The organism is Pseudidiomarina sediminum DSM 21906, assembly GCF_000423165.1.
Lineage (GTDB): Bacteria > Pseudomonadota > Gammaproteobacteria > Enterobacterales > Alteromonadaceae > Pseudidiomarina > Pseudidiomarina sediminum.
The window spans coordinates 1-54692 of record NZ_AUHL01000009.1; the positions used below are offsets into that span (position 1 = coordinate 1).

General features: G+C 49.5%; 63 protein-coding genes, 1 tRNA gene and 1 rRNA gene. 18 read left to right on the plus strand and 47 right to left on the minus strand.

The window, feature by feature from the left end:
- The first annotated feature begins 502 nt into the window (after window positions 1–502).
- A complete protein-coding gene (locus G535_RS0104680; RefSeq protein WP_026861003.1) occupies window positions 503–1306 on the plus strand; it encodes a hypothetical protein in 804 nt (267 codons plus the stop codon).
- A 73-nt stretch (window positions 1307–1379) separates the two neighbouring features.
- Here the strand turns inward: G535_RS0104680 and rplQ are convergent, their stop codons facing one another.
- The 17 genes from rplQ to rplN form a co-directional block, all read right to left on the minus strand.
- A complete protein-coding gene (gene rplQ / locus G535_RS0104685) occupies window positions 1380–1781 on the minus strand; it encodes a 50S ribosomal protein L17 (RefSeq protein WP_026861004.1) in 402 nt (133 codons plus the stop codon).
- A 38-nt stretch (window positions 1782–1819) separates the two neighbouring features.
- Complete coding sequence (locus tag G535_RS0104690; protein WP_026861005.1) at window positions 1820–2809, minus strand: DNA-directed RNA polymerase subunit alpha; 990 nt, start codon at window positions 2807–2809, stop codon at window positions 1820–1822.
- Between the two features lie 25 nt (window positions 2810–2834).
- On the minus strand, window positions 2835–3455 hold the full coding sequence (gene rpsD, locus G535_RS0104695) for a 30S ribosomal protein S4 (protein ID WP_026861006.1): 621 nt from the start codon (window positions 3453–3455) through the stop codon (window positions 2835–2837).
- A gap of 30 nt (window positions 3456–3485) precedes the next feature.
- Complete coding sequence (gene rpsK, locus G535_RS0104700; RefSeq protein WP_026861007.1) at window positions 3486–3875, minus strand: 30S ribosomal protein S11; 390 nt, start codon at window positions 3873–3875, stop codon at window positions 3486–3488.
- A gap of 11 nt (window positions 3876–3886) precedes the next feature.
- On the minus strand, window positions 3887–4243 hold the full coding sequence (gene rpsM, locus G535_RS0104705; protein WP_026861008.1) for a 30S ribosomal protein S13: 357 nt from the start codon (window positions 4241–4243) through the stop codon (window positions 3887–3889).
- A gap of 136 nt (window positions 4244–4379) precedes the next feature.
- Window positions 4380–4493, minus strand: coding sequence for a 50S ribosomal protein L36 (gene rpmJ, locus G535_RS14045; RefSeq protein ID WP_055439830.1), 114 nt, complete (start codon window positions 4491–4493; stop codon window positions 4380–4382).
- A 25-nt stretch (window positions 4494–4518) separates the two neighbouring features.
- Window positions 4519–5847, minus strand: a complete 1329-nt coding sequence (gene secY / locus G535_RS0104710; RefSeq protein ID WP_026861009.1) for a preprotein translocase subunit SecY — start codon at window positions 5845–5847, stop codon at window positions 4519–4521.
- A 5-nt stretch (window positions 5848–5852) separates the two neighbouring features.
- Window positions 5853–6287: a 50S ribosomal protein L15 gene (rplO, locus tag G535_RS0104715; protein ID WP_026861010.1), complete on the minus strand. Its 435-nt coding sequence runs from the start codon at window positions 6285–6287 to the stop codon at window positions 5853–5855.
- A 4-nt stretch (window positions 6288–6291) separates the two neighbouring features.
- Window positions 6292–6474: a 50S ribosomal protein L30 gene (rpmD, locus tag G535_RS0104720; protein WP_026861011.1), complete on the minus strand. Its 183-nt coding sequence runs from the start codon at window positions 6472–6474 to the stop codon at window positions 6292–6294.
- A 6-nt stretch (window positions 6475–6480) separates the two neighbouring features.
- Window positions 6481–6987, minus strand: coding sequence for a 30S ribosomal protein S5 (gene rpsE, locus G535_RS0104725; RefSeq protein WP_026861012.1), 507 nt, complete (start codon window positions 6985–6987; stop codon window positions 6481–6483).
- A gap of 9 nt (window positions 6988–6996) precedes the next feature.
- Complete coding sequence (gene rplR / locus G535_RS0104730; protein ID WP_026861013.1) at window positions 6997–7350, minus strand: 50S ribosomal protein L18; 354 nt, start codon at window positions 7348–7350, stop codon at window positions 6997–6999.
- A gap of 9 nt (window positions 7351–7359) precedes the next feature.
- Entirely contained in the window at window positions 7360–7893 is a 534-nt protein-coding gene (rplF, locus tag G535_RS0104735; RefSeq protein ID WP_026861014.1) for a 50S ribosomal protein L6, read from the minus strand.
- 14 nt (window positions 7894–7907) lie between these two features.
- The gene (gene rpsH, locus G535_RS0104740) at window positions 7908–8300 is read right to left on the minus strand and encodes a 30S ribosomal protein S8 (RefSeq protein ID WP_026861015.1); all 393 of its coding nucleotides are present in this window, start codon (window positions 8298–8300) and stop codon (window positions 7908–7910) included.
- Between the two features lie 26 nt (window positions 8301–8326).
- On the minus strand, window positions 8327–8632 hold the full coding sequence (gene rpsN / locus G535_RS0104745) for a 30S ribosomal protein S14 (protein ID WP_026861016.1): 306 nt from the start codon (window positions 8630–8632) through the stop codon (window positions 8327–8329).
- Window positions 8633–8643: 11 nt separating this feature from the next.
- Entirely contained in the window at window positions 8644–9183 is a 540-nt protein-coding gene (gene rplE / locus G535_RS0104750) for a 50S ribosomal protein L5 (protein WP_026861017.1), read from the minus strand.
- A gap of 21 nt (window positions 9184–9204) precedes the next feature.
- Window positions 9205–9519, minus strand: a complete 315-nt coding sequence (gene rplX, locus G535_RS0104755) for a 50S ribosomal protein L24 (protein WP_026861018.1) — start codon at window positions 9517–9519, stop codon at window positions 9205–9207.
- 10 nt (window positions 9520–9529) lie between these two features.
- Window positions 9530–9898, minus strand: a complete 369-nt coding sequence (rplN, locus tag G535_RS0104760; RefSeq protein WP_026861019.1) for a 50S ribosomal protein L14 — start codon at window positions 9896–9898, stop codon at window positions 9530–9532.
- 423 nt (window positions 9899–10321) lie between these two features.
- On the opposite strand from rplN, the gene G535_RS0104765 reads away from it, so the two are divergent.
- From G535_RS0104765 to G535_RS0104790, 6 genes are read left to right on the plus strand one after another with little or no spacing between them, the layout of a single operon-like run.
- Entirely contained in the window at window positions 10322–13111 is a 2790-nt protein-coding gene (locus G535_RS0104765) for a monovalent cation/H+ antiporter subunit A (RefSeq protein WP_026861020.1), read from the plus strand.
- Complete coding sequence (locus tag G535_RS0104770; RefSeq protein ID WP_026861021.1) at window positions 13111–13455, plus strand: Na+/H+ antiporter subunit C; 345 nt, start codon at window positions 13111–13113, stop codon at window positions 13453–13455. Before G535_RS0104765 ends, G535_RS0104770 begins: the two co-directional genes overlap by 1 nt.
- Complete coding sequence (locus G535_RS0104775) at window positions 13455–14972, plus strand: monovalent cation/H+ antiporter subunit D (protein ID WP_026861022.1); 1518 nt, start codon at window positions 13455–13457, stop codon at window positions 14970–14972. The genes G535_RS0104770 and G535_RS0104775 overlap by 1 nt, the downstream gene beginning before the upstream one ends.
- On the plus strand, window positions 14965–15453 hold the full coding sequence (locus G535_RS0104780; RefSeq protein WP_026861023.1) for a Na+/H+ antiporter subunit E: 489 nt from the start codon (window positions 14965–14967) through the stop codon (window positions 15451–15453). Before G535_RS0104775 ends, G535_RS0104780 begins: the two co-directional genes overlap by 8 nt.
- Window positions 15447–15716, plus strand: a complete 270-nt coding sequence (locus G535_RS0104785) for a K+/H+ antiporter subunit F (RefSeq protein ID WP_026861024.1) — start codon at window positions 15447–15449, stop codon at window positions 15714–15716. Before G535_RS0104780 ends, G535_RS0104785 begins: the two co-directional genes overlap by 7 nt.
- 9 nt (window positions 15717–15725) lie before the next feature.
- Window positions 15726–16088, plus strand: a complete 363-nt coding sequence (locus tag G535_RS0104790) for a Na+/H+ antiporter subunit G (RefSeq protein WP_026861025.1) — start codon at window positions 15726–15728, stop codon at window positions 16086–16088.
- A gap of 4 nt (window positions 16089–16092) precedes the next feature.
- On the opposite strand, the gene G535_RS0104795 is transcribed toward G535_RS0104790, so the two are convergent.
- The 14 genes from G535_RS0104795 to queE form a co-directional block, all read right to left on the minus strand.
- A complete protein-coding gene (locus G535_RS0104795) occupies window positions 16093–16806 on the minus strand; it encodes a hypothetical protein (RefSeq protein WP_026861026.1) in 714 nt (237 codons plus the stop codon).
- Window positions 16803–17267, minus strand: coding sequence for a hypothetical protein (locus tag G535_RS0104800; protein WP_026861027.1), 465 nt, complete (start codon window positions 17265–17267; stop codon window positions 16803–16805). The genes G535_RS0104795 and G535_RS0104800 overlap by 4 nt, the downstream gene beginning before the upstream one ends.
- The gene (locus tag G535_RS12920) at window positions 17254–17565 is read right to left on the minus strand and encodes a DUF192 domain-containing protein (RefSeq protein ID WP_157981200.1); all 312 of its coding nucleotides are present in this window, start codon (window positions 17563–17565) and stop codon (window positions 17254–17256) included. The genes G535_RS0104800 and G535_RS12920 overlap by 14 nt, the downstream gene beginning before the upstream one ends.
- A 70-nt stretch (window positions 17566–17635) precedes the next feature.
- On the minus strand, window positions 17636–18430 hold the full coding sequence (locus tag G535_RS0104810) for a type II secretion system F family protein (protein WP_026861028.1): 795 nt from the start codon (window positions 18428–18430) through the stop codon (window positions 17636–17638).
- Window positions 18417–19277, minus strand: a complete 861-nt coding sequence (locus G535_RS0104815) for a type II secretion system F family protein (protein ID WP_026861029.1) — start codon at window positions 19275–19277, stop codon at window positions 18417–18419. Before G535_RS0104815 ends, G535_RS0104810 begins: the two co-directional genes overlap by 14 nt.
- Window positions 19270–20454 (minus strand): TadA family conjugal transfer-associated ATPase, encoded by a 1185-nt coding sequence (locus G535_RS12925; protein ID WP_034727706.1) that lies wholly within the window; start codon window positions 20452–20454, stop codon window positions 19270–19272. Before G535_RS12925 ends, G535_RS0104815 begins: the two co-directional genes overlap by 8 nt.
- A 3-nt stretch (window positions 20455–20457) precedes the next feature.
- Window positions 20458–21645, minus strand: a complete 1188-nt coding sequence (locus G535_RS13840) for a type II and III secretion system protein family protein (protein ID WP_026861030.1) — start codon at window positions 21643–21645, stop codon at window positions 20458–20460.
- Entirely contained in the window at window positions 21645–22379 is a 735-nt protein-coding gene (cpaB, locus tag G535_RS0104830; protein ID WP_026861031.1) for a Flp pilus assembly protein CpaB, read from the minus strand. The genes G535_RS13840 and cpaB overlap by 1 nt, the downstream gene beginning before the upstream one ends.
- Window positions 22380–22384: 5 nt before the next feature.
- The gene (locus G535_RS0104835) at window positions 22385–22576 is read right to left on the minus strand and encodes a hypothetical protein (protein WP_026861032.1); all 192 of its coding nucleotides are present in this window, start codon (window positions 22574–22576) and stop codon (window positions 22385–22387) included.
- Window positions 22545–23051 (minus strand): hypothetical protein, encoded by a 507-nt coding sequence (locus tag G535_RS0104840; RefSeq protein ID WP_026861033.1) that lies wholly within the window; start codon window positions 23049–23051, stop codon window positions 22545–22547. The genes G535_RS0104835 and G535_RS0104840 overlap by 32 nt, the downstream gene beginning before the upstream one ends.
- Window positions 23045–23581, minus strand: coding sequence for a hypothetical protein (locus G535_RS0104845; protein WP_026861034.1), 537 nt, complete (start codon window positions 23579–23581; stop codon window positions 23045–23047). The genes G535_RS0104840 and G535_RS0104845 overlap by 7 nt, the downstream gene beginning before the upstream one ends.
- On the minus strand, window positions 23574–24767 hold the full coding sequence (locus G535_RS0104850) for a hypothetical protein (RefSeq protein ID WP_026861035.1): 1194 nt from the start codon (window positions 24765–24767) through the stop codon (window positions 23574–23576). The genes G535_RS0104845 and G535_RS0104850 overlap by 8 nt, the downstream gene beginning before the upstream one ends.
- A complete protein-coding gene (locus G535_RS0104855) occupies window positions 24767–25045 on the minus strand; it encodes a Flp family type IVb pilin (RefSeq protein ID WP_026861036.1) in 279 nt (92 codons plus the stop codon). The genes G535_RS0104850 and G535_RS0104855 overlap by 1 nt, the downstream gene beginning before the upstream one ends.
- A 96-nt stretch (window positions 25046–25141) precedes the next feature.
- Window positions 25142–25831: a 7-carboxy-7-deazaguanine synthase QueE gene (gene queE / locus G535_RS0104860; RefSeq protein ID WP_026861037.1), complete on the minus strand. Its 690-nt coding sequence runs from the start codon at window positions 25829–25831 to the stop codon at window positions 25142–25144.
- A gap of 73 nt (window positions 25832–25904) precedes the next feature.
- On the opposite strand from queE, the gene queC reads away from it, so the two are divergent.
- Window positions 25905–26576, plus strand: a complete 672-nt coding sequence (gene queC, locus G535_RS0104865; RefSeq protein ID WP_026861038.1) for a 7-cyano-7-deazaguanine synthase QueC — start codon at window positions 25905–25907, stop codon at window positions 26574–26576.
- On the opposite strand, the gene nagZ is transcribed toward queC, so the two are convergent.
- Window positions 26569–27582, minus strand: coding sequence for a beta-N-acetylhexosaminidase (nagZ, locus tag G535_RS0104870; protein WP_026861039.1), 1014 nt, complete (start codon window positions 27580–27582; stop codon window positions 26569–26571). The two genes, queC and nagZ, sit on opposite strands and share 8 nt — an antisense overlap.
- 137 nt (window positions 27583–27719) lie before the next feature.
- Between nagZ and G535_RS12935 the strand changes: the two genes are divergently transcribed.
- On the plus strand, window positions 27720–29054 hold the full coding sequence (locus G535_RS12935; protein WP_051206969.1) for a S41 family peptidase: 1335 nt from the start codon (window positions 27720–27722) through the stop codon (window positions 29052–29054).
- Between the two features lie 17 nt (window positions 29055–29071).
- Here the strand turns inward: G535_RS12935 and radA are convergent, their stop codons facing one another.
- Window positions 29072–30433, minus strand: coding sequence for a DNA repair protein RadA (gene radA, locus G535_RS0104880; protein ID WP_026861040.1), 1362 nt, complete (start codon window positions 30431–30433; stop codon window positions 29072–29074).
- Between the two features lie 3 nt (window positions 30434–30436).
- Complete coding sequence (gene serB, locus G535_RS0104885) at window positions 30437–31090, minus strand: phosphoserine phosphatase SerB (protein WP_026861041.1); 654 nt, start codon at window positions 31088–31090, stop codon at window positions 30437–30439.
- 55 nt (window positions 31091–31145) lie between these two features.
- Between serB and G535_RS0104890 the strand changes: the two genes are divergently transcribed.
- Window positions 31146–31709 carry a hypothetical protein gene (locus tag G535_RS0104890; protein WP_026861042.1) on the plus strand — a complete coding sequence of 188 codons (564 nt, stop codon included), beginning with the start codon at window positions 31146–31148 and terminating at the stop codon, window positions 31707–31709.
- Here G535_RS0104890 and G535_RS0104895 read toward each other — a convergent pair.
- The 4 genes from G535_RS0104895 to G535_RS14260 form a co-directional block, all read right to left on the minus strand.
- Window positions 31693–32466, minus strand: coding sequence for a TatD family hydrolase (locus tag G535_RS0104895; RefSeq protein ID WP_026861043.1), 774 nt, complete (start codon window positions 32464–32466; stop codon window positions 31693–31695). The genes G535_RS0104890 and G535_RS0104895 overlap by 17 nt on opposite strands.
- A 2-nt stretch (window positions 32467–32468) precedes the next feature.
- Window positions 32469–34058 carry a peptide chain release factor 3 gene (gene prfC / locus G535_RS0104900; protein WP_026861044.1) on the minus strand — a complete coding sequence of 530 codons (1590 nt, stop codon included), beginning with the start codon at window positions 34056–34058 and terminating at the stop codon, window positions 32469–32471.
- Between the two features lie 208 nt (window positions 34059–34266).
- Entirely contained in the window at window positions 34267–38745 is a 4479-nt protein-coding gene (locus G535_RS14340; protein WP_275069171.1) for a S8 family serine peptidase, read from the minus strand.
- Between the two features lie 51 nt (window positions 38746–38796).
- Window positions 38797–39405 carry a protease inhibitor I9 family protein gene (locus G535_RS14260; RefSeq protein WP_241970493.1) on the minus strand — a complete coding sequence of 203 codons (609 nt, stop codon included), beginning with the start codon at window positions 39403–39405 and terminating at the stop codon, window positions 38797–38799.
- A 227-nt stretch (window positions 39406–39632) separates the two neighbouring features.
- On the opposite strand from G535_RS14260, the gene G535_RS0104910 reads away from it, so the two are divergent.
- Genes G535_RS0104910 through G535_RS0104925 form a run of 4 tightly spaced genes read left to right on the plus strand, consistent with a single transcriptional unit; the run spans window position 39633 to window position 42762 of the window.
- A complete protein-coding gene (locus G535_RS0104910) occupies window positions 39633–40481 on the plus strand; it encodes a MipA/OmpV family protein (protein ID WP_026861045.1) in 849 nt (282 codons plus the stop codon).
- Complete coding sequence (locus tag G535_RS0104915; RefSeq protein WP_126775210.1) at window positions 40471–40884, plus strand: DUF3019 domain-containing protein; 414 nt, start codon at window positions 40471–40473, stop codon at window positions 40882–40884. The genes G535_RS0104910 and G535_RS0104915 overlap by 11 nt, the downstream gene beginning before the upstream one ends.
- Window positions 40881–41573 carry a response regulator transcription factor gene (locus G535_RS0104920; protein WP_034727697.1) on the plus strand — a complete coding sequence of 231 codons (693 nt, stop codon included), beginning with the start codon at window positions 40881–40883 and terminating at the stop codon, window positions 41571–41573. Before G535_RS0104915 ends, G535_RS0104920 begins: the two co-directional genes overlap by 4 nt.
- 1 nt (window position 41574) lies before the next feature.
- Window positions 41575–42762, plus strand: a complete 1188-nt coding sequence (locus G535_RS0104925; RefSeq protein ID WP_026861048.1) for an ATP-binding protein — start codon at window positions 41575–41577, stop codon at window positions 42760–42762.
- On the opposite strand, the gene deoD is transcribed toward G535_RS0104925, so the two are convergent.
- From deoD to G535_RS0104950, 5 genes are read right to left on the minus strand one after another with little or no spacing between them, the layout of a single operon-like run.
- Window positions 42755–43483, minus strand: coding sequence for a purine-nucleoside phosphorylase (deoD, locus tag G535_RS0104930; RefSeq protein WP_026861049.1), 729 nt, complete (start codon window positions 43481–43483; stop codon window positions 42755–42757). The genes G535_RS0104925 and deoD overlap by 8 nt on opposite strands.
- A gap of 19 nt (window positions 43484–43502) precedes the next feature.
- Window positions 43503–44729, minus strand: coding sequence for a phosphopentomutase (locus G535_RS0104935; protein WP_026861050.1), 1227 nt, complete (start codon window positions 44727–44729; stop codon window positions 43503–43505).
- Window positions 44730–44743: 14 nt separating this feature from the next.
- Entirely contained in the window at window positions 44744–46084 is a 1341-nt protein-coding gene (gene deoA, locus G535_RS0104940; protein ID WP_026861051.1) for a thymidine phosphorylase, read from the minus strand.
- Window positions 46084–46863 carry a deoxyribose-phosphate aldolase gene (deoC, locus tag G535_RS0104945; protein WP_026861052.1) on the minus strand — a complete coding sequence of 260 codons (780 nt, stop codon included), beginning with the start codon at window positions 46861–46863 and terminating at the stop codon, window positions 46084–46086. The genes deoA and deoC overlap by 1 nt, the downstream gene beginning before the upstream one ends.
- 3 nt (window positions 46864–46866) lie before the next feature.
- On the minus strand, window positions 46867–47388 hold the full coding sequence (locus G535_RS0104950; RefSeq protein WP_338053350.1) for a cytidine deaminase: 522 nt from the start codon (window positions 47386–47388) through the stop codon (window positions 46867–46869).
- A 66-nt stretch (window positions 47389–47454) separates the two neighbouring features.
- Between G535_RS0104950 and G535_RS0104955 the strand changes: the two genes are divergently transcribed.
- Both G535_RS0104955 and G535_RS0104960 read left to right on the plus strand, forming a co-directional pair.
- Window positions 47455–47667: a YgaP family membrane protein gene (locus G535_RS0104955; RefSeq protein ID WP_026861054.1), complete on the plus strand. Its 213-nt coding sequence runs from the start codon at window positions 47455–47457 to the stop codon at window positions 47665–47667.
- Between the two features lie 12 nt (window positions 47668–47679).
- Window positions 47680–47991 carry an ArsR/SmtB family transcription factor gene (locus G535_RS0104960; protein WP_026861055.1) on the plus strand — a complete coding sequence of 104 codons (312 nt, stop codon included), beginning with the start codon at window positions 47680–47682 and terminating at the stop codon, window positions 47989–47991.
- Here the strand turns inward: G535_RS0104960 and rimI are convergent.
- The 3 genes from rimI to G535_RS0104975 all read right to left on the minus strand — a co-directional run bounded on the left by rimI (window position 47988) and on the right by G535_RS0104975 (window position 48921).
- A complete protein-coding gene (gene rimI / locus G535_RS0104965) occupies window positions 47988–48434 on the minus strand; it encodes a ribosomal protein S18-alanine N-acetyltransferase (RefSeq protein WP_026861056.1) in 447 nt (148 codons plus the stop codon). The genes G535_RS0104960 and rimI overlap by 4 nt on opposite strands.
- On the minus strand, window positions 48418–48807 hold the full coding sequence (locus G535_RS0104970; protein ID WP_026861057.1) for a hypothetical protein: 390 nt from the start codon (window positions 48805–48807) through the stop codon (window positions 48418–48420). Before G535_RS0104970 ends, rimI begins: the two co-directional genes overlap by 17 nt.
- A 37-nt stretch (window positions 48808–48844) precedes the next feature.
- Window positions 48845–48921: transfer RNA gene (locus G535_RS0104975), tRNA-Trp, on the minus strand.
- Between the two features lie 149 nt (window positions 48922–49070).
- Here G535_RS0104975 and G535_RS0104980 point away from each other — a divergent pair.
- Both G535_RS0104980 and G535_RS0104985 read left to right on the plus strand, forming a co-directional pair.
- Window positions 49071–50849: an autotransporter assembly complex protein TamA gene (locus G535_RS0104980; RefSeq protein WP_034727703.1), complete on the plus strand. Its 1779-nt coding sequence runs from the start codon at window positions 49071–49073 to the stop codon at window positions 50847–50849.
- On the plus strand, window positions 50846–54280 hold the full coding sequence (locus G535_RS0104985) for a translocation/assembly module TamB domain-containing protein (RefSeq protein ID WP_026861059.1): 3435 nt from the start codon (window positions 50846–50848) through the stop codon (window positions 54278–54280). Before G535_RS0104980 ends, G535_RS0104985 begins: the two co-directional genes overlap by 4 nt.
- Window positions 54281–54530: 250 nt before the next feature.
- On the opposite strand, the gene rrf is transcribed toward G535_RS0104985, so the two are convergent.
- Window positions 54531–54645, minus strand: a 5S ribosomal RNA gene (rrf, locus tag G535_RS0104990).
- Between the last annotated feature and the right edge of the window lie 47 nt (window positions 54646–54692).

The window sequence follows — 54692 nt, forward strand, 5'->3', positions numbered from 1 at the left end:
AACTCTTCAGTTTAAAGTGTTTAATCGACCCATTGAATCAATGACTTAATAAATCTAATTTGTTAAGCACTTCTCCAATCAGTCAGGTGTGTCCGAAGACACTGCATCCGAAGATGCGTTTCTCTGCCTGAATCCGGTAAGTGCCCACACAGTTTGCTTGGCTTGATAATTTGTTAAAGAACGTTTCGCTTCTTTCGTGAAGCGGGATGCGTATTTTACGCTTTCCCTTGTCCGCGTCAAGATCCTTTTCGATCTTTTTTTCGTTGCTCGTAAGCTTCGAAGCGGTTGTTGTCTGTGGCGCTTGCCTCGGTGACAACGGAGGCGAATTATAGAGATCATTCGCCCCCGTGCAAGATCTTTTTTCACTTTCTTATTTGATCGCTTTTTTTTTATACAAATTGAACGATCTTTAACTATCTATTGTCTATAAACATTGCTAATGTTTCGTAAAGCGTTACGAATAACAATAATAAGCAACGTATCTAAATAGGCTCATACCATAATGAAGACAACTACTGCGCTACTTGTGTTACTTACCTTAAGTACTCCATTAAGTGTCAATGCTGCCGCATTCAATGAAGAGGTTACAGCACTTGAACGGGACTCGTACGAAGTTAGCGGTGAAAATCAACGTTTGGTAAATACCTACCTACGTATGTTGCGCTACTATAATAAGCGCAACTTTTCAGTGACACGCACGGTTCGTGTTTTAATGAGTAACTATCCCCACCACGTTGAACCTATCATGCTCGCCGCTCTCGAGCGCTACCCTAAAAAATACGAACATATTATTAAAGCGGCGATTGATGCTGAACCAGGTTTTACCAAAGACGTCTTGGCCGTAGCAATGTATAAACAAGTCGCTTCACCAAGTGAGCTTGTGCGTATTGCTGTTGAAGCCGAGCCTGCTTACGCAGATGAGATTGTCGCCGAAGCCGGTAAAGCGAACCCAACGAGTCTCGAAGAACTTGTTCGCGTTGCAGTAAAAGTTGAACCTGAAATGGCGGATAGCATCATGCGCTCAGCATCGAGCTCTCAACCTGAAAAAGTTGAGGGCATTGTGCATGCGACGCTTAGTGTACTGCCGGCGATTGGCGATTACATCAGTAATTCACTCAGCGATCTTATTACCTTTGTTACTGGGCGTGAAGAAACAGATGAAGAAGTGAAGCGTCAAGAGACAATTTCTATCTTAAAAGGCGCACATCGCGCTGGCATGGACTATCAAGAATTGGAGGCATTAGCTGAACATCATGGTATTGCCAGAGAAGAGCTCGCCGTTGTAGTGAACATTGAACAACCTTAATTTAGCAAACTAATTTACAGGCAATAAAAAAGCCGCTCGATTGAGCGGCTTTTTTTATCTCACAAGTGAGAACTTACTCTTCTACTGCAACTTCTTCAGCTTCAGTAGTTTCCACTTCTGGACGGTCAACTAGCTCAACATAAGCCATTGGCGCGTTATCACCAGCACGGAAGCCACACTTCATGATACGAGTGTAACCACCTGGACGCTCTTGATAACGTGGGCCAAGTTCATTGAACAACTTACCAACTACTTCGCTATCACGAGTACGTGCAAATGCCAAACGACGGTTTGCTACGCTGTCTTGCTTCGCTAAAGTGATTAGCGGCTCAATTACACGGCGAAGTTCTTTTGCTTTAGGAAGTGTCGTTTTGATCACTTCATGACGCACAAGAGAGCTTGCCATGTTGCTGAACATCGCTTTGCGATGGCTGCTGTTTCGGTTGAGTTGACGACCACTCTTACGATGGCGCATACCTATACCCTTCTCAGTAAATCTCTGTAAAAGATGACTTAATCGCGATCAATAAGGCTTGCTGGTGGCCAGTTTTCTAGGCGCATGCCTAGTGACAAACCACGTGACGCAAGCACGTCTTTGATCTCGGTCAGCGACTTCTTACCGAGGTTTGGAGTCTTCAACAACTCAACCTCAGTACGCTGTACTAAGTCACCAATGTACTGAATAGCTTCTGCTTTCAAACAGTTCGCAGAACGCACAGTTAATTCCAAATCGTCTACTGGACGCAACAGAATCGGATCGAATTCTGGTTTTTCTTCTTTTTCTTCTGGCTCGCTAATGTCACGCAACTCAACAAAGGCTTCTAACTGCTCAGCCAAGATAGTTGCAGAACGGCGAATAGCTTCCTCAGGATCGAGAGTACCATTCGTTTCCATATCGATAACCAGTTTGTCCAAGTCGGTACGCTGCTCAACACGCGCTGAATCAACGTTGTAAGCAATACGCTCAACTGGACTAAAAGATGCGTCTACAAGTAGAAGACCGATCGGACGCTCTTCATCGTCAGCAGACTGACGTGCCGAAGCTGGAACGTAACCACGACCACGCTCTACTTTGATTGACATTTCAATCTCAGTATCACCTGTCAAAGTACAGATCAGGTGGTCAGGGTTGATGATTTCGATATCGCCATCATGGGTGATATCGCCAGCCTTGACAGGGCCCGCTCCAGATTTTTTCAAGGTCAGCATCGCTTCATCTTTACCTTCCATGGTAACTGCTAAGCCTTTTAGGTTAAGCAGAATTTCGATGACATCTTCCTGAACACCCTCTTTACTGCTGTATTCGTGTTGAACACCTTCGATTTTAACTTCAGTCACTGCCACACCTGGCATAGACGAAAGTAAAATGCGGCGCAACGCGTTGCCCAGCGTGTGACCAAAGCCACGCTCAAGAGGCTCCAACGTCACTTTAGCGTGAGTCGGGCTGATTTGTTCAATGTCGACTAGCCTTGGTTTAAGGAATTCGGTAACAGAACCCTGCATTGTGTCCTCTCTTTATGCTTAAGCCTTACTTAGAGTAAAGCTCTACGATCAACTGTTCGTTAATTTCGGCAGACAAATCTGAACGCTCTGGAAGACGCTTAAACTGACCTTCCAATTTGTTCCCGTCTACTTCCAACCACACTGGCTTTTCGCGTTGTTCAGCGAGTTCCAATGCAGCTGCGATGCGCGCCTGCTTTTTCGCTTTTTCGCGAACGGACACAACATCTTCCGGACGAACTTTGAACGACGGAATGTTGACTACCTGGCCATTCACTACCACTGCTTTGTGGCTGACCAACTGACGGGCTTCAGCACGCGTAGAAGCGAATCCCATGCGGTAAACGACGTTATCCAAACGTTGCTCAAGCAATTGCAGCAGGTTCTCACCAGTGTTGCCCTTAATACGGGCAGCTTCTTTGTAATAGTTACGGAATTGCTTTTCCAATACGCCGTACATACGACGAACTTTTTGCTTTTCACGTAACTGTAAACCGTAATCAGACAAACGGCCGCGACGTGCGCCGTGCTGACCCGGTGCGCTTTCGAGTTTACACTTCGAATCGATAGCGCGTACGCCGCTCTTAAGGAACAAGTCTGTTCCTTCGCGACGACTCAGTTTGAGTTTTGGACCCAAATATCTAGCCATGTTCTTTCTCCAACTATCGTTTAGCGCCTATTAAACGCGACGTTTCTTAGGCGGACGACAACCGTTGTGAGGGATAGGTGTCACATCAGTAATGTTAGTGATGCGATAACCTACAGCGTTCAACGCACGAATCGATGATTCGCGACCAGGACCTGGGCCCTTAACGAACACTTCTAGGTTTTTCAAACCATATTCCTTCGCCATTTCACCTGCGCGCTCAGCAGCAACCTGTGCAGCAAACGGAGTTGATTTACGTGAACCACGGAAACCAGAACCACCTGCAGTTGCCCACGATAACGCATTACCTTGACGGTCGGTGATGGTCACAATGGTGTTATTGAAAGATGCATGGATATGAGCCATGCCGTCAGCGACTTGCTTTTTAACGCGCTTACGAGTACGAGTTGGTTGTTTAGCCATGATTCAACTCCTTACTTCTTAATTGGTTTACGCGGACCTTTACGAGTACGCGCATTAGTTTTAGTGCGCTGTCCACGTAGAGGCAAGCTACGACGGTGACGGAGACCACGGAAACAACCGAGATCCATCAAACGTTTGATGTTCATAGAAACTTCACGACGTAGGTCGCCTTCAACGGCGAATTTACCTACTGCTTCGCGAAGCAGATCGAGTTTTTCTTCTGACAAAGAGCCGATCTTAGTATCTTCTGCAATACCAACCGCAGCAAGGATATGCTGTGAGCGGGTACGGCCGATACCGTAGATCGCAGTCAGGGCAATGACTGCATGCTTATTGTCAGGAACGTTAATGCCAGCGATACGGGCCACTAACACGTCTCCTATAAGTTAATTATTGGGTGACCGGTTGAAAAGCCCGTTAGGATACTCAACCAGTCGCCAATTTGCAAACATATCAAAGCCGCAGCCAATGATTTTTTTCATGGCTGCGGGCTTCTTCTTCGAATTAACCTTGCCGTTGTTTGTGCTTAGGGTCACTGCAAATTACACGCACAACACCGTTGCGCTTGATAACTTTACAGTTACGGCAGATTTTCTTCACGGAAGCACGAACTTTCATTGCTACACTCCGTAATTATCCAACCTTAACGGCCGAAGCCTTTTAGGTTAGCTTTTTTCAGGACCGAATCATACTGATGAGACATCAGATGGGTCTGGACCTGCGCCATAAAATCCATGATAACTACAACGATAATCAATAATGAAGTACCGCCGAAGTAGAACTGAACGTTCCATGCAATCATCATGAACTCAGGAACCAAACAGACTAAGGTAATGTACAACGCGCCTGCAAGCGTCAATCGTGTCATTACTTTATCGATGTAACGAGAGGTTTGCTCACCTGGACGAATACCAGGGATAAACGCACCCGACTTCTTCAAGTTATCTGCCGTCTCACGCGGGTTAAATACCAACGCAGTGTAGAAGAAACAGAAGAAGATAATTGCTGATGCATAAAGCATAACATACAGAGGCTGACCCGGTGACAATGTCAACGAAAGCTCCTGTAAGAAGTTAGCTACCATGCCTTCGCCTTGGCCGAACCAAGTAGCGATAGAGCTTGGGAACAACAACAAGCTTGATGCGAAAATTGGTGGAATAACACCCGCCATATTAACTTTCAATGGCAAGTGAGTACTCTGCGCTGCAAAGACCTTACGGCCTTGTTGACGCTTCGCATAGTTTACCACGATACGACGCTGACCACGTTCTACGAACACAACGAAGTAAGTTACCGCGACAACGATGACACCAATCAACAATAACAACAATAAATGTAAATCACCCTGACGTGCTTGCTCAGCCGTTTGCCCAATGGCAGACGGTAGGCCCGCAACAATACCGGTGAAAATAAGAATAGAGATACCGTTACCAATCCCACGTTCTGTGATTTGCTCACCTAACCACATAAGGAACATTGTTCCTGTGACAAGGCTCACGACCGCAGTAAAGTAGAACCCGAAACCAGGATCAACAACAAGGCCTGGCATCAAGCTTGGTAAGCCAGTGGCAATACCAATTGATTGGAACGTTGCGAGTATCAAAGTACCCCAACGCGTATATTGACTAATCTTACGTCGACCAGCTTCACCTTCTTTCTTAAGCTCAGCCAAACGTGGTGAAACCACAGAGGCTAATTGCATAATAATCGAAGCTGTGATGTACGGCATGATACCCAAAGCGAATACCGATGCGCGTTCAAGAGCACCACCGCTGAACATGTTAAACATGGCAACGATGGTGTCCTTTTGCTGTTCGAACAATTGAGCCAATACAGCGGCATCAATACCAGGAATAGGCACAAAGGAGCCCGCACGGAACACGATTAACGCGCCGAGTACAAACAGCAGGCGTCGTTTTAGTTCCGAGGTGCCGCCTTGAGCTCTGTTAGATTCCAATCCTGGTTTAGCCATTTGCTCTATCCTTCGATTTTGCCGCCAGCAGCTTCAATAGCTTCGCGGGCGCCTTTGGTGACCTTAATGCCTTGCACTGTAACAGCGCGATTGATTTCGCCTGATTTGATTACTTTAACGTGCAAAATGTCGTTACGAATCAAACCAGCTTCTTTCAAGCTCGCTAGAGTTACAGTGTCGCCAGCAACTTTCGCTACTTCAGCAAGGTTCACTTCAGCAGTCACGAATGACTTACGTGAAGTAAAACCAAACTTCGGCAAGCGACGTTGGATTGGCATTTGACCGCCTTCGAAACCTGGTTTCACTGAGCCGCCTGAACGCGACTTCTGGCCTTTATGACCACGTCCACCAGTTTTGCCTAAGCCTGAGCCAATACCGCGTCCAAGACGCTTCTTGCTGGTTTTAGCACCAGGTGCAGGTGAGAGAGTGTTCAAGAACATTGTATTAGTCCTCCACCTTTACCATATAAATGACTTGGTTCACCATGCCGCGGACGGCTGGAGTATTTTCCAGCTCGACCGTGTGACCAATGCGGCGCAGACCAAGACCACGTAGAGTAGCTTTATGCTTCGGTAAACGACCGATTGAGCTACGCGTCTGTGTAACTTTAATTGTCTTATTCGCCATTGCTCACTACCCCAAAATGTCTTCAACGCGCAATCCACGCTTCGCCGCCACTTGTTCTGGCGACTTCATGTCGTGAAGTGCCTTGATAGTAGCACGTACAACGTTGATTGGGTTGGTTGAACCATATGCTTTTGACAGCACGTTGTGCACACCGGCTACTTCGAGTACCGCACGCATCGCACCACCGGCGATGATACCTGTACCACCAAGAGCTGGTTGCATGAATACCTGTGAGCCAGAGTGACGGCCCTTAACAGGATGTTGCAAAGTGTCGCCGTTAAGCTGCACGGTTACCATGTTGCGACGCGCCTTTTCCATTGCTTTTTGAATAGCAGCTGGAACTTCGCGAGCTTTACCGTAACCGAAACCCACTTTACCCTGACCATCACCGACTACAGTAAGTGCAGTGAAGCTAAAGATACGACCACCTTTAACTACTTTTGCTACACGGTTTACTGTAATTAGCTTTTCTTGCAGGTCACTTTGTTGAGCTTCTACATTTGCATTTGCCATGTTCGTCTCCTAGAACTGAAGTCCAGCTTCACGAGCAGCGTCAGCCAAAGCGGCTACACGACCGTGATAACGGAAACCACTGCGATCGAAAGCAACGTCTTTAACGCCTTTTTCCATCGCCCGCTCAGCGATCAGCTTACCAACTGCTTTAGCTGCATCGACGTTACCAGTTGTTTTAACTGCATCGCGTACAGACTTCTCAACAGTAGAAGCTGCTGCTAGTACTTCAGAACCGTTCGGTGCAATGAGCTGTGCGTAAATGTGCCGTGGTGTACGGTGAACGACCAGGCGGTTTGCACCCAACTCAAGCATTTTCTTACGAGCGCGAGTGGCGCGGCGTAAGCGAGCTGTTTTCTTGTCCATCGTCTTACCTTACTTTTTCTTGGCTTCTTTACGGCGTACTTGCTCATCGGCATAACGCACACCTTTACCTTTATAAGGCTCAGGCTTACGGTACGCGCGAATGTTAGCGGCGACTTGGCCAACCAACTGCTTATCTACACCTTTAACGACTATTTCAGTTTGTGCTGGGACTTCGATAGTGATTCCCTGAGGGATATCGAACTCAACAGGATGAGAAAAGCCTAAAGCTAGGTTCAATTTAGTACCGGCAAGGTTTGCACGGTAACCAACACCAACTAGCTGTAGCTTGCGCTCATAACCTTGCGCAACACCAACCACCATGTTTTGTAGTAACGCACGAGCAGTACCCGCTTGAGCAGTTGCATTCGCAACGCCTTCACGTGGAACTGTACGCAGTTCATTGTCTTCAACAACGAGTTCAACTGCATCGTTAACTACACGGCTCAATGAGCCTTTGGCACCTTTAATTGTCACTTCCTGGCCATTCAGCGTAACTTCAACGCCAGCAGGAATGGCAATAGGTGCTTTAGCAACTCGTGACATTTCCTAACTCCTCGTTAAGCTACGTAACCGATGACTTCACCGCCAAGACCGGCTTTACGCGCGGCACGGTCAGTCATAAGACCTTTAGAAGTTGAAACGACTGCGACACCTAGACCACCCATAACACGTGGTAATTCATTGCGTTTCTTATAGATACGCAGACCAGGGCGACTTACGCGCTCAATTGATTCGATAACAGGCTTACCTTCAAAGTATTTTAGCGTTATTTCAAGCTCAGCTTTAACTTCGCTAGTAACACTATAATCCGTGATATAACCTTCTTCTTTCAGAACTTGGGCTAAAGCCACTTTCTGCTTAGAAGCAGGCATGCGCACGGCAACTTTGTTAGCACCCTGAGCGTTGCGGATGCGAGTGAACATATCCGCAATTGGATCTTGCATGCTCATATTTGCTTTCTCCCGTGACTCGTGGCTTACCAGCTAGCTTTTTTCAAGCCAGGAATTTCACCGCGCATCGCTTTCTCACGAACTTTGATTCGGCTCATACCGAACTTACGTAAGAAACCATGAGGGCGGCCTGTAACGCGGCAGCGGTTACGCTGACGGGTTGGGCTTGAATCACGTGGGAGACTTTGCAATTTCAGCACGGCTTCCCAACGCGCTTCATCCGAAGAATTCGGATCGCTGATCACAGCTTTAAGTGCGATGCGTTTTTCTGCGTATTTAGCTGCAAGCTTTTGACGCTTGAGCTCACGCATTTTCATTGACTCTTTTGCCATAACTCTACACCTTACTTCTTGAACGGGAAGTTAAAGGCAGCGAGCAAAGCGCGAGCTTCGTCATCAGTGCCTGCAGTTGTAGTGATAGTGATATCCAAACCACGTACCCGATCAACTTTATCAAAGTCGATTTCAGGGAAGATGATTTGCTCACGCACACCCATACTATAGTTTCCACGTCCGTCGAATGATTTCGGGTTTAAACCACGGAAATCGCGAACACGAGGAATTGCAATTGAGATTAAACGCTCAAAGAAATCCCACATACGTTCGCCACGCAGAGTCACCTTACAGCCAATTGGGTAGCCTTCACGGATTTTGAAGCCAGCGACAGATTTACGAGCAACAGTACGTACAGGGCGTTGACCAGAAATTGCTTCCAAGTCTGCCACTGCGTTGTCGAGAATCTTTTTGTCAGCCAGAGCTTCACCAACACCCATGTTAAGGGTGATTTTCTCAATCCGAGGGACTTGCATGACGCTGTTGTAGCTGAACTGTTTAACCAGCTCAGGAACTACTGATTCTTTGTAAAAATCATGCAGTTTCGCCATCGTAAAACTCCAAATTTAAAATTAAATGATTGCGTTGTTTGATTTGAAGAAACGAACTTTTTTGCCGTCTTCAAATTTGAAACCAACACGATCTGCTTTACCAGTCTCTGGGTTATAAACCGCAACGTTAGAAACGTCGATTGAAGCTTCTTGCTCAATCACACCGCCAGCAACGCCAAGAGCCGGGTTTGGCTTCTGGTGTTTCTTAACGATGTTTACGCCTTCAACGAAAACACGATTTTTAGCGGTGTCGACTTTAAGCACTTTGCCGCGCTTACCTTTGTCTTTACCTGCCAGGACTACTACTTCGTCATCACGTTTGATTTTTGCCGCCATAACTGACTCCTTACAGTACTTCTGGGGCCAGTGATACAATCTTCATGAATTGCTCAGAGCGTAATTCACGAGTCACCGGTCCAAAGATACGAGTGCCAATTGGCTGTTGGTTGTTGTTTAACAACACAGCCGCGTTGCGGTCAAAACGGATGACTGACCCGTCTTGACGACGGACGCCTTTTCTGGTGCGAACGACCACCGCGTTAACAACATCACCTTTCTTCACTTTACCGCGAGGAATCGCTTCTTTAACAGAAACTTTGATGATATCGCCAATATTTGCGTAACGGCGGTGCGAGCCACCCAGAACCTTAATACATTGTACGCTGCGCGCGCCCGAGTTATCGGCCACTTCCAGTGTAGTTTGCATTTGGATCATTGCAGTGCTCCGCTTGATTAATAAAACAGACCCTCTCGGGTCGCTGTCCGTCCTTTCGCCGACCAACAAAATAAGAGCTGGGCATACGAAAGACTTCCCCTTATAAAAAGGGCGGCGAATTGTAACAGATAAAATTTAGTGAAGATAGTACTTAGGAGGAATTTCTTGTGAGAACTTTTACCGAGGTGGTAAAAGGCATTAGCAAGGGCGACAAGAATAGCAAATTCATTGGCCGATGGACACAAAAAACTTTCGTTTCACTGTACTTATTTATGAGTTTTGAAACCCATAGGTGCGGGTTAAAAGTGCGGCCTCATGCGACCGAAGCAGTTGGCAAGCCCCTGAACGAAGTGGTAAATTCATTCCTTCAACCGCCGATCAAAACCGTATATGACGGTGCGTGCGAAACACTAGTGAGGTTAAATGAATTTAGCAGCAATTGTATTTTTACCTTTTCTTGGTGCCATAGCTCCACTGCTTATGGGAGGTCGTTCGCGTGTTCACAGCACGCTCGCCGCCGGCATCGTCACCTCAATCTGTATTGGCCTTTTGCTGAGCTTAACCCCTGCAGTTTTAGCTGGTGATATTCCTAACTACCTGAACAGTTGGCTACCTAGTCTGGGGTTGAATCTCGCATTTCGACTCGACGGCCTATCGCTTTTATTCGCCGGCCTTATTCTATTTATCGGTTTACTGGTCATCATCTACGCCCACTATTACCTTAGTAGCAAAGACAGCGCACCAAGATTTTTTGCCTGTCTACTCCTGTTTATGGGGTCTATGTTAGGGATTGTCACCTCAGATAACCTGTTGTTGATGTGGTTCTTCTGGGAGTTAACCAGTATTTCTTCGTTCCTCTTGATCGGCTATTGGTTTCACCAAAGTAATGCTAGACGCGGCGCACGTATGGCGCTTGCGATAACAGGTGCTGGTGGTTTAGCCCTGTTAGCCGGCATTTTGCTGATTGGGAACATTGCCGGTAGCTATCAACTCGACGCGGTGTTCGCTGCAGCGGACACCATTCGCAACCATGATTTATACCTGCCAGCATTAATTCTTATTTTGCTGGGCGCCTTTACCAAGTCAGCGCAATTCCCATTCCAGTTTTGGTTACCGCATGCCATGGCCGCGCCAACGCCGGTCAGTGCTTACTTACACTCGGCCACCATGGTAAAGGCTGGTATCTTTCTCATGGCGCGCTTACTGCCGGTACTGGCCGGCACACCCGAGTGGTACACCATCGTTACCCTCACCGGTTTAGCTACCTTATTATTTGGCGCCTATTTCGCGTTGCTTAAAACCGATCTAAAAGGCTTACTTGCTTTCTCCACCATTAGTCACCTTGGTCTCATCACCATGTTGCTTGGTTTAGGTAGCACCGGTGCGGTTATCGCCGCATTATTCCACATTCTCAACCACGCAACCTTTAAAGCTGGTCTGTTCATGATCGCCGGGATTATCGACCACGAAACGGGTACCCGAGACATGCGAAAGTTAAGCGGCCTGCGTCACGCCTTGCCGTTTACCATGGTACTTGCCGTCATCACTTCTGCAGCTATGGCTGGCATTCCATTGTTTAATGGCTTTTTATCCAAAGAAATGTTCTTTGCCGAGGCGTATCAGCAAGACCTTTTTGGTGGTTTGAGTTGGTTTGTCCCAGTGCTAGCAACGCTCGGCGCGATGCTTTCAGTGGCATACTCCATCCGTTTTGTTCACGAGGTGTTCTTCCAAGAGGTCGCCGACGACCTACCCAAAACACCGCACGAACCGCCTTTGATGATGCGTTTCCCGGTCATCGTATTCGCGACGCTCTGTATCTTGGTCGGTGTGGCACCCATGTTGCTCGCCTCGGGCATCCTTGACGTTGCCGTGCGTGCAGTGACCTTCGCGACACCAACGCTTGATATTGCGATCTGGCATGGTTTCAACATGCCATTACTGATGAGCGGAATGGCGGTGATTGGCGGAATTGTGATTTATATTTCACGCGCTGAGTTGTTGACCTTCAGTCGACAGTTTGACTCTCACGACGCCAAAGATGTGTTTGCGAGTATCGTCAGCGCAACCACACGTTTTTGCGATAATTTAATGCAACGCTTTGAAAATGGTTCATTGCAGCGTTATGTCGCTTTCTTATTGGTGTTCACCTTAGTTGTGGTCGCCCCAGAGCTCATGGCAATCGTTCAATTGCAAGGTTCACGGCCGATGCTCCCCGTTGACGCGATTAGCCTTGTCGGCGCCATCGTGTTAATGCTCGCAGCGCTCTCGACAGCCATGCTCCATCGCCAACGACTTACCTCGCTAATGATGCTCTCAGTGGTGGGTCTTATCGTCTCCTTAAGCTTTGTGCATTTTTCAGCGCCAGACTTGGCAATGACGCAGTTAGTGGTGGAAGTTGTCAGTATTATCTTGATGATTTTGGCACTGTTCTTTATGCCACAACGCATCCCCCGAGCATCCAGTGGTCGCCGTGTCGCGCGCGATGTACTGCTCGCCGGTACCGTAGGTGGTATTGTCGGCACACTTAACTACGCCCTACTCACCCGCCCGCTGGAAAGTATTTCAGACTTTTTCCTTGCCAACTCAGTCTCGGGTGGCGGCGGCACCAACGTGGTGAATGTTATCTTGGTCGATTTCCGTGGCTTCGATACCTTGGGTGAGATTACCGTGCTAGCTATTGCCGCTGCAGGTATCCATAAACTACTCAATAACTTACGCCCGTTCATGCCATCCAGTGATGTCGACGGACGGCCATGGCACCGCGTGAAGCACCCACTGTTAGTCCAGACCATCGCACAGGCAATCTTACCGCTCGCCTTGATGGTTTCTGTGTATATCTTCTTGCGCGGCCATAACCTGCCAGGTGGCGGATTTATCGCCGGGCTAGTCACTGCTGCCGCGATGATATTGCAATATATCGCTAATGGTGTGGACTGGGTGAAATCGCGCTTTGATTATAACTATCAAAAATTGATCTCAATTGGGGTTATGATCGCTATGTTTACGGGCGTTGGTAGTTGGTTCTTTGACCATAACTTCTTAACTTCAAGCTTTACCCATGTGCATTGGCCACTTATTGGAGAGTTTGAGCTCGCAACAGCCATCTTATTCGACTTAGGTGTATACCTGACCGTGATCGGAGCAACGCTAATGATACTGGCGAACTTCGGACAAATGACTACACGCCATCGTCCACGTCAGGAGGGGTACTAATGGAAATTCTTTACGCAATTACCGTGGGCACCTTAACCGCCTGCAGTGTATTTTTAATTCTTCGCGGCCGCTCATTTCCGATTGTCATCGGTCTGACCATGCTGTCTTACGCGGTGAACTTATTTTTATTCTCCACCGGACGGCTTGTCATCAATGAGCTCCCTATCATCGGTACCAGCGAAGCAACCACAGATCCGCTCCCGCAAGCCTTAGTGCTTACCGCTATTGTGATAGGTTTCGCGATGACTGCATACTCGATTATTCTTGCCGTAAGGGTGCGCGGGGAAATTGGCTCAGATGAAGTGAATGACTACAACTATGCAGAACAAGAAGGACAGCGTTAATGATCACTGACCATCTTGTCATTCTTCCGATTCTCGTCCCTATGTTTGCAGCGCTATTACAGTTGCTCGTCTGGGGCGAGCAACCACAAGTTTACCGTCGCGCCATCGGCCTTGGTGCATCGGTGCTGACGCTGGCCCTTGCCATCTGGTTAGTCATTGCCGTGCAAGATGAAGTGTTAGTGTATGCCTTAGGCGGTTGGCAAGCACCATTTGGTATTGTCTTAGTCGCCGATAAGCTCTCCGCCCTGATGGTTGCGCTAACAGCGGTGCTCGCTTTGCCAGTACTCATTTATGCGTGTCACGGGGAAGATAACCTTGGCTCACACTTCCAAGCACTATTTCAGTTTCAAATTCTAGGGATTATGGGGGCCTTTCTAACGGGTGACCTGTTTAACCTCTTCGTGTTCTTTGAAATCTTATTGATCTCAAGCTACGCGTTACTGATGCATGGTGGTGGCAAAGCAAAGTTACGTGCAACCCTGCATTACGTGGTACTGAACCTCACGGGTTCGGCATTGTTCCTGATCAGTTTAGGTGTTCTGTACGGCATTACTGGCACCCTGAATATGGCAGATATGGCTGGCAAAATCGCGCTTCTCGAAGGCGACGATGCCAGCATCGCCCGCGCTGGCGGCATGCTCTTATTTGTCGTCTTCGGTCTCAAAGCGGCGCTCTTGCCGCTCTATTTCTGGCTACCGCAAGCTTATGCCAACACCACCGGGACGGTAGCTGCGCTATTCGCTATTATGACCAAAGTGGGTGTTTATGCCATCTTGCGCGTCTTCACTATGATTTTTGGTGCAGATGCAGGTGAGGCAGCAATGCTCGCTCACGATTGGCTCTGGTGGCTAGGTTTGTTCAGCATCTTACTCGGCGCACTAGGTGTGCTTGGCAGTCGCGATATTCGTCTTGTGATCGCGTACCTCGTATTAATTTCTGTCGGCACCATTTTGACTACCCTTAGCTTGGGTCACCCGGATGCTATCGCCGCAGCACTCTACTACCTTGTGCATTCAACCTTAGTTACTGGAGCGCTCTTTTTATTGGTCGACTTAATCGCTGAGCAACGCGGTAAAACCGCTTCGCGTATCGTCAAAGGCCGTAAAATGGCGCAACACAACATGCTGGGTGGCATGTTCTTTATTGCTGCGATTACCGTGATCGGCATTCCTCCTTTATCCGGCTTTGTTGGCAAGCTTTTCATTCTTGAAGCGGCACGTACAGGCGCACAAGTGGCTTTGCTCTGGCCACTCATTTTAGGTGCAACCTTCCTCATGATTGTTGCGTTATCGCGTGCTGGAAGCCGAATGTTTTGGCATACCCTCGATGGTAAGCCAAATGATGTTACCCATCCGAAGTGGCAGCATGCTGCAGTCATTCTATTGCTAACAGGAGCCCTCGCGCTCACAGTGTTTGCCAATGTGATGTTTGATTATACGAGTGCTATCGCGACGCAACTGTCGCAACCAAGTGACTATATCTTCTCGGTTCTTCCGCAAGGAGGTCAGCATGAATAAGTTACTCCCAGCCCCATGGTGGAGCTTGTTTTTGCTTGTGTTCTGGCTACTGCTGCAAAACACGGTTTCGTTTGGTGCAGCCTTAATGGGAACCATCCTTGCCATCGTGATCCCTCTCTATACCCATCGCGCGCGGGATTATCGCGTTACCTTGCATCGCCCCCTGGTAGCAGGGCAATACTTCATTATTCTGCTTGGCGACATTGTGGTGTCGAATTTTAATATCGCAGCGATTATTTTGCGGCCACGCAAGAGTATTCAACCGGCGCTTATCGAGTTTCCACTCGAAATAAGTGGTTCAGTGCCTATCACAGTGTTGGCCAGCACCATTAGCCTTACCCCCGGCACGATTTCAGCGGAACTCGGGCGTGATGGACGTAGCTTACTTATTCATGCCCTTAACGTTACCGATGCAGACGCTGCCATCGAGCAAATCAAACGTCGTTACGAGCGTCGTTTGAAGGAGATCTTTCAATGTTAGAACTTGCGCTACAAATAGCCTTTACGCTGATTGGACTGTCTTTGCTGATGAACATTGTCCGTTTGATCCGCGGCCCAAGCCTGCCTGATCGCATCTTAACGCTCGACACGATTTATATTAATTCGCTTGCGTTATTGATCCTGCTTGGTCTTTGGCACAATACCGCTTTCTATTTTGAAGCTGCACTGCTGATTGCAATGCTCGGCTTTATTGGCACTGTCGCAGCAGCTAAATTTTTGCTGCGCGGCGATATTATCGAGTAAGGAGCGCGCATGAACACATTACCGCAATGGGCTGAACTACTCGTCTCATTCTTTATTATCTTAGGCGCCAGCTTTACTTTCATCGGTTCGTTAGGCTTGCTGCGTTTGCCTGACTTTATGGCGCGCTTACATGCGCCTACCAAGGCAACAACTTTGGGTGTTGGCGGAATTATCATTGGCTCAATGCTCTATTTCTCATTATCGGATACCCTCAGCTTGCATGAGCTTTTGATCGCCATCTTTTTGTTTTTAACTGCGCCAATTAGTGCACATTTGCTGGCCAAAGCAGGCCTACATCTAGAGCTAAAACTCACCGACAATACGCGTGATTTACGTAAAAAACCTGAGCAATACAGCGACAAAGATAGCTGATCTGTTAACAGGTTGGGGGCGACATGAAACAAGCCCCCATCTGCTCAGCGATGCTATCAATCTCATACATCAACTGAGCGACATCAATACTCCCCACTGTCGCAGACCCTGCCCGCACCGTAGCACTCGTCACTGAGTTACTTTGTCCTTCCCGCAGTGCTGATGTCGCACTAGCATCCAAGCTCGCCGCATTAACATCTCCATAGATTGCGCTCACATCAATAAGGTTAAAACTAGCCATATCTATAGATGTCATCAGCGTCGCTGCGTTGCTCTTCCGTGCGATTAATGGGCGTCCAAACGCCCAGTCCTCAAGGGTGCGGACTGGGACCTCAAGATGGCCAACATGATCCATGGAAATGAGCGGCGAGAATTGCTCGAGTAACTCTGTTTTTATCTCCGCATTTAACCCCGTAGCCGTCAATGTAAACACGCGACTATCGAGCGATATTCCAGTGAAGTAACTTTCACCCGGTCCATGTGAGAGGTCAAGGCCGTAATAATGCTCTAAAAATGTAAGGTTTAACGGCAACCGCCCATGAATGTCGCTATAGATTACAAGACCGCGTTGCCAAAACAGCAATTCGTCTCGAACAGTACTCATTTCATCATGCTCGCCATCCATGACCGTGACATACGCAAGCCCGAGTGCGCCACAGAATAGAAGCACGACGATGATTGGTAACACGAACCCGCGTGAATCGACTGCATCACTCATAACTGTCGGGCCTCCACCGCCGCCATTCCTTGCAACCTCAGCAGTGCTTGTAGGAAGGCCTGATAGTCGTCCGTTATTGCGGCGTTATGTTGATAACTCTTTCCCGCAAGCAGCAACTCAGTGGCAATACGAATGTGCGTTGCTGCAGCATTGAGCCATACCTCATGCCGTTGAGGATAATGCTGTTGACACTCCGAGAAAGCATTCAGGGCCGCCTGGTATTCATGTTGCCGGTAATAAATCGCCGCTAAGAAACAGATTGATTGCGCATCAGCAATCGTCGGCGCTGTTAGCTTTAAGAAAATACCTTGGGCCGTATGAAAATCGCCTTGCTGATACGCGCGAATCGCAATATTTCGTTGTTGCTCAGTCATTCCATCAAGGTGAGCCATTGGCGGTGTTAGCCGGCAACCAGTAAGCGTTAGTACAAATACCGCAATCAGCAAACTAAAGCACTTCATCCACCACCTCCTTTTCTTCAAAGTGCAGCGATTCACCTAGCCATCGCTCTAACGGAAACGGCAGCCCAGCTTCACACTCGATAATCGAGCGCGTTTGTTTCAGGTGAAGCAAGCGCCCTGGTTGTACATTGCGTTGAATCGACACGATCCGTTGCTGGGCATCAAGCCCGACGACGTCCATTGCAAACTGCATTCCCCAGCTATGCACCGCCGCACAGTTCGGAAACCAAAAGGCTTGGCCGCGGGCGAGCCCTTGTCGTAAGAGTAAGCCGATGAAGCGCTGTGGAAAATTCGTCAAAACCGTAACCTCGGGCCATAGACAGAGTTGCCGCGAGTGAAGATACAAACGTCCCTGTTTTATCATTGCACTATCCTTCCGGGGTTAAAAAACCTATAAAAATAGGGCCTAAAATAAGTAAAAAGGTCACCGGGAAAAAGCAGGTAACCAGTGGAAAAAGGAGTTTCAAGCCAATTTCTTGCGCGAATTTTTCAGCCGCTAGCTGCTGTTCGATACGTCCTTGAGAGGCCTGCGCCATCAAAGTGTCAGCAAGGGCGCCACCGGTCACTCGCGCTTGCAGTACTGCAGCATTAAAGCTGGTTACTGCTGGTGAGGGTAAGCGCACCGCAAACTCGGAGAGCGCCTCGTCCAGTGATACGCCCGCTTGCAATTGGCGGTATAGCCAGCGCAATTGCAATAATGGAATGGCACGACTCTCAAGCTCCGTTAATGCCTGTAAGCTTGCCTGAAACGACAAACCTGCGTGCAACAGCATTGCCAGCAAGTCGAGGCTCGCTGGCCATTGACGTTCAAAGGTTCGTAGTCGCAACTTAAGTTTTCCTCGCTGCTGGACAACATAAAGTAGGCACAGTACCGCCACTAAAGATTTACTCCACCAAGGTAGCGGCAGAACACCACAGACAGCGATAGCAACCAAGCTCAAAAACGTCTGCATCCAAAAGTCTAACGGTTCAAGTTCGCCACCGTGACGCCGTGCAATACCGTTTAAGTAGCGCTGTATACGAATCGGGAGCTTCTCGAATAACGCCTCAACTCGGTGTCGACAATAAGGCTGCACGAGTTGTAAAACAGAACTTGTTACAAGCCAAAGCACGCCAAGTAAAAGCAAGCCAAGAAGCAAAAATTGCCAACTATGACTCATCATCGAAGCTACCCAAAATACGTCGATTCAAAAGGAAGCCAACGGCCAGTAAGATCCCAGCTACCAGCAGTAACAGTTGCCCTATAGTAGTGGTGAGTAACAGATGTTTTGAGCTTTCTTGCACTTCCCCGATAACAAAAAAGAGTGCGATAGGAAGCACAAACATGATCTTACTTTGTAAGCGCGCTTGCGCTGATAAGCTCATGATCCGCTCTTTCGCAATATGCTGTTGTTCAAGAGCTGCCGCCATGCGTGAAAGCATCTGTGCCTGTTGCCCGCCAAAACGACTGCTCGTGATCAACATGAAAATAAAAAACTGAACCATTGATGATGGGACACGTTGATAGAGTTGCTGCAAACTCGAGGCGAGTGACTGACCGGCTTGCTGTCGCTGTACCACGACCCGTAGTTCACTGCCTAAGGGGGCTGGTGTTTGCTTTTCAACCAAAGCAAGTGAAGGCAATAAGCTCATTCCGGCACTCAAACTATTCGCGATTAACCGCAATGCCTGAGGGAGTTGACGCTCAATAATTTCCACCCGCCGCCGCATTAACCAACGACGCAACAACGGCAGCCCAGCAAAGTAAGCCATCACACAAGCAAGCCCCCACAGAAGATCAGCAATCAATAAACTACTGACAACTCCCAGCGGCAGCGCGGCCAGAATCAAGAGCAAACCAAATTTGTGCGCTGGCAAAAAAATAAGGAAGGTTGTTAGCGAAACTTCAGTATCTTTCAACATCGCTAGCTTAATCTCAGAGAACATTCCGTTCCCGAGTAAACGCAGCAGCCAAACAATGCTCAGCAAGCTAATACCGACAAAAAGAAGCACATGCCACATCTCAATCATCGGCGCTCTCCCACTCTGAGCGCATGCCCAAGTCGTTGAGTCGATTGTGCTGCCATTGAAACATTGGCGTGATCTGATAGGCCAATGTTTCCAAACCAACAATCTCACTAATGGCTTTGATGACCCGTCGCCCGTCGGAAAGCCTCGCGATCTGTACCACGACATCAACTGCCGAGGCAATTTGTTGGCGAATGGCAGTCAAAGGCAACTCAAAGCCAGCCAGCATAACCATCACCTCGAGGCGCTGCAGTGCCTCGCGAGGGCTATTCGCATGCAAGGTAGATAAGGAGCCTTCGTGTCCCGTATTCATAGCCTGCAACATATCAAGTGCCTCAGCGCCGCGACACTCCCCAACAATAATGCGATCAGGACGCATCCGCAGCGCGTTGATCAGTAGCTCACGAATGCTCACTTGCCCTCGCCCCTCTGCATTCGCAGGGCGAGCTTCAAGTGCGATCAAATTATCATGCTGAAGCTTCAACTCAGCGGCATCTTCAATCGTTACTAAACGTTGATCACTCTGGATTTCACTGGCTAACAAATTGAGTAAGGTGGTTTTCCCGGTTCCGGTACCACCAATGATCAACATGTTTTTTCTGGCTGTCACCATTTGACGAAGGTACTTAACCGCTTCGACCGAAATGGCTTGGTGCCGCAGTAAGTCATCAAAGACCAATGCCTTTCTGGCAAACTTTCGGATCGTCAAACAAGCGCCTCGCAATGCCAGTGGAGCAATCACCGCATTCACTCGAGAGCCATCAGGTAAACGCGCATCTACCATAGGTTGTGCACTATCAATTCGTCGTCCTAATGGCAGCACGATACGATCAATCACCTGTAGCAACTCTGCTTCGCTATCAAATTGCACCTCTGATTTAAACAAACACCCTTTTCGCTCAACAAAGACGGACTGATAGTGGTTCACCATAATCTCGCTGATCGCATCATCTGCAAGCAGCTCTGTTAACGGCCCGTAGCCAAGGCAAGCATCCACCACCGCTTGAACCAGCGCTTGTTCTGCAGCGTCTAAACTACGTTGCTGTTGTTGCCGCACTTCTCCAGTTAAATAGTCCTCGGCGAAAGTCCGTATACTCTCGAGTGAAGCGAAGTCGCGCTGCATCGTGGCTTTCTGTAAATGTTGTTTCAGCTGTTGCGTCAAATGCCTTTTGTCCAACATTGCTCACTCCTGCCACACTGGGTCATATAAACCAGAGCAACCTACGGCGCGATGAAATAACTTTACGTCGTGCTGCAAACGCTCACTTGTTTGTTGTGCTTCAGCTTCACTCACGGCCAAACGTGGCGTCACCATGATGACCAGATCTGTTTCAGCATTTTGAAATTGCGTTGAGCGAAACAAAGCTCCTAAAATTGGCAGCGCGTGCAGTTCTGGAAAACGATCGGTCTGCGAAGACTGCTCATGCTGAATCAATCCGGACAACACTAATGTCTCACCAAGTGGTAAAACAAAGGTCGACGCCACCTTGCGCGCCAACAACCCAGGCACTCCATTCACTGAAGTCGCAGGATCGATTGAACTTAACTCCGCACTTAAACTTGCCTGTACCTTCCCGTCAGCGAGCAATTGCGGAGCAATTTCTAACTGCACGCCGTAAGGTCGAAACGTTATATCTTGTAAGCCATGGAGCGAAACTTGTGGGATCGGAAATTCGCCACCTACTAAGAACTGGGCATTCCCGCCATTGATTGCACTCAATTTCGGTGCAGCAAGCACTTGCGCATGCCCTTCCCGCTCTAAGGTGTCGAGGGTGGCTTGGGCACTAAATGGCAAGTGAAACCAATCGCTCGCATTTTCTAGGAGTGGGCCATTTATCGCTGTGGGCCAGCGCACACCAAACCGGCGCGCATAAGAGCGCTTCACTTCAGCAATGTAGAGTTCTAACACCAGCATTGTCGGTGCCGCTTCGGGCTGCCAGTCGAGTTGGGAAACGAGCCGCGGGAACGCTTCTAACAGCGCTGTAACTTCTGCTCTATGCCGCGCTGCAATACTGCCAGAGAGCACAATAATGCCATTTTCCTGCGTCTCAGCTTTTAGCTCGGGTAGGCGTCGCTGTAAGTTGCTTAAGCTGAGGCGCAAACGCGGTTCGAGCTTGGGTAGAATGCGAACCATAGCGCGCTGCTGCAATACACCTTTGGCAAAGAACAATACCTCAGCTTCACCGACCTGCTTCCCGGTGATGACCAACTGGTCCTGTTCAATTTTCTGGTAGTCCAGCACGTCTGGACGATTTACAACCACTTCGGTAGTTCCATGAAGTGGTAATACGAGACTTTCATAGAGCCTCAATTCATGGGTGGTAGCAGCGGCTGATAGTGACATACCAAGCCATATAAGAAATGTTCCCATCACTGTGACGCTCCTTGTCCAGGCAACTCGTAAATATGTACCATCTGGGCCTGCTCGATGACTGGGTACACCTGCCCAGGTTTTTGTAGCCAAATGGCAAACCCGCTGCGGCGCATGTGCTCAAAGGTTACGGCATCGTTAACCGAAAGCCTTAAAGTAAGGGTTGTCGCTACACCTGTGTTAGGTTCAGAGTTGCTACGTTGATCAATGGCAAGCACTTCAATATTGCTTAATGTCATTAGCTGCTGCGCGGTTGACAAAGCACGCCCAGCATTGGCAACCAACGCGACATGGTTGCCTACCCTAAGCAAACCGTGATGTAACTGTTCAATGCCAACTGCAATCGTTACAGCGTACTCATCCTCAGCTAATCGATCCGCAAATGTGACAGGTCTGGGTTGCCGTAGTTGATGGATCATCACAGGTGCGCCAGCACTAACGAAATAGCTCATTTCACTCCCTACCACAGCGCTCGCATCTTCAGGTCGGAGCCATTCATCATTGATATAGCTGGGCGGATACTTCCGCTGTTGTAGATCTGCCATCCGCAGAACTTCACCGCTCTCCATGTCTCGGCTAAAAACGAGCACCCACTCCATCGTCGCGGAACGCTGCTGTTCAAGCTCTTGCGATTGCTGGTTGATGTAGCTTGTGATCACGCGAGAGCTCGCAAACATCAGTGCTAACACCAAAACAAGCACCAGACTAAACTTCCACTTTAAGCGCAGCCGCATCAACTTTAGCCCGCCCACGGATGCAAGGTGTAATGCTGCCAAAAGGCGCTAAAAACCAGCATCCATTGCTGCACCAGAGCGAAAGCAAACGCCAATAATGTGGTGCCCTCGGCAGTTACCGGTACCAGCACAATCGTCAGCAGTGACAAAGCGACGACTAAGGTTTCAACGCTGGCCTGGCCGCTCGTCGTTGTCACTGATGGTAACCACCATCGTCTGTTGCTGGAGCGGAAAGAAAAGCATATCTTCCCGTGGTTGCTGTAACACCAAGTGATATCGTCCATGATCAATTTCCAAGCTGTGAGAGTAGCGTTGCCCGAGACGGAACTTCGCCATAGTGAGTAGTTGCTTAACGTGATGTTTGCTAAAGTGAAGCTGCACCTGCTTTCCGTGCATGGTGTAGCTTTGTAGTACTTCCCCGCGCCAATTGCTGGCCCTAGAATGTGGTGACTGTTGCCAACGCGTCAGCCAATAGCGTTGTTGGTGGTACTGCAGTACCCACATGACCTGATTTACCTCGCACCAGTGCAGAACCTTATTCAGTTGTTGCGGATGACAGCCGAATTCATCTAAACGCGGTTGTTGCGGAGCAATGACTTGCCAATAGGTTCGCTGCGGTTGCTGCAGTAAAAGCTCTAACTGCCAATCTACTGGAGGATCTATGACTAGCATGGCAATTCCTCCGCGCAATCCACTTCAGCTGGCGTAGCATCCGCATTCACATAACCGAACACCAAATTGTCCGGCGCTAACTCTTCCGTAAAATGAAGTGCGCCAAGCATACGTTGCAAGAACGGCAGGCCTAGCTCGTTAAGGCGGGCGAACAGCGTCAATTGTGCGGGGCGACGACTCAGCTCCGCGCTCGATTTAGGTGACCAAGGATCGGAAAGTTGAACCATTGGGCGATAATCACGCGAAGCTTGCAACTGGCGCATATTTTCAACTGGCAACTCAAAGCCACTCAACATCGTAAGCGGCTGGACAATCAATTTTGCGCGTGTGGCATGCGGATAGTCGGCTGAGGCGATCACTCCTTCAGATAATTCCCCTGCTCGCCAGATCTGGTCACGGGAACGATCAATGCGTTGTTGTTCAGCGACATTAAAAGGGTGGATAACGTCTTTGATAAGTACAAAAATCATCGTAAAGAGCGTCATGAGTACCAACCCTTCGAGCATCGCTTGCCCCGCTACTTTAGCCATGTGGGGCCTCACTCTTGAATAAGCTCAGCATCGTCCGGTCACGCAACGTCAAAGACTCTAACCGCTCCTGCCACAAGGCGTTAAACAGATTCGCCTGTTCCAGTTGTTCATCCCTGCGGGCAAACCACCGCTGAGGACGACTGTAGAACACGCCAGCTTTAGCAGTGGCTTGCGGTAAGCGCACAATGACTTTCGGCCAGTCTTCTGGAGCTAACTGTGGACGATTAAAGTAGCTAAATGTCGTCGCATAGCGACCCATCGCTAGTTGTGAGTCCGCTGCCCATTCGGTGGCCGTTGGATTTGTTGCTGCTGAACCACCAAAGTGTTCAACTTCAATGCGTTGAATTTGATCGCCAAGGTAACTCGCCCCATCGCCCACAGCTAATTCCGTCGAATCCAGAAGCCCACGTACGTGTAACGAAACCGTATCGATGCCCTGCCAGTGCCATGCCCCAGCATCGTCCACTACTAAACGCGCGCCCCCTGCCTTTGCAAGTTCAAGCCCGATTAAGTCAAACCAAGGGTAACTGCGCTTCGCACTGAAAGCATCCAAACTAGCATGCATTAAGCGCTGTGAGAGACCAGCATCATTACCTGAACGTTGTGGTGGAATAAAGGTCCACCATAACCAAGGAGCTGGCACAATTCCTGGGGCGTGCAGCAACTGCCACGCATCACCCTGTTGACCATGCTGCTGATAAATCTGCGACAACGTCCGCGGGATCTCCATCGCAAACGCTAGACGGGCATACCACTGGGTCGCGCGCAGCGCTGTAGTTATGGCCTGCTGAAAATAAATCACTCCCTGTAACACTTGATTCAATGGTCGCTCCATGCGCCTTACGATACGGGCGATAGTGCTGGTAATTGAATTTAAGTAAGGGATCCAAGCACTGATGATAGCGCTGCGATCAGCCACATCTTTCATCATTTGGTACCAACTGGCGATGCCCACGACCTGCGCAATGCTCAGTTCATTGGCAAGTAACGCACGATTGGTGATTGCGAGCAGGTTCATTTCGCGCGCCATCAGTACTGCAGCAGATACCGCCATATTGTCGGCGATATTCTGCTGGTACCAACTTTCTCGCACCTCAACTCCGCGTTGCATCGCACCCAGCAATAGCACCATTAGCGCTGCCAAAATAGGTAGCAACCACGCCGCAGTATAACCCTTGCAGCGCATCAGTTTTCTCCTGACTCGGTCACTTCATCGTAGTTGCCCAGCGTCACATCTTGTCGAGCAACAGTACCCGAACGACGTGCGCTCGCACGCGCAGTATTGAGTTGTTGTGACGCGCTCTGCCCACTTACTTCATGTGCGATGCCGGCCACTTGGTTACGTACCGTTTTACCAAGTAACGAATAGACACCGATAGCAGCAACAGCGATCAACGCCACGATAATGATGTACTCGGTCATTCCTTGACCGAGTTGATAAGAAGTAAAACGTCCCTGTTTCATAATGCCTCCTTGCACTACCTTGAACAGTGCTGGGATAACCTCAGCTCATTCACTATAGCGCAAAGAAAACAGGGTGTTTTCAAAAGAAGATATGTCTTACTCGATATTGAGATATTTATGCATCTGTACGGACAAGCGCCAATTGCGTTCAATACACACCTGCATCGCTAATTCCGTGGCGCGCGGTCGCTGTGAGATAGGTTGCAGCGCAATAATGGTATCCTGCCGCGGCGGACAGTTTTTGAGGAGAAGATCCAATGCATCAATATGCTTTTCCATCGCCACTGGATACTTCACTTCATCAGCACGTTGCATGCAATCTGGACGCACAAGATAGCCACCTGGCATATCCAACTTGGGTGAAACGGTGACCCACGTATTCTCCGTCACGTGCAGCGGAAAGGTTCCACTGGTTTCGATTTGCAATTGATAACCGTGTTGCTCAAGCTCTTGTCCCAACGGCATCAAGTCATACATTGCAGGCTCGCCACCGGTGATGACGATATGCTTGGCGGTGAAACCTTGCGCTTCAATTACGTTCAAAATCTCAACAGCGCTCATCTCCGCCCACGCCTCGCTTGGCGCAGTCTTAGCAAGCATAGCCTCAGCACTCACACGAGCGTTATCTGATTTTTCCCACGTATGCTTGGTATCACACCAAGGACAGCCAACCGGACAGCCTTGCAAACGTAAAAATAAAGCTGGAGTGCCAGTGTACAGCCCTTCCCCTTGAATGGTTTGAAAGAACTCATTAACCGGATACTTAACAGTAGTAATGGGAATCATCCTATTTTGCGTTAAACTATGTGCCTATTGTAGCGTAAATTGGTCCAAAGTAAGTAGTGGGGAGCCCTGTCATATGGCAAAAGTCGTTGTAATTTATTCCGGTGGTATGGATTCATTTACCGTACTCAATCGAGCACTTAAAGATGGCCATGAGGTCTATGCATTAAGCTTTAACTATGGACAGCGCCATGTAAAAGAGCTTGAAGTCGCAGCAGAAGTGACTCAGCGTCTAAACATCCCTCACAAAATTGTTGATATCACCGCGATTAATCAACTCCTTGCCGGCAGTTCACTTACTTCTGATGCCATCGCCATTCCTGAAGGTGACTATGAAGAGGAATCAATGAAGTCGACGGTGGTTCCGAACCGGAATATGATTTTACTCTCGTTGGCAATAGGCTATGCCGTGTCACTCGAAGCTCAGGCGGTCTATTACGGTGCACACTCGGGCGACCATGCAATCTACCCAGATTGCCGTCCAGAATTTGTAAAACGCATGCAAGAAGTCAGTGCAATTGCGAACTACGAGCCAATTGCAATAGAAGTACCTTACCTCAACGCAGATAAAGGTGAGATTTTGCGAGATGGTCTAGCGATGGGGCTTGATTACAAGCAAACGTGGACCTGTTACAACGGTCGTGAGAAAGCCTGCGGTAAGTGTGGAGCCTGCGTTGAGCGACTCGACGCTTTTGCCGCAAATCAGGTCACGGATCCATTAGAGTATGAAGCCACGAGCGCTAGTTAAAGCGCTCAAGCATACGTTGCGCCTGAATCCAGCGCGGATGATTTTGTAGGGTTGGCATGCCCATCGCCGCTGCTTTTGAAAGGCGCTCGTAACAACTGTTCGCTTGCGCGCCAGCATCCGCCACATAGGTTTCCAGTGACACCAATACCGCCTCGGCACCAGCCCGATCGTTACACGCCAGCACCATATTACATCCAGCTTTGAGTGCTGCATGGGCGCGCTCAGGCATACTCCCGGCGATATGCGCAGCCGCCATAGCAAGATCATCACTGAAAATGACGCCACTAAAGCCTAGTTGAGCACGCAAAACATGCTGTAGCCACCGTTCGGAGAAGCCTGCAGGCTTATCATCCACATCTGGATAAATGACGTGCGCAGGCATAATGGCATCTAAGCAATTAATGAGCTCGACAAAAGGCGGTAAATCCGTAGTACGGATAGCTTCCCATGGACGTTCATCGACCGGCATAGCGATGTGCGAGTCTGCTTGCACTGAACCATGCCCGGGGAAGTGCTTGCCTGTCGTTTTCATTCCCGCTTGGCGCATGCCTTTAAGCACCCCGCGCGCCAAATGAATCACTTGCTGCGGGTTGTCTGCAAAAGCACGATCGCCAATCACTTCACTAATGCCATTCACATCCAACACGGGGGCAAAGCTAATATCAATATCTACTGCCAGCACTTCACTCGCCATTAGCCAACCAATTTCTTGCGCCATTGATTGCGCTTCTTCTTCGTTGCTGGCGACATCAGCAATACGGCCCATGGCAGGAATGCGAGAAAATTCTTCACGAAATCGCTGGACACGGCCACCTTCATGGTCGACCGCAAGAATCAAAGGGTTACGTGCCGCCGCTCGGGTTTGACGAACCAATTCATGGAGCTGTTCCATAGAGGCAAAGTTGCGGCTGAAAAAAATCACACCACCCACAGCCGGGTGCGCCAGCAGCTCACGCTCTGCAGCACTTAGCTCGGTACCTTCAAGGTCAATCATCACAGCGGTCATACAAATCCCATTTTTAACTAAACTGTAAAGAGAGGCAGTGTGCCAAAATTCATGCAGAAGGTCACTAGCGTTTTTTCACGCTAGACTTTCTCTTGGTGAATGTTATAAGTATGGAAGTCTTCAGACAGGTGATAGTTATGACTTCGACGTTACAATCAAACTTAAAACGCGCACTCTTGTGCAGTTGTCTACCACTGTTGATTAGCTGTGGTGGCAGTAGTGGCTCAACCAACACTGGCGGTGATCTTGATGTACCCGACTCTGGCAGCTGTTCCGTTGGCGAGGAAAAAAACTATTTCCTCAACTACATGCGCGACGACTACTTTTGGTATCAGGACATTCCAAGTAACGTTGACACTGGCAACTACAACGATGTTTACCAGTTACTGGATGGTATCCGTAGCCCAGTCGACCGCTTTAGCTTTATATTGACCCAAGAACAGTACGAGCAGCGCTATATAAACGCTGAGTATATCGGTTTTGGTTTCTCGACCCGTGTCAGTGGCTCGCGTCTGTTTATCAATTATGTCTATGAAGATTCTCCAGCAACGTCGGTTGGGATGACGCGCGGCGCTGAAATCCTCAGCATCGATGGTACCTCGGTGGCGAGCTTAATCGCCAACAACCAGCTCAACGATGCCTTCGGTGCAGCCCAGTCGGGCGTGACCCGAACATTACGTTGGCGCGCCGTGAACCAAACCGAGCGTGAAAGTGTGCTCACCAAACAAGCGGTAGAAACCAATACGGTTCTCGCGACACAAAGCTTTGCCCTTGATGGCAAAGCAATAGGCTATTACGTACTGAACAGTTTTATCAACCGTACCGGTAGTGACTTAAACGATGCCTATAATCAACTTGCTGGGGTTGATGAACTGATCATTGATGTGCGCTATAACGGTGGAGGCATTATCAAATATGGTGTCCAAGCCGCAACGCAAGCTGCGGGCAATAATGTCATCGGTAACACGGCGGTGCAACTGCGCTACAACGATAAGAACACCGATAACAACAAAGCCTATTTGTTTGAACTTGGTGAGGGCATCCAGCAACTGAATCTTGATCGCGTTTTTGTCTTAACCACAGGAGCAAGTTGCTCCACTTCAGAACTCATCATCAATAGCTTAACCCCTTATGTGGATGTGGTCGTTATCGGTCAACCCACCTGTGGTAAGCCCGTTGGTCAGTCACCCGACCGGTTCTGCGATAAAATCAGCTTTGTTATCAACTTTGAGACGGTGAATGCGAATGGCGAAGGCCGCTACTTCGATGGGCTACCCGTCACCTGCCCTGCGACGGATAGTATTGTCGGTGATTGGGGGGCGGAGAACGACCCACTGTTACTCCAAGCACGACACTTTATCAGTTATGGTAGCTGCCGCCCACAAGCGTCAGGGGGGGTGCAACAAGCTTCGGTCACACATCGTGTTGATGAGCCTATGACGTTACCCGAGCAATGGAAGCGTGAGTTTTAACCCACGCTTCCAGTCGTTTAAATTGCCTCAAGCGCTTGTTGCAGGTTTTTTACCGCAATGACTTCCATGCCTTCAATAGGTTCCTTGGGCCGGTTACCTGCTGCGACAACGGCGCGCTTAAAGCCGTGCTTCGCGGCTTCGTTTAAACGTGCTTGACCATTTTGTACCGGTCGAATCTCACCAGCCAAGCCTACCTCACCAAAAACGATAAGATCACGCGGCAACGGCTGCTCACGGAAACTTGAAACAATGGCTAACAGCAATGCCAAATCAGCCCCTGTCTCAGTCACGCGCACGCCGCCCACCACGTTAACAAACACATCCTGATCCGACATGTGTAGGCCGCCATGGCGATGTAAAACAGCCAGCAACATGGCTAATCGGGTGGCTTCAGTTCCAACCGCGACGCGGCGTGGATTGGCCAGCTGACTCGCATCCACGAGAGCTTGTAACTCTACCAATAAGGGCCGTGTCCCTTCCCAAATAACCATGACCACTGAGCCGTTACCATGCTCTTCACCACGCTGTAGGAAAATCGCCGATGGGTTGCTGACTTCTTTCAAGCCTTGCCCGGTCATCGCAAAAACGCCGAGCTCATTAGCCGGACCAAACCGGTTCTTATGGCCGCGCAAGGTGCGAAAACGCGAGTCAGCGGTGCCCTCGAGCAAAATCGAGGCATCGATACAATGTTCTAATACTTTCGGCCCTGCCAACGAGCCATCTTTAGTCACATGGCCCACCATAATTATGGCAACGCCTTTTTGTTTGGCGTAGCGCGTCAAATACGCAGCTGATTCGCGCACCTGAGACACGCTGCCTGGGGCAGATTGAATATCAGCGAGATGCATCACCTGAATCGAGTCAATCACCATAATTTTGGGTTGTTCAGCATCAGCCAAATTGCATATAGTCTCGACAGAAGTCTCCGCGAGCATACGCAACTTATCACTGGGCAAACCCAAGCGTTGTGCGCGCAATGCTACCTGCTGCAAGGATTCTTCACCTGTAACATACAGTGTCGGCATTTTCGCTGCCAATTGGCACATGGTTTGCAGCAGCAAGGTACTTTTACCAGCCCCCGGCGAGCCGCCAATAAGTATCGCCGACCCGGGCACAATCCCGCCACCGAGCACCCGGTCAAACTCTTGGTACGTACTACTAAAACGAGGTAAATCTTCTAAATTCACTTCCGCGAGGGTTTGCACTTTGGCTTGCGTCGCGCCAGCAAAGCCTCGTCGTTCAACCGCAGCAGTCTTCGCGCTGGCAAGTCGTACCTCACTCAATGAGTTCCAAGCTTTACATTCGGTACATTGGCCCAGCCAGCGGACAAAGTCTGCACCACATTCATTACATACATAGGCTGTTTTTGCTTTCGCCATAGCTTATTTCTCTAATGCTTGGAGGTGATGCGCGAGTTGCATCAAATCTGGCGTATCGAGGCAAACATCAGCGACCTCGCGTAACGCAGTTTTCGCGCAATAAGCAACCCCTAATCCAGCGACAGCTAACATGGCACTATCGTTTGCGCCATCTCCCACCGCGATAGTATTGTGCAACGGAATATCCCATTGCTCAGCAAGTTGCTGTAAGTAGGTAGCTTTATAGTGCGCGTCAACAATAGGTTCAGCCACCTCGCCAGTGAGTTTATCGCCTTGCCATAACAAGGTGTTGGCATGGTGCGCGTCCAACGCTAGCGCCTGCGCGACCTGTTCAGAAAACCACGTAAAGCCCCCTGAAACCAATGCTGCGCGCCAGCCGTGTTGATGAAACCATTCGATCAGTTGGAGCGCACCGACGGATAAGGGCAACGGCTGAAACAATTCTGCCAACTTCGAGCGTTCAACACCCGCCAACAATTGCACACGTGCGCGCAGGCTTTCCGCGAAATCGAGCTCTCCGCGCATGGCGGCCTCGGTAACTGCACTCACTTCCGCCTTTTTCCCTACTAAGTCTGCTAACTCATCAATACATTCAATGGTAATGAGCGTGGAGTCCATATCGAACACAACCAAGCCCGGTTGCTGTAAAGTTATCATCTTATCTCGTGTTCCTTGTTGCTCTGAAAGGGCTGCTCGACGTATAGTTTTGACTATGACTACAAAGCAACATGTTATCAATATCATTCAACTTGTCTATCGTCGTGGCCGGCGTTTGCTTGCTGCTGTGTTGTTGATCATTCTGATCGAGAACTTTTGGAGCAACATGCAAGAGACCAGCCTAGAAGATTTGCAAGTGCACAGTCAGCAACTGCTGGAGCTGATGGCCGAACAAGCCGGCCATGAGGCGCGCTATTGGCTCATTGCCAACGATAAAGAGAAGCTCCAAGTCCTTGTGAATCAGCTCACGCGTCATCAACTGGTTGAATATAGTGCTATTTATGACAGTTACGGCCAGCTTTTAGTCAGTGCCGATGCCGCCACGGAGCAGCCTGAGCAGGTTTTTGTGTTAGTTGAAGAGATCCGCGAAGACACTTTGGTGCATGGTTATTTGCACATTGTCGTCAATCAACCGCAGCTGCTAGCAGAGCCGGTCGCAACCCATCAATACCTCTCCTATTACGGCCAATATTTGCTACTTTTTGCGATTTTTGCTGGAGTACTCGCGACGTTAACCTTCAATAAATGGCGTTATCGTCGGCTTAAACCGATGCGATAAGCGCACAACTGGTCTGCCAAAGCGTTGTTCGCAGCTCCTCTTCGGGCTCTGTGCGCAACTCAGCTAGGGCATTGACGATTTGTGTCAGCCGCGCGGGCTCGTTGCGTTGTCCTTGGTGCCCGCACACGGGCATTGCAGGAGCATCAGTCTCCAACACTAGGCTGCTTAACGGTAATTGCGCGATAGCGCGCCGTGTTTTCTTTGCCCTTGGATAAGTAATCACGCCGCCAACGCCAATCTTAAACCCTCTTTTTACCCACTCGCGGGCTTGCTCATAACTGCCACTAAAGGCATGTAAAATACCGGCTTGCTCAGGAAGTAATGGCGTAAACGGCTGTAATAACTCAAGCAATTGTTGCTGTGTATCGCGGTGATGAACAATTAGCGGACGTTGATAGTCGACGGCAAGTTGCACTTGCTGCACAAATAACTGCTCTTGCAATGGCCAAGCCGGACAATGGGCATCAAGACCAATTTCACCGACCCAGAGACGTGGATCATGCGCCAGTTCGGTCGCCACCCAAGCAAGATCCTCAGCAGTATGTTGCGCAATAAAGTACGGGTGTAGCCCTACCCCATATGCACACTCAACCCCCGGCGTTGCAGGTAAGCGAAAGCGTTCACTTACCCGCTGTGTCCCGGGAATAAGAAACTTACAAACACCAGCGTCGAGCGCGCGTTGAACGACCTCTTCGCGATCCACATCGAATGCCTCAAAATCGAGGTGACAATGGGTGTCGAAGAGGCCAACGGTCATCCTTAGTGCTCGCGCGTATGGTGGAACTGAATATCAGGGTAACGTTCAGTCGCCAAGTTTAAGTTAACCATGGTTGGCGCAATGTAGGTTAAGTTGTCACCGCCATCAAGCGCCAGGTTGGCTTCAGCTTTACGGCGGAACTCATCTAACTTCCGTTCATCATCGCTGTCGACCCAGCGCGCAGTCGCAACGTTGATATTTTCATACACTGCATCAACGTTATATTCTGCTTTCAGGCGATGCACGACGACATCAAACTGCAGCACACCAACCGCACCTACAATGAGATCGTTATTGATGAGCGGACGGAATACCTGTACCGCCCCTTCTTCCGAAAGCTGGACCAAGCCTTTTAGTAACTGCTTCTGTTTCAGTGGGTCTTTTAAACGGATGCGACGGAATAGTTCTGGAGCAAAGTTCGGAATACCGCTGAACTTAAACTTATCCCCACCAGTAAAGGTATCACCGATTTGAATGGTGCCATGGTTGTGCAGACCAATAATGTCACCCGGGTAAGCCTCTTCAACATGCTCACGATCCCCAGCAAGGAAGGTCAGAGCATCAGCAATACGCACGTCTTTACCAATGCGCACCTGATGCATTTTCATGCCTTTTTCATACTTACCCGAGACAATCCGCATAAACGCGACGCGGTCACGGTGTTTAGGGTCCATATTCGCCTGAATTTTAAAAACGAAGCCAGAGAACGACGGGTGCGTCGCAGCGACAGCTTCGCCAGTATCCGTTTCGCGCGGTAACGGCGTTGGTGCCCAGTCGACGAGACCATCAAGCATATGATCGACACCAAAGTTACCTAAAGCGGTACCGAAATAGACCGGCGTAAGCTCACCGGCTAAAAATAGTTCTTTATCAAACTCGTTCGAGGCTCCTTTCACGAGCTCAATCTCGTCACGCAGGTCACTCGCATAAGGTCCAAGGCGCTCATCTAGCTCTGGGTTATCAATCCCTTTGATAATATCCACGTCTTGAATACGGTGACCTTGACCCGTTTTATAAAGCACCACTTCATCTTTAAGTAAGTGGTACACACCTTTGAAGTTCTTACCTGAACCTATGGGCCACGTAATAGGCGCACACATAATACTGAGCACGCTTTCCACTTCGTCAAGCAACTCAAGTGGGTCACGAATGTCACGGTCTAATTTGTTCATAAAAGTGATGATTGGCGTATCACGCAAACGCGTTACTTCCATCAATTTAATGGTCCGGTCTTCGACACCTTTCGCGCCATCAATCACCATCAAACAAGAGTCAACCGCAGTAAGTGTACGATAGGTATCTTCCGAGAAATCTTCGTGTCCAGGCGTATCAAGCAGATTGACCAAAGCATCGCGATACGGAAACTGCATCACCGAGGTGGTCACTGAGATACCACGCTCTTTTTCCATTTCCATCCAGTCAGATTTGGCATGCTGCCCAGATTTCTTACCTTTCACGGTACCCGCTTTTTGCAGCCGTTGCCCATGCAACAATACCTTTTCGGTAATGGTGGTTTTACCCGCATCCGGGTGCGAGATAATCGCGAAGGTACGACGCTTATTAATTTCTTTCGGTAGATCTAGGTTTGCCATGGATCACTTCTTTTGGTTTAGACATGGATTGCTGCTGTTTCGCGCAAATCCGTCGGGTTCATCAGTATTAAGCGCTATTTTCGCTGATCTTGCCGCTAGAAACAATCAAAGGCTGTTGCTGCCGACTGAATCACTTCAGATGCACGTATTCTGCAGCAACAAAAAAGCCACTCCGAAGAGTGGCTTTACCAGGGAGAACAAAACTAGCTTAGTTAAGACGGCGACGGAAACACAGTAAACCAAGCATAGCCATCATCCACCATGCGACACTACCGCTTGATGACGAAGGCGTCTCAGGCTCAGGTTTTGGCGGCGGAGTGCCACCGGTATCCGGCTCTTCACCGTCAGAAACAACCGTCAACATGAAACGTGTTGATGCCGCATCTGATGGGTTCTCAACATCACTCACCGTCACCGTAACTTCAACTTCACCGTGGAAGTTCGCCTTCGGGGTAATTGTGACTGTCGAACCTGACGTGTGACCACTAACTTCAGCACTGATGTTCTCACCGGTGACGGTGATCTCATTCACACTGTTTTCTTCATCAGCGTAGTAGATCACTAAGTCTTTAAGTGAGGTGTTTTCATCGATACTTTGGTCTACCAAGTCACCGATAGTGATGTTCGACGGCGCGTTGAGGGTATGGGTCATTTCAATATCCGCCATGCCTTCGACCTTACTCACAGCTGTCACAGTCAATGCTTTACCCACCGCTTCAGCTTGAACTTCAGCCCACATAGTGACTTGGAATTCAGAGACTTCAGGGCCTTGATAGTCATAACAGATCACCAAGCCATCGGTAAGCACTTCATCCAGGTTTTCATACGCCACTTGCTTACCAAGGAAGCCTTCTAAAGGACCAAAGGTATGCGCTGGGCCACGATAACCTTGCAAGCCAATTGAGCCACGACCATCTTGACTGCCAAAATCAATGTTGTCGTACGCCATGATCAGCTCGTACTCACCGTCGCCGTGCAAGGTGTTAACATTGAACAGCAACTCAAAGTCAAAGCGGTCATCACGCTCGGTCCACTCGAAAGCACCATTAGGCTTGATGTCAGTAAAGGCATAAGAGCGCGCATTATCGAACTCGACGATGCCCCAACCTGACGCTGTTGTTGCAATCGAAATACCCTCAGGATCAAACGGACTTTGCAACAATGGCAAGCTCATCATGTCACCGTTGGTGAAGTTTTGGGCGCGCCACAACGGGGCAATTTGCTCGTACGGTAATCCATTGTTTGGCAATGGGAAGTGGAAACCGCCAAACAACGGCGCACCTTCCATAAAGGCAATCATCCCGGTCGCACGGATTTCAATGCCATTCACAACGCCAGTCGTCATATAATCGGTGTTGTTATACAAATGCACACTGTCATACAAACCGCCAAAGAGCTGCGAAACAGGTAAAATATAGCCTTCACTATGGACAATGTTGCCGTTCTTACCCGGCAGCACAAAGCCAAACTCATCTTCCTCTACTGGCGCGAAACCACCCAGCACCGGCACGATACCAAACTCAACCAAATCGACATAACCACCGGCATTTGCATTGCCAAAATCCGGGGTACGGCAACTGGCATCCGCAAGATTGGTGGTGACCTTGTAGTCAGGTGCAATAGTGCTAGTGTCAGGTTGCACCCCAGCGATCACCACAGATTGCCCTTCTTGCGTGAGCTCACTGGTATACTCCACTTTATTACTATCGACCCGAAGAACTTTTAGCCCTTCAGGCAATTCACTGTGGATTTCAAACGCTCGATCGCTCCCCGACTGGTTAGCTAAGACATTGAAGTTAAAACCAACAATATCGCCTTTTTGTGCCGCTGTTTGGGTCGCAGAAAGGCTCACGTCATCTTCGCCACGCGCCAGCTTAAGCGCAACCTTACCGATGTTGCCAAGGTTCACTTCAGAAGTGCCGAAATCAATCATCGAGTAAAAGAGGTCGCCTTCGGTCATCTCAGGCATTGACCAGCCCAACGTCACCGTACTCGGTTGACGACCGTCAGAATAAGGTACGGACACGCTCATATCTGATGCAATAACATCCTCAACAACCGCAATCGCGACCTTATAGCTTTCGGTAATGCCGTCGTACTCGCCTTCGATCCAGCCCTTTTTCGAGTTGTGGAACACAACCCAGTAATTCCCCTCTTCAGGATTGTTCACGTTACAGAAGTTTTTGTAAATCATATGTGTCGAAACACACAAGATCTCTTCATCAAGATCTGGAACTTGGTTGCCGTTGTAGTCTTTACCGATATACACGGAAAAGTTACCCAAGTCTTGGTGACCTTTGAGTTCAGAGTCGACGAGCTCAGTCACTTCAGCAACAAGGCGTTTACTTCCCTGCGGCACATACACCCAAGTCAAATCCGTAGCGTCATCTAAACGCTCTTCATGACTCCCCTTATCCTCGCGCGTGCTCCACGGGCGATAGTAATCAAGGTCTTTTGGCAAAGTAATGACTTTTTGCTCAGCTTTGACCGGCTGATACACACGGCCAAGGTTGTTGCCTTCTGGCAAATCGATGCCATTGAAGTCTTGCGAACCATCATTTCGATGCGCTACGACTGACAAGTTTGACGGCATACCATTGGCGTCATATTTGAATACCATCGGCCAATGCATGGCTGGACTGCGGTCACTCACTTCTTGGAAACGCAGCGTTGAGTGCAGCTCAACTTCCGAGTTACTAAAGGGATCTTGCGTATCCATCACCGATGCGGTCACCACAATGGTTTGCGTTTCGCCAGCCTGCAAGGTGAATTCAGTAGGATGCGCTTCAATCGTGATCCCATTTTGTTGGAACTGCTGTTTCGCATCGAACGCCCAGTTCACCACATCATCATGGCTAACCTGCCAAGTTCCATCTTTGGTCGCGCGCACTGTGCGCAACCAAGTACAGGTTGGTTGGCAGTTAAAGTTGACCAGTTGTGGCAAATTCAAACGATGTACTGCCCCACCATTTTCAGGATCGGCGGCCATGAAATTATCGGCGCTCTCATCCAGCACAAGGCCTGCTTGCACCGCATTCGCGACGTTAATGCGCCCAGTACCCGCACGATAAGTGGAAACCGGCATCACTTCTTCTGATGGGCGATTAAAGTAATGATAGGTCACGGTTTCATCAGCTGTTGCGACAAGCGCTGATTGAATTTCAGCAGCACTCCAATCTGGGTGCGCTTGACGAAGTAATGCCAAAGCTCCCGCAGCATGTGGCGACGCCATTGAGGTACCACTTAGAAAAGTGTAATCACCGGTCACGCCAACTTGCGCAAACGGGTGTTCATCTGACCAAGCAGCGTAAATGTTTACCCCTGGCGCTGATACTGCAGGGATCAGTGCTTCTGGTGTCGAAGGGCTTGGCCCACGCGATGAAAACGGCGCCAGCTTGTCAACTTCATCGGCAATCACATAGCTGTCCATCAAGGTCGGTTGAATAGTGAGCTGATGTCCCTTACCGTTGTTGGTTAACCACTTTTTCAAACCATAGTAGCTGTTACTTGCATCGCCGTTCCAGGCACCACTACTGATGTGAATCGCTGGTAGTGCGTAAACTGAAGTGTAACTAATAGGGTCGGACCAACCATAGTTATAGAGCACGAAACCATCGGCTCCGCCTGCAGCGATATTGGTTGCTTTTAAGTTCCGCGCCACACCATTAGGATCATTGAGGTTATCGCGCGCGCAGACCACAATGGTTTTTGCATCCTGCCCGGTCATGGTGATCAAACTGCCATCAGGATAGACATCAAAAGTGCCAGGCGCATATTTTTCACGGCAGTAGGCGTCATACTCACCATAAATGTTCGGGTAGTCTTCAGCTTTTACGACAACGCCAGTTACCCCGGTTTCATTCACACCACCACCGGTGAGCGACGACCATTTAGGCAACTGCCCGGCATCGGCGCTATTAACAAAACCAGGGTCAACGGCGCTGGTTTCAACGATGACTTCACGGCCATGCGAGGTTGCAGCGACATTCAATAACCATGGCGAGGCGTGATCAATCGCGCCAAACATTTCTTCGTATTGACCTGATTGACCAGAGTTCCCCGCTGCGGCAGCAACCAAGATGCCAGCTTTGCGTGCGCCGAGAAAGGCGATTTCTAGCGCATCACTCCAAGGGTGGCTATCTTGACCACCGATAGAAAAGTTAATGACATCGACGCCATCAGCAATCGCGTCTTCAATACTTGCCAGTAACGCCTCACCTGGGCAACCTTGAACAAGCTCCGACGCAGGCTGACAAACTTGGTAGGAAATAATATTTGCCCGCGGCGCAACACCGCTAAGCTGTGGGAAGAAGTCACTCGCTAATACCTGACCATCACTGGCATTGCTCACTTCTGGGGCCGATAACGGTGCATTGTATTGAATATTACCAGCGACAGTTGACGCAACATGCGTGCCGTGACCGTGATAATCTTCCCCGACTGGAGCTGCAACGCCGCCAAGTTCACCGGTCACATAGGTATCAGTTAGTACTGGATAGCTGCGCATCCCAATTAATTTATCGTTACAGCGATCGGCGTACTCCGTTAAGGCACAATCACCGACATAGTTGCCACTTCCAAAAGGGTTCGTGTGACGATAGCCGGTCGCATCTACCGCTTGAAACGCTGGATGATCAGAGTTAATCCCTGAATCAATAACGCCAACAATCAAACCTTCACCCTTCATGTTGACGCCGGCCGTTGCTTGTCCGGACCAAATCGCATCTGCTTCGATAAGTTACGGGCCAACATCGGTGTGCATCTGATAGGTTTTCGCGCGTTGCACTGAAGCAACTTGCGGGTGCTTCGCCACGAGCGCCGCACGGTCTTGATCAAGCGTGACCGTAAAGGCATTGAGTGCGGTGGTGAACTGCTGTCGCATCGGTGAACTTCCCACCGCCATAGCAAGTTCTGAGAAGGTCTGGCGTTGTTGCTGCAGCAAACGTGACTGCGCCTGACTAACTTCCTGTGACACAGCTCGGCCTGCTACGAAGAGCTTTCCGGCTGCATCACGCTTGGCTTGCGTGGTCGTTGAAAAACGCTGGTTGACCAATGCCGCACCACGCAAACGCACTACGTAGACATGCTCACCGGTGATTTCAGGCTCATAGACGAACTTTTCAGTTTGTCGGTTGAGTTGCACGTTTAACCCATTTTGGCGCTGAACGCTGTAGCCTTGCGCTTCACCGCTTAGGCTTTGTTCAATAATTTGCGCTGGGTTAATATCGGGCGCCTGAAGATGGTGTCGTTTTCCCGCTGCAGGCTGTACATCGGAGACTGCAGCACTGAGACTCCCCGTGCTATACAACGCAGCGAGGACCGCTGTTGTTATCATTTTTGTTTTCACGATCAACTTCCTAAATTTTTATTGGTTGAAGTGCCTACCGGCTTAACTTGGTTTAAACCTGTGGCTAAATGATAAGAACATGGACGTGCAATTTTTCACCAACGGATTCGTGTAGCTTTTTGTAATTTGTAGCTTTTTGTAGCAAAATCGGCGGTGAGTAACGACATTTATCGATCGAAGCGATAGAGTGTTTTTCGATCAAAATTTTAGTTAGTGAAGAATCTGGTATGACAGTGCGACTGGTCCTCTTATTACTGCTCTGGGTACCCTTACCCGCTCTCGCTCAGCCAACGGCAGCAACACCCGCAACACAGCTCGCGGACGTTGGTGAGGGGCATCTCTCAGTCGCCTTGGGATATGGCTATATCGAAAACCCACGGGTTCAATCTGACGGAGCGAATACTTACCTGCTACCAAGTGTTTCCTATTATGGTGAGCGCTTTTACCTTGAAAATACGACGCTTGGCTACAGCCTTTACGAAGGTGAGCGGGTTCTGCTTGACCTACAGTCGAAACTGAATGAAGACGCCTTTCATTTTGAAATCGACGGGCTGAAAAACGTTCTTTTAAGTGAAGTACTAGGCTACGCTCCTATTGCGGCCACCGGCCCGCTTGAGCCAAAGCAACCACGCACCGATGTCAGCCGCCGCTTATCCTATATGGTCGGGTTACATGCGCTGATGCCAACCCGCTTTGGTAACCTTTCGTTTGGCGCTTACCAGGATATTACTTCGGTGCATAACGGCCACGAACTGCAAGCGAAGTTCAATCGTACCTTTACATTCGAACGCTGGGCCTTTGCCGTTGAGGCCGGCCTCACTTATAAAAGCAACGAACTCCTCAATTACTACTATGCGGTTATGCCCAGCGATCGTGACCACTACCAACGTCACTACGCCGATGATAACCGTTTAAGTCATCACCTTCGTCTTATTACTAAAGTGCCATTGAGCGAACGCTGGAATGCGGTCGCTGTTGTCGAATACAACGGTCTCGCCGAAGCAATTCAGCGCAGCCGGCTCATTGAAGAGCGCAGCTACCTAGGGGCATTTTTCGGATTTAGCTATGATTTCTAAGTTCTCTCATAGTGTGCTTATCTCCGTTGCGACGAGGTTAGTCTTGGTTCTAATTGTCGTTGCATCCTGTAGCGTCTACGCAGATCCAACCTCCTTGCAGTTGCGCCCTCGTGTCTGTGTCACCAACGCAGAAGCTCCGAGCTGCGAAACAACCATTGAGGTGAAGTATCCACAACGCTTAGAGCCGCCCTTCTGCCTAATCATGAATCACACCCAAGCCGTTCATTGCAGCGAGGAGGCTGTGCCTTTTCTGCAATTAAAAGTTCCGGTGATGAGTGCAAAAAGCGTGCTCTTTGAGTTACAAGACGACCATGGCAATGTTATCGCTGCAAGTACCCTGCAGGTCGCACAGCACACCCCCCCGAAACGTATCCGCCGCGGTATTGGTTGGAATATTCTATGACACGAGAACGCCCAAACATTGTCCTCATTGAAGATGACGTGAGCTTAGCGCACCTTACAGAGACTTACCTTGAACAAAATAGTATGACGGTAAGCAGCTTTGACTCTATCGAAAAGGCGCTTAAACGCAGACTTGATGCCCCCGCAGATTTAATAGTGTGCGACGTAATGCTGCCCGGCGTATCAGGCTTTCAAGGTCTCAAATTACTCGTACGACACTTTGAATGCCCAGTTCTTTTTCTTACCGCGCGAACGGACGATGACGATCAAATCACCGGTTTAGAGCTTGGAGCTTGCGATTACATCACCAAACCCGTTGCGCCCTCGGTGCTGCTCGCAAAAATCAAAGCGAACTTAAGAAAATCAAGTTATCACCCGCATCACGCGTTCTCAGTGGGAGAGTTAACGTTAAATCCCGCTACGCATGTATTTTCTGTAGGTGACATTCACTGTCGCCTCACGACCAAAGATTTCGCCCTAATGCAATTGTTCGCGATGAATTTTGGCCAAACACTCTCCCGAGAATACTTATTTGAAACCTATTTAGGACGCCCCTACAACGGTCTTGATCGCGCCATTGACCTCAAAATAAGCCGCTTGCGAAAGCGCTTACAAAGCACCGCTGAAGGGATCATCGATATCGTCACCGTCCACGGCGAAGGATACCGTCTTTGTATAGGTTCCAACTAAAATGAAAACACGCTTTGCCAAGCTGATCCTCTCTCTGGTTGTATTGTCGGTGGGGTTGTATGCAGCCTTTGATCAACTCCTCGCCTCACATCACCCTGACAACGGTAAATATCTCATTAGTATCGACCAACTGGTTCCTCGCGATGGCACCAATGTGCGTATTAGCACGCTCGATGCAGATGAAGTCGCTTTCCCACAAGAGTTACAACATAAACTCTACGCCGGCCAAACCGTAGCCCTTAAGTACACTGACGATCAGCTGTACTACTACCGCCAAGACGCTCAAGGCCAACTTACCGAGATCGGCCCAATTCGTGCAGAAGGCGCAAGTTATGGACTGTTAAGCAGTGTCATTATCGCGTTTTATTTAGGACTCATTCTTATCGTCTTGGCGCTTATTGGACCCGTTTTTAGAGATTTACACGTTCTGCAAAAACAAGCCAAGCGATTTGGTAAAAAGCCGCAACCCTTACCCATGAGCGTCGCTGCCTCATCTACAATCGCCCCCTTGGCTGAAACCTTTAGCCGTATGTCGAAGCAAGTGGCCAGCTACGTGCATGCCCACAAAACCTTGTCACAAACTATTTCACATGAAGTGCGCACGCCCCTTGCTCGAATGCGTTTTGCTCTTGAGCTCGAAGCACAGCAACAACGTTCGAATTACCTTGAGCAAATGCACCAAGATCTTGATGAAATAGAGTTGCTGGCGACCAGTTACTTAACCTTTGCGCGGCTCGACTATCTGGGCCAGAAAACCTATAAAAACTTTAATCTACAGCGCTTCACCACGACCATTGCCGAAGGCTTCAACCTCTACCCGCACGCCTGCGTGCTCACCTACGGCTGTACCGGAGAAACAGCCCAAGGTGATCGGCAGGCGCTGAAAATACTCTGTCAAAATTTGATTACGAATGCATTCCGCTACGCCGCCAGTGAAGTTCGTCTGATCACCAAAGCGACGGAAACACACTGTGAAATCGTGGTCGAGGACGATGGTCCAGGGTTACCCGAAGGAGTTGCCATTTTTTCAGAATTTGAAGCGCAACAAAGTTCGGGGTTCGGGCTTGGACTCTTTATCGTCAAACAAGTGGCCTTGTGGCATGAAGCAGAGCTACTCTCAGGTAGCTCTGAGCGTTTGGGCGGCGCCAAATTTACGGTCCGTTGGCGCAAGCAACCGCAATTTATTTAGTGGTTGCTGGTGACGAGGGGTGCAACGCAGCAAGCGTGAGTGCAATCATCTCATTAAAGCTCGTTTGCCGTGCTTCACTCGAGAGCTGCTCGCCAGTTAGAATGTGATCTGACACCGTAAGTACCGTGAGCGCTTGCACTTGGTAACGACTCGCAACGCCGTATAAACCAGCGGCCTCCATCTCAACAGCCAACACACCCATCCGCTGTAGCATGGGGATCAGCGCGTCGCCGCCATCATAAAAACTATCCGTTGAAAACACCTGTCCTACCACGCTATCACGACGCTGCGCGTCGGTGGCATTGAGAAACTGTTGCACAAGGCGCGGACTAGCACAGGCGGCAAAGTCATAACCACCGAATTGGTTTCGGTTCATATTGGAGTCGGTGCTTGCGCTGTTGGCAATCACTAAATCATTGAGTTTTAATGCGTGCTGAACTGCGCCACAACTGCCGACGCGCACTAAACGCTGCACCCCATAATGGCGCACCAACTCCGTCGCATAAATCGCACACGACGGCATTCCCATCCCAGTGCCCATGACCGAAACCCGATGCCCCTGGTAGAAACCAGTGAAGCCAAGCATATTACGAACATCGGTAACACATTGACTATCGGTAAGAAAATTCTCAGCAATATACTTTGCGCGTAAAGGATCGCCTGGCAATAAACATGTTGCGGCAAAAGCATCATCCGCGGCATTGATGTGGGGGGTAGCCAAAGATTCATTCCTTCTCAAATTAAAGTCGTGGAGGAAGCATAGATGTACCATAGTTCATCGGTTCTAAGCCAAACAGATCAGCAATACTTTGACCTATATCAGCAAAGCTCTCACGCTTACCTAGTTCATGGGCAGGCAAATTTTTGCCATACATCAACACCGGTACAAACTCACGCGTATGATCGGTGCCGGGCCACGTTGGGTCACAACCATGGTCAGCAGACAAAAAGAGCACATCATCTTGCTCCAACGCTTCCAACACCCGAGGCAACAACCGATCAAAGGTTTCTAGCGCGCGCGCGTAACCAGAAACATCACGGCGGTGCCCGTAAAGCGTGTCAAAGTCCACAAGATTGGTAAAAATGAGACTACGTTGCGGTGCTTGGCGCATCACAGCTAAGGTTTTCTCCAGCAAAGCCTCTAAACCGTCGGCCTTATAGCTTTGCGTCAAGCCTTGATGAGCGAAGATATCTGCAATTTTACCGATGCTGATAACCTCGCCCCCACTCGCTTTAAGCTTGTCGAGCACCGTCGGTGCCGGTGGCGGCACAGCATAGTCTTTACGATTTGCGGTACGCGTAAAACCCGTGTCCGCGTTGCCAACAAAAGGACGCGCAATAACACGACCGATGTTGTAGGGCTCCAATAACTCGCGCACCAATTGACAAAGCTCGTACAAGCGCTGCAAACCAAAGGTTTCTTCATGGCAGGCGATCTGAAACACCGAGTCTGCCGAGGTATAGACAATGGGCTGACCAGTGGCGCAGTGCTGATCTCCTAAGCGCGCAATGATTTCCGTGCCTGAAGCGTGACAATTACCAAGCACACCAGGCAATTCTGCGGCAGCGATAATTCGATTTAGCAATTCTTCTGGAAACGATTGTTCTTTATTGAGGAAGTAACCCCATTCAAAAAGCACTGGTACACCGGCCATTTCCCAATGCCCCGACGGAGTGTCTTTGCCGGAGGACAACTCTTGCGCCCAACCGTAGCGTCCATGAATCGCGGTAACCGTCGGTAATGATGGCGGCAGTCGTCCGGTAGCGCCGCGGCTCACTTCTCCTAGGCCTAGCGTCATTAAATTGGGAATATGGAGTGGGCCTTCACGCCCCTCATTCGCTTTCCCCGCAGCACAAAGCTCGGCAATATGACCAAAGGTATCTGCACCTTGGTCACCAAACTTCGCCGCATCCTCAGCAGCGCCAACACCAAATGAATCCAAGACTAAAACGATTGCGCGCGCCATCTTTAATTCCTCATCTATGCATCAGAAATACGACGATAAATCGCCGGCAACCTAGCAACCTTCTCCGCAGAAAAGTGAAATGCTTGCTGCACAGTTGCTGCTGCTTGTTGCCAAGCAGCTTCATCAGCAGCATACACCATGGCCAAAGGTGTCTGAGTATCCACTTGCTCCCCAACTTGCACGATAGCATCCAAGCCGACTTGGTAATTTAAAACGTCTTCACTGCGTTGCCGTCCACCTCCAAGTGCCACCACTGCGATCCCTAGCTGACGCGTTGCAATCTGTGCAATCGTCGCCCCTTCGGCTAACTGTTCTTCAGTAGCAAATACCGGACGCGCCACCGGTGCTAATGGTAGATGCGCTTCGGTACGTTCCAACAGGTCGGATGGACCACCAAGTGCGGCAACCATAGTGGCAAACTTCTCAGCAGCTTTACCATTCGCAAGCACGGTTTCAACTTTCTGTCGCGCTTCAACGAGGTTTGCAGCCAATCCGCCTTGCACCAACATTTCTGCAGTCAACGCCACGGTGATCTCATGCAAATTCGCAGAGCGATAGTCACCTTTGAGGTAAGCAATGGCCTCACGCACTTCCACCGCGTTCCCTGCTGAGCGCGCCAACACTTGATTCATGTCGGTAATCAAGGCTGACGTGCGCAAACCTGCACCTCGCGCGACACTCACTAGACTTGCCGCTAACTCTTCCGCACGCGTCAAGTCCGACATAATTGCGCCGTTGCCGCATTTGACGTCCAACACTAGTCCATCAAGGCCCGCAGCAAGCTTTTTCGATAAAATTGAAGCGGTAATCAAGGGCACTGATTCAACCGTTGCGGTGATATCACGCGTCGCATAAAAACGCTTGTCGGCGGGTGCTAAACTTCCGGTTTGACCAATGATGGCAACACCGACGTCCTTAACCACCTGTCGAAACTGGGTATCACTCGGCAGCGTTTGATAGTTCGGAATCGCGTCCATTTTGTCTAAGGTACCGCCAGTGTGTCCCAGGCCACGCCCGGAGATCATCGGGACATAACCACCACAGGCGGCAACGATGGGACCAAGCATAAGGCTAACGACATCACCGACACCACCGGTCGAATGCTTATCCAGTACGGGTCCATCAAGGGCCAAGTCGTGCCACTGTAGCACCTGCCCCGAATCACGCATGGCTTCGGTTAGCGCAACGCGCTCAGGCATCGTCATTCCCTGAAAATAAATCGCCATTGCTAAAGCTGAAATTTGACTCTCAGAAATACTTCCCGAGGTTAAGCCAGCGACAAAAAACTCTATCTCCGCGCGACTTAACGCTGCCCCGTCACGCTTGTGCCGAATAATTTCTTGCGGTAAATACATTAGTAATCAGCTCCTTGATCTGCTGCTAGCGTAACTCCCTCCAGCTCCTTTTTGAGATTGCCTAACAACCCGCTGGCACCAAACCGAAACGACTGAGGTTGCAAAAAGGCATCGCCCAAAATATCACGTGCCAGTTCAAGGTAAGCTATTGCGTCATCCAAAGTACGCACGCCTCCAGCGGCTTTAAATCCACAGCGACCACCGCTCTTTTGAATCGCTTCGAGCATAATTCGCGCTGCCGATAACGTTGCATTCACCTCAACTTTTCCGGTTGAGGTCTTAATAAAATCAGCCCCCGCAGCAATCGCCAACTCGCTAGCAGAACGAATCGCTTCAGGTGACGTTAACACGCCTGTTTCGAGAATAACTTTCAATAGCGCACGCTCACCACAGGCACTTTTGCACGCCACAATGAGATCTCGTGCAAGCGTTGTATTACCGGCTAAAAATGCCTGATAAGGGAAGACAACGTCGACCTCATCCGCACCTACAGCGACGGCCCGCTCCGTCTCCGCTACGGCACGAGCGACATCTTCATAACCACCAGGGAAGTTGGTTACCGTTGCAACCTTCACTTGCAGCAACCCGAGACGCTGCAATTCATGTTTCGCCCAAACCACGAGTTCAGGGTGAACGCAAACGGCCGCAGGAAACACGTCAGCGACGTTTGCACTAGCACAGAGCTTAGTGATCGTTGCTGGCGTATCAGCTTGATTTAGCGAGGTTAAATCCATCAGCTGCAGAGCTAATGTTGCTTGTTCAATTCGATGGGTTGTCATAGTTCATTCCCGATAAGCTGATACATCAAAATGAAAGGCATCAGGTAATAAGTCAGTGAGGCGCCATTGTTGCGACGCTTGTTCAGAAGTTGAGGTGATAAGGGTTTCCGGCTGCAGGAACTCGGCGAGCACTTGCCGGCAAGCGCCACACGGCGCGTACGCCTTTTGCCCTGGCGTGTAGACAACTACTGCGACAATATCCGCGCCGTTATAGCCCTCAGCAATCGCACGAAATACAGCTGTTCGCTCGGCACAATTTGCCAAGCCATACGAAACATTCTCAACATTGCAGCCGGTGATAACGTTGCCGTTGCGCATGAGTAGCGCAGCACCAACCGCGAACTTACTATAAGGTACATACGCATTTTGACTGGCGCGAAATGCCGCGTCACGTAATGTTTTAAGCTGTTCAGTCTGCATGTTCATTGTGGTGTCATACCCTATCTTATGGGAGACCAGCTTACTCCTTTCAAGTGTTTGATCCAAGTCACAGAAGTGTCGAGAGAACGATGAAAGAATAGACAAGTACGCTCAAAGCGACTATATTTCAATTAATCCTAAATTAGCAACAACTAACACAAAGAGGTTTCTATGAGCGTTGAACGTGCACTAACAGCTTTTGCAGGTTTTATGGTAGTATTGTCGGTCGCATTAACCGTATGGGTGCACCCGAACTTTGTCTGGCTAACGGTCTTTGTAGGGGTTAACTTATTCCAGCAGTCTTTTACAGGTTTCTGCCCCGCAAGCATTGCCATGCGTAAGATGTTTGGTCTAAAAACAGAGCGTGAACTCGCGCAAGAATAACAGGATACTTGAATGACAACGCCGACTATCGAAGAAATGCAACAAGAAGAAGCGCAATTTGCTGCGGCCTTCCTTCGTTCTATTGCAAATGAGCACCGTTTGCAGATTTTATGTCACCTCGCAGGTGGTGAGCAGAGTGTCGGCGAACTCAATCAACATTTCCCACTCAGCCCCTCGGCTTTCTCGCAACACCTTGCAGTATTGCGTCAACAGGGGCTAGTGAAATTTCGCAAAGAAGCGCAAACGATTTATTACTCGATTCAAGATCAAGACACACTAAAATTCATGCAGTTGCTGAAAGCTAAATTCTGTCCTGAACTTTAAGACGGCGATGTATCGTCGCGCCAGACCATAACCAGCGCGTCTTCACGTTTATCACCACAAGGATAATAGTTAGGACGCCGTCCAACCTGTTGGAAACCAAGCTTCACATACAGCTTAATAGCAGCAGTATTGCTTACCCGCACCTCAAGAAAAACAGTTGCTTTTGACTGCGTTGCCTGCGCGAGCAGATGCGCTAAAAGCTGACGACCAATTCCTTGGCCTTGAAACGATGGATGGACAGCAATGTCCATAAGCGTGATCTCGTCACAAACCTGCGACGCCACATAAAAACCTTGCAACTCATGTTGCTGATAATAACCCACGACTTGGTAACCAGCCTGCTGTAAGCAGTTCCTTAGCGTGGTTTCACTCCACGGAAACGCATGGCTTGCGGTTTCAATTGCAAACAACGCATCTGAGTAGGTATCAACGACGCTCAGCATGCGCACCGCTCAACTGCTTCCACAAGGCGCGCTTTTGCGCAGCGGATGGTTGGACGAGAGCCAGCTTTAGACGCTGTTCTGGCGCCCAGTTATCAGCAGCTGAGGCAGAGACTTCTGCGGGCTTCGCTGCATGGTCTTCGGTACAAGCGAAGAACAGATCACTTAACCATAATGGCACAGCGACAGGCAGACGCTCTTCTAACTCCAATAGCCAAGCACCAAGTTTATAAAAATAACACTCAGTAGCGGCGACCGGCGTTTCGGATTGCTGGTTTTGACGCGTTTGCCAATAGGTAAGTTGTAATGCCGCTAGCGCTTCACATTGCGAGGCATTCCAAAGCGTTTGATGATCTGAAGTATCTGGAGATTTCATAGGGGTTAGCTTAACGAATATAACACCTAGAAGAAAGTGGCAGGGGTGGAGGGATTCGAACCCCCAACCGTCGGTTTTGGAGACCGCTGTTCTACCAATTGGAACTACACCCCTGCAACGTAGAACCCGAATTATACTGGCCGCATGAGGTCTGGCAAGTCTTTTATCGCGATTTACGTTTACTTGCAGGTTTTTTCACCGATTTCCGCTGGGGGGTTTGATATACTCCTTATAGACTACTGACTTAGCCACAAGGTGACAGGATGACGCGCGATTGGTGGATTGGGTGGGTGCTTTTGTTGGGCTGCGTGATTTGCACTGCACCAACGTTTGCGCAACAGCTCGAAAAAACGCAAACGACTCTAGAGATCAACATCGCTGGTGTTGACGATGAAGTGCTATCCAACAATGTGCGAAGCTACCTTGAGTTACTCGACTACGCGGGTCAAACCGCACCAGCGAGCTTTCGGTTGCGTTATTTAGCGCGCCGTGGCGATACCTCAATCAAGCAAGCGCTTGAACCGTTCGGCTACTACCATACGCAGGTATCACACGAAATTGTGCGCGAGCAAGATGTAACCTACGTCAACTACAAGGTTGATGTTGGTCAACAAACCCAGCTGGCCTTGGTCGCTATCAACATCACGGGTGAGATGGCAGAAGACCCTGAATATCAGCGCTTACGCCGAAAGTTTACCTTAAAAGAAGGCCAGCCCTTCATCCATGCTAATTATGAGAAAGTGAAATCGCAACTACGTAGCCTTGCTGCAGAGCGCGGCTATTACGACGCGACCTTCACCCAGCAAGATGTGACCGTGGAGCTCAGCACCGCCACCGCCGCCATTCAGTTAAGTCTCGATAGCGGTGAGCGTTACGCTTTTGGCGACGTTAGCATTTGTTGCAACCATTTAAGCGACGACTTCTTACAGCGCTATTTTCAATTCTCACAAGGGGAGCCTTTCCACACCCGCGAACTCCTCGATTTACAGGTCGCCCTAGTCTCGAGTGACTATTTTGAGAATGTCGAAGTAGCCCCTTTATGGGACGAAGCAACTGCTGGAGAAGTCCCCGTTTCCGTGCGCCTCACCCCCAACCAACGCGATTTCTATCAAATCGGGCCAGGATACGGCACAGACACTCGTGCTCGCTTAACGCTAGCCTTTGATCGCCGCTGGATAAATGATCGCGGGCACCGTTTAAGTACCCTGATGCGCTTGTCTGAAGTGCAAAACACCGGTTTTATTGACTATATTATTCCCGGTACGAACCCGGCTCGGGATCAATACAGCATTACTGGCGAAATCAAAGACCGCAGTTACGAATCGCTCGACTCTACCCTATATAAAGCGGGATTTCGCGACACACGTTATTACGATGATTGGCAACGCACTTATCAACTCGCTTATCTACGTGAAGACTTTCGATTTGGCGATAACCCTCGTGAAAGTTCGACGTTTCTCGTTCCAAGTGCGGAGTTCAGCTGGGTCAAGAATGATCAAGATAGTGACAATCGTAACCTCATCGATAACGGCCTTCGATTCAGCGTTAAGCTTCAGGGGGCAAGTAATAGCGCGGGCTCAGACGCAAGTTTTGTCGCGGTCAGCGTTGGTGGGAAAGCAGTCCATAGTCTAACGGAGCGTTGGCGCGTACTGGCCCGCGGTGAGTTTGGCGTTATGCGCACCTCTAATTTCGATGCTATTCCGCCGAGTCTGCGCTTTTTCGCAGGCGGTGATCACAGCGTTCGTGGCTATGCGTATCAACAGTTAGGTCCTGAGAATGAGGATGGCGTCATCATCGGCGGCCGCTACCTTGGCGTAACTAGTGTTGAATTTGACTACCTCGTCGCACCCGATTGGCGCGTTGCGGTTTTTAGTGATTATGGCAACAGCGGCATGGAATGGTCCATGGCCTGGCGACAAAGTATCGGTGTTGGCGTGCGCTGGCTTTCCCCGATAGGCCCCGTCCGCCTTGATGTCGCACAAGCGATCGATGAACCTAATCGCCCGTGGCGTCTGCACCTAACCATAGGACCCGATTTATGAAGTGGATAAAGACCTTAGCAACCATCGTTGTCGGACTCTTCATTATTGTTCCGGTGCTTGCTTATGGGCTAATTAGTACAACTAAAGGTTCGGAGTGGCTCATCGATACCTTGCTCGCGTACACAGAGACCAACCTAAACTACGCTAGCATCGAAGGGCGCCTACTCGATGAGCTGACGCTTGAAGGCATCGAGTTTTCAAACGACAGTAGTACGATCTCAGTCAGCGCCGTAACTCTCAACTGGCAGCCCTTCGCACTGCTCGATAACCTTGTGCAAGTTAACCAATTACATATCGGTAATGTAACTGTGGTTAGTACCCAAGAAGCCGCCACCTCGAGCACACCGGTGAACTTACCTGAATTCTCATTACCCATCGCCGTGAACATCGATGAGCTAAGCTATCAGCAACAACTGCCCATTGCGGAAGATGCTCAAGCAAGCCTCCAAACTCAAGTCAAATGGAATGGCAACCGATTACAACTCTCACAATTACACCTGGTGACCAACTACAATCAAGGAGAGCTCAAACTTAATGGCGACATTAACATAACGACTGAAAAGGATTACCCATTACAAATTAAAACAGCGTACCAACTTCACTACCCGTATGCAGGAGTGAGTATCGACACCCTCGACGGAGAGCTTGAAATTACTGGGGCGATAGCTAGTGAGCTCAACGTAGATGGTATTCTGCAAGCAACGGATACGCCTACTCAGCATATTACGGCGAACCTAAGTAACCTCCTCACAGCGCCGCAATGGAATGCAAAACTAAGCCTCAACGCACTCCCCTTGAGCCCTTTTGTTGGTTTAATTGATAACTTACAACCTCAGTTAACACCGCTTATTACCTCAAACGCCCAAGTGTCGGGAGAGTTAACCGCTGACTCAGAACAACTCCTGATCGATAATCTTGTGCTCGACGCCATCAGCGCGACGGCCGGCGAGCTCAGCGTGACCGGCGTGTGGAAACATGCGAATTTCGCCCCAGGGCTTGCAGAACATGATTTTAAACTTGGCGTCCGGGCTGACAATATAGTACTGCCTCTCGCTGCCCCTGAGCTTTTACTCCAAACCCTTGAGTTACAACTCGATGGAAAACCCAATGACTATCAGTTTAGCGTCGCAAGCAATGCAATGCTTAGCCATCAACAAGAGAACTTGCTTGCTTTAGAACGTCTTCAAATGAACTTACAAGGCCAAGGTGACCTCAACCAGTTAACCTTAGATACGCTGACACTCAACAGTAATGAACTTAACGCCGCTGCGACGGCAACCGTGCAGTGGCAACCCGAGTTAGCGGTAAATCTCACCCTAACTGACGCGAATGCCAATTTAACTCTCGCCGGCGAGCCAACCTCAGCACAGGCGTCAGGCAGCATTAGGTTTGAACAGAACGCCTTACAAATTAATGAGTTCATTGTCAGTTTTGCCGGCACAACCTTTACTGCACACGGCACCACCGCAAAAGACAGCCATATTGAAGGTCGGCTGTTTGTTGAAAACCCAACACAGATCCCCGGCGCTCCCGCAGCGTTGCATGAAATCGATCAAATTGACTTAGCTTACACCTTCAACGCAAAAAATAACTTTTCTGACTTGGCGCTCACAGTTGAATCATTAGACGTTGCTACCGAATCATTCGGTCAACTCAAAACAACGCAGCCAAGTGATTTTATCTGGCAACATCAGGACGATGAATGGCGTTTAACCATCAATCCACTTTGTATGACGGATAGTACGGGGCGTATCGGACGTTTGTGCGCAGAAGCGACGGCAAGCCCTGCAACCACAACCCTTAACGTAGACGGACAGGACCTCGCCTTGGCTCTCCTCAACCGCTTACGTGAGCAAGACGTCGCTGAACGCATTGCCGGACGGTTAGCGCTAGACGCTAGCGTGGTCGTTGATACGCAAACGCAAAAAATAAAAACCATAGCGGGAAAGGTTAGTAGTGACTCTACGGTATTTTTCGCGCTTGACCAAGAAACAAGTACCAAGCTCGATTATTGGGAAATCAATGCGCAAGGTAATAGCGAGCAACTCACCGCAACCTTAGATGGCATGCTCGACGATGCACAAGGCGGTATTATTGGCGATCTAACACTCCAAGATCTCTATGGTGCGCAAGCAATTAACGGTTCATTGCTCTTCACGCTTGATGATTTGACGATGATGGATTGGGTGTTACCCGGTGTGCGCTACGAAGATGGCAAGGCTACCGCATCACTTCGCGTGACAGGAACTCTTGCCGCGCCTTCATTAGAAGGCGATATGGAGGTCTACGCGAAAACCGTTGGTTTTGCACAAACCAACCTGGTCTTTAATGACGTGCGCCTAGCATTAATTGATGATCCCAATACCGAGGGTGAATTACAGCTCGAAGGCCAAGCTCGTTCCGGCGAGAACGGAACCCTGTTCATTGAGGGCTTAGCCCTGCCCCTCGAACAAGAAGCCTACCTCGCGATCCAAGGCACCAACTTCCGGGCGATGCAAATGCCAACCATGACTGTAGATATCAGCCCAGATATCCGAATTTTCGTTAAGGATAAGCTGATTGATATTGCTGGCACCGTTGGTGTTCCTTACGCCTCTATAAATGCCCCTGAGTTCGAAAATGCTGTGACACGTTCAGCAGATGTGACCATAACCGAGCAAGGGGAGCCCGTGGTTACAAAAGACGAGAACTTAGGAAGCTTTAAGGTCAACGCGGCGATACGCGTGAATCTTGGTGAAAACGTTAGTGTGAACGCCTATGGGTTTGAAGGAAAATTGCGTGGCAGTTTAGAACTACTGGAGCGACCTACCCGACCCGTAACAGCGATTGGAAGCATTAGCGTTTACGATGGTTCCTATACCCTATATGGGCAAACATTAAATATAGAACGCGGCGCATTTATCTATAACGGTGGTGACGTAGGTAACCCAGGGCTTAGCTTGCAAGTGAAACGCTCCATCACAGATCCAAGTGCCGGCTCTCAAGTTTCCGTCGGCGCGCAAGTTGCTGGAACACTCACCGAGCCAGATTTTAGGCTGTTCGCTAGTCCAGCGATGCCTGATTCAGAAATATTATCCTATCTCTTGCTGGGTAGAAGTATGCAGTCTGCATCATCGACCAATTCAGAAGATCTTCAACTGCAAGCGCTACTTATGTTGGGAGCACGCGGAACTAATGCTATCGGCGAATCGTTACAAGACAGCTTAGGTATTGATGAAGTGAGTCTAAGTTCTGATCCCACGACCAGAGAGACGTCTTTTTATATCGGAAAGTACCTCTCACCTAAGCTTTACGTGAAGTATGGTATTGGTCTATTAGAAAGTACAAATACGTTTATGATTCGCTATCAATTAACTGAACGCTTGTTAATCGAGACAATGACCAGCACCAAGGCCCAAGGTGGAGATATGTTTTATACCTTTGAGCGGTAGTTGCTATTCGTTGCTAGTATCAGCAGCCAAACACAAAAAAAGCCCCCAGCGTTAGCTGAGGGCTTTTTCTTATTTGAAGCCTGGCGGTGCCCTACATTACTCCGGGCCTCCTGCCCTACGCCCTTCGGGCCGCTGCACGCAGCGGTCAAAATTGCTCCCGGCAATTTTGTCACATGCCCATGTTCGGGTAGCACAACACCCAAAACAAAAAATCCCCCGTACTTTCGTACGAGGGATGTTTTTATTTGAAGCCTGGCGGTGTCCTACTCTCACATGGGGAAGCCCCACACTACCATCGGCGCTGAAGCGTTTCACTACTGAGTTCGGAATGGGTCAGGTGGTTCCACTTCGCTATTGCCGCCAGGCATAAACTTTTCACACAAAATTGTCCGGAACAATTTTGAACGCTGCG

Bases quoted from the DNA above. Each gene is read 5' to 3' on its own strand.
- cpaB (WP_026861031.1), bottom strand. From the start codon at position 22,379: ATGCGGCTGCGCTTAAAGTGGAAGTTTAGTCTGGTGCTTGTTTTGGTG.
- nagZ (WP_026861039.1), bottom strand. From the start codon at position 27,582: ATGACCGCTGTGATGATTGACCTTGAAGGTACCGAGCTAAGTGCTGCA.
- rpsH (WP_026861015.1), bottom strand. From the start codon at position 8,300: ATGAGCATGCAAGATCCAATTGCGGATATGTTCACTCGCATCCGCAAC.
- rpsK (WP_026861007.1), bottom strand. From the start codon at position 3,875: ATGGCTAAACAACCAACTCGTACTCGTAAGCGCGTTAAAAAGCAAGTC.
- G535_RS0104795 (WP_026861026.1), bottom strand. From the start codon at position 16,806: ATGAGTGATGCAGTCGATTCACGCGGGTTCGTGTTACCAATCATCGTC.
- G535_RS0104935 (WP_026861050.1), bottom strand. From the start codon at position 44,729: ATGGCGCGCGCAATCGTTTTAGTCTTGGATTCATTTGGTGTTGGCGCT.
- secY (WP_026861009.1), bottom strand. From the start codon at position 5,847: ATGGCTAAACCAGGATTGGAATCTAACAGAGCTCAAGGCGGCACCTCG.
- deoC (WP_026861052.1), bottom strand. From the start codon at position 46,863: ATGACAACCCATCGAATTGAACAAGCAACATTAGCTCTGCAGCTGATG.
- G535_RS0104800 (WP_026861027.1), bottom strand. From the start codon at position 17,267: ATGAAGTGCTTTAGTTTGCTGATTGCGGTATTTGTACTAACGCTTACT.
- radA (WP_026861040.1), bottom strand. From the start codon at position 30,433: ATGGCGAAAGCAAAAACAGCCTATGTATGTAATGAATGTGGTGCAGAC.
- G535_RS0104970 (WP_026861057.1), bottom strand. From the start codon at position 48,807: ATGAAATCTCCAGATACTTCAGATCATCAAACGCTTTGGAATGCCTCG.
- G535_RS0104955 (WP_026861054.1), top strand. From the start codon at position 47,455: ATGAGCGTTGAACGTGCACTAACAGCTTTTGCAGGTTTTATGGTAGTA.
- rplE (WP_026861017.1), bottom strand. From the start codon at position 9,183: ATGGCGAAACTGCATGATTTTTACAAAGAATCAGTAGTTCCTGAGCTG.
- G535_RS0104960 (WP_026861055.1), top strand. From the start codon at position 47,680: ATGACAACGCCGACTATCGAAGAAATGCAACAAGAAGAAGCGCAATTT.
- G535_RS0104850 (WP_026861035.1), bottom strand. From the start codon at position 24,767: ATGCGCTGCAAGGGTTATACTGCGGCGTGGTTGCTACCTATTTTGGCA.
- G535_RS14340 (WP_275069171.1), bottom strand. From the start codon at position 38,745: ATGAAGGGTGAAGGTTTGATTGTTGGCGTTATTGATTCAGGGATTAAC.
- G535_RS12925 (WP_034727706.1), bottom strand. From the start codon at position 20,454: ATGTTGGACAAAAGGCATTTGACGCAACAGCTGAAACAACATTTACAG.
- G535_RS0104980 (WP_034727703.1), top strand. From the start codon at position 49,071: ATGACGCGCGATTGGTGGATTGGGTGGGTGCTTTTGTTGGGCTGCGTG.
- G535_RS13840 (WP_026861030.1), bottom strand. From the start codon at position 21,645: ATGGGAACATTTCTTATATGGCTTGGTATGTCACTATCAGCCGCTGCT.
- G535_RS0104785 (WP_026861024.1), top strand. From the start codon at position 15,447: ATGTTAGAACTTGCGCTACAAATAGCCTTTACGCTGATTGGACTGTCT.
- prfC (WP_026861044.1), bottom strand. From the start codon at position 34,058: ATGGCAAACCTAGATCTACCGAAAGAAATTAATAAGCGTCGTACCTTC.
- G535_RS0104855 (WP_026861036.1), bottom strand. From the start codon at position 25,045: ATGAAACAGGGACGTTTTACTTCTTATCAACTCGGTCAAGGAATGACC.
- G535_RS0104775 (WP_026861022.1), top strand. From the start codon at position 13,455: ATGATCACTGACCATCTTGTCATTCTTCCGATTCTCGTCCCTATGTTT.
- rplX (WP_026861018.1), bottom strand. From the start codon at position 9,519: ATGGCGGCAAAAATCAAACGTGATGACGAAGTAGTAGTCCTGGCAGGT.
- queC (WP_026861038.1), top strand. From the start codon at position 25,905: ATGGCAAAAGTCGTTGTAATTTATTCCGGTGGTATGGATTCATTTACC.
- rpmJ (WP_055439830.1), bottom strand. From the start codon at position 4,493: ATGAAAGTTCGTGCTTCCGTGAAGAAAATCTGCCGTAACTGTAAAGTT.
- G535_RS0104890 (WP_026861042.1), top strand. From the start codon at position 31,146: ATGACTACAAAGCAACATGTTATCAATATCATTCAACTTGTCTATCGT.
- G535_RS0104680 (WP_026861003.1), top strand. From the start codon at position 503: ATGAAGACAACTACTGCGCTACTTGTGTTACTTACCTTAAGTACTCCA.
- rimI (WP_026861056.1), bottom strand. From the start codon at position 48,434: ATGCTGAGCGTCGTTGATACCTACTCAGATGCGTTGTTTGCAATTGAA.
- rpsN (WP_026861016.1), bottom strand. From the start codon at position 8,632: ATGGCAAAAGAGTCAATGAAAATGCGTGAGCTCAAGCGTCAAAAGCTT.
- queE (WP_026861037.1), bottom strand. From the start codon at position 25,831: ATGATTCCCATTACTACTGTTAAGTATCCGGTTAATGAGTTCTTTCAA.
- rplF (WP_026861014.1), bottom strand. From the start codon at position 7,893: ATGTCACGAGTTGCTAAAGCACCTATTGCCATTCCTGCTGGCGTTGAA.
- G535_RS0104925 (WP_026861048.1), top strand. From the start codon at position 41,575: ATGAAAACACGCTTTGCCAAGCTGATCCTCTCTCTGGTTGTATTGTCG.
- serB (WP_026861041.1), bottom strand. From the start codon at position 31,090: ATGATAACTTTACAGCAACCGGGCTTGGTTGTGTTCGATATGGACTCC.
- rplO (WP_026861010.1), bottom strand. From the start codon at position 6,287: ATGTTCTTGAACACTCTCTCACCTGCACCTGGTGCTAAAACCAGCAAG.
- G535_RS0104920 (WP_034727697.1), top strand. From the start codon at position 40,881: ATGACACGAGAACGCCCAAACATTGTCCTCATTGAAGATGACGTGAGC.
- G535_RS12935 (WP_051206969.1), top strand. From the start codon at position 27,720: ATGACTTCGACGTTACAATCAAACTTAAAACGCGCACTCTTGTGCAGT.
- rplR (WP_026861013.1), bottom strand. From the start codon at position 7,350: ATGGACAAGAAAACAGCTCGCTTACGCCGCGCCACTCGCGCTCGTAAG.
- G535_RS0104985 (WP_026861059.1), top strand. From the start codon at position 50,846: ATGAAGTGGATAAAGACCTTAGCAACCATCGTTGTCGGACTCTTCATT.
- rplQ (WP_026861004.1), bottom strand. From the start codon at position 1,781: ATGCGCCATCGTAAGAGTGGTCGTCAACTCAACCGAAACAGCAGCCAT.
- G535_RS0104765 (WP_026861020.1), top strand. From the start codon at position 10,322: ATGAATTTAGCAGCAATTGTATTTTTACCTTTTCTTGGTGCCATAGCT.
- rpsD (WP_026861006.1), bottom strand. From the start codon at position 3,455: ATGGCTAGATATTTGGGTCCAAAACTCAAACTGAGTCGTCGCGAAGGA.
- G535_RS0104770 (WP_026861021.1), top strand. From the start codon at position 13,111: ATGGAAATTCTTTACGCAATTACCGTGGGCACCTTAACCGCCTGCAGT.
- G535_RS0104910 (WP_026861045.1), top strand. From the start codon at position 39,633: ATGACAGTGCGACTGGTCCTCTTATTACTGCTCTGGGTACCCTTACCC.
- G535_RS0104690 (WP_026861005.1), bottom strand. From the start codon at position 2,809: ATGCAGGGTTCTGTTACCGAATTCCTTAAACCAAGGCTAGTCGACATT.
- rpsE (WP_026861012.1), bottom strand. From the start codon at position 6,987: ATGGCAAATGCAAATGTAGAAGCTCAACAAAGTGACCTGCAAGAAAAG.
- G535_RS0104810 (WP_026861028.1), bottom strand. From the start codon at position 18,430: ATGATGAGTCATAGTTGGCAATTTTTGCTTCTTGGCTTGCTTTTACTT.
- G535_RS0104915 (WP_126775210.1), top strand. From the start codon at position 40,471: ATGATTTCTAAGTTCTCTCATAGTGTGCTTATCTCCGTTGCGACGAGG.
- G535_RS0104845 (WP_026861034.1), bottom strand. From the start codon at position 23,581: ATGGCTAAAGTAGCGGGGCAAGCGATGCTCGAAGGGTTGGTACTCATG.
- G535_RS0104790 (WP_026861025.1), top strand. From the start codon at position 15,726: ATGAACACATTACCGCAATGGGCTGAACTACTCGTCTCATTCTTTATT.
- G535_RS0104780 (WP_026861023.1), top strand. From the start codon at position 14,965: ATGAATAAGTTACTCCCAGCCCCATGGTGGAGCTTGTTTTTGCTTGTG.
- deoA (WP_026861051.1), bottom strand. From the start codon at position 46,084: ATGTATTTACCGCAAGAAATTATTCGGCACAAGCGTGACGGGGCAGCG.
- G535_RS0104895 (WP_026861043.1), bottom strand. From the start codon at position 32,466: ATGACCGTTGGCCTCTTCGACACCCATTGTCACCTCGATTTTGAGGCA.
- rplN (WP_026861019.1), bottom strand. From the start codon at position 9,898: ATGATCCAAATGCAAACTACACTGGAAGTGGCCGATAACTCGGGCGCG.
- rpmD (WP_026861011.1), bottom strand. From the start codon at position 6,474: ATGGCGAATAAGACAATTAAAGTTACACAGACGCGTAGCTCAATCGGT.
- G535_RS0104815 (WP_026861029.1), bottom strand. From the start codon at position 19,277: ATGATTGAGATGTGGCATGTGCTTCTTTTTGTCGGTATTAGCTTGCTG.
- G535_RS0104840 (WP_026861033.1), bottom strand. From the start codon at position 23,051: ATGCTAGTCATAGATCCTCCAGTAGATTGGCAGTTAGAGCTTTTACTG.